The sequence below is a fragment of the Burkholderia sp. SRS-W-2-2016 genome (genome assembly GCF_001931485.1).
Lineage (GTDB): Bacteria > Pseudomonadota > Gammaproteobacteria > Burkholderiales > Burkholderiaceae > Paraburkholderia.
The window spans coordinates 1-57,671 of the sequence record NZ_MSDV01000005.1 but is presented as its reverse complement, the minus strand read 5'-3'; the positions used below and the strand labels follow the sequence as shown (position 1 = coordinate 57,671).

The 57,671-nt window shown below is 65.2% G+C and carries 52 protein-coding genes and 1 pseudogene (1 of these 53 running past the window's edge); 36 read left to right on the top strand and 17 right to left on the bottom strand.

Annotation, left to right across the window (positions count from 1 at the left end):
• From rfaE2 to BTH42_RS01575, 6 genes are all read right to left on the bottom strand, one after another.
• Positions 1-199: the 5' end (the start) of a D-glycero-beta-D-manno-heptose 1-phosphate adenylyltransferase gene (gene rfaE2, locus BTH42_RS01600; protein WP_075295066.1), read on the bottom strand. Its footprint begins 284 nt before the window's first position; 199 of the gene's 483 nt are visible here — the first part of the coding sequence; the start codon lies at positions 197-199; the stop codon falls past the left edge of the window.
• 218 nt (positions 200-417) lie between these two features.
• Positions 418-1,293: a ferritin gene (locus tag BTH42_RS34615; protein ID WP_075295064.1), complete on the bottom strand. Its 876-nt coding sequence runs from the start codon at positions 1,291-1,293 to the stop codon at positions 418-420.
• 644 nt (positions 1,294-1,937) lie between these two features.
• Positions 1,938-2,735, bottom strand: coding sequence for a PhaM family polyhydroxyalkanoate granule multifunctional regulatory protein (locus BTH42_RS01590; protein ID WP_075295234.1), 798 nt, complete (start codon positions 2,733-2,735; stop codon positions 1,938-1,940).
• Positions 2,736-2,909: 174 nt separating this feature from the next.
• Entirely contained in the window at positions 2,910-3,821 is a 912-nt protein-coding gene (locus BTH42_RS01585) for an enoyl-CoA hydratase/isomerase family protein (protein ID WP_075295062.1), read from the bottom strand.
• A gap of 43 nt (positions 3,822-3,864) precedes the next feature.
• On the bottom strand, positions 3,865-4,998 hold the full coding sequence (locus BTH42_RS01580; RefSeq protein ID WP_372237236.1) for an ABC transporter substrate-binding protein: 1,134 nt from the start codon (positions 4,996-4,998) through the stop codon (positions 3,865-3,867).
• A 318-nt stretch (positions 4,999-5,316) separates the two neighbouring features.
• The gene (locus BTH42_RS01575; protein ID WP_075295058.1) at positions 5,317-6,300 is read right to left on the bottom strand and encodes a fumarylacetoacetate hydrolase family protein; all 984 of its coding nucleotides are present in this window, start codon (positions 6,298-6,300) and stop codon (positions 5,317-5,319) included.
• Between the two features lie 213 nt (positions 6,301-6,513).
• Between BTH42_RS01575 and BTH42_RS01570 the strand changes: the two genes are divergently transcribed.
• The 7 genes and pseudogenes from BTH42_RS01570 to BTH42_RS01540 all read left to right on the top strand — a co-directional run bounded on the left by BTH42_RS01570 (position 6,514) and on the right by BTH42_RS01540 (position 14,878).
• Positions 6,514-7,473 carry an IclR family transcriptional regulator gene (locus BTH42_RS01570; RefSeq protein ID WP_075295056.1) on the top strand — a complete coding sequence of 320 codons (960 nt, stop codon included), beginning with the start codon at positions 6,514-6,516 and terminating at the stop codon, positions 7,471-7,473.
• Between the two features lie 23 nt (positions 7,474-7,496).
• Positions 7,497-8,876: a DUF3108 domain-containing protein gene (locus tag BTH42_RS01565; RefSeq protein ID WP_075295054.1), complete on the top strand. Its 1,380-nt coding sequence runs from the start codon at positions 7,497-7,499 to the stop codon at positions 8,874-8,876.
• 223 nt (positions 8,877-9,099) lie between these two features.
• On the top strand, positions 9,100-9,888 hold the full coding sequence (locus BTH42_RS01560) for an alpha/beta fold hydrolase (protein WP_075295052.1): 789 nt from the start codon (positions 9,100-9,102) through the stop codon (positions 9,886-9,888).
• A gap of 116 nt (positions 9,889-10,004) precedes the next feature.
• Positions 10,005-10,262: a DUF3567 domain-containing protein gene (locus BTH42_RS01555; protein WP_075295050.1), complete on the top strand. Its 258-nt coding sequence runs from the start codon at positions 10,005-10,007 to the stop codon at positions 10,260-10,262.
• Positions 10,263-10,611: 349 nt separating this feature from the next.
• Positions 10,612-11,682 carry a homocysteine S-methyltransferase family protein gene (locus BTH42_RS01550; RefSeq protein WP_075295048.1) on the top strand — a complete coding sequence of 357 codons (1,071 nt, stop codon included), beginning with the start codon at positions 10,612-10,614 and terminating at the stop codon, positions 11,680-11,682.
• An 84-nt stretch (positions 11,683-11,766) separates the two neighbouring features.
• Positions 11,767-14,499: pseudogene (gene metH, locus BTH42_RS01545) on the top strand (methionine synthase); the annotation flags it as partial.
• Between the two features lie 172 nt (positions 14,500-14,671).
• Positions 14,672-14,878, top strand: a complete 207-nt coding sequence (locus tag BTH42_RS01540; protein WP_075295044.1) for an acid-shock protein — start codon at positions 14,672-14,674, stop codon at positions 14,876-14,878.
• Between the two features lie 218 nt (positions 14,879-15,096).
• Here the strand turns inward: BTH42_RS01540 and BTH42_RS01535 are convergent, their stop codons facing one another.
• Positions 15,097-15,423: a DUF1840 domain-containing protein gene (locus BTH42_RS01535; RefSeq protein ID WP_075295042.1), complete on the bottom strand. Its 327-nt coding sequence runs from the start codon at positions 15,421-15,423 to the stop codon at positions 15,097-15,099.
• A gap of 470 nt (positions 15,424-15,893) precedes the next feature.
• Here BTH42_RS01535 and argS point away from each other — a divergent pair, with 470 nt between their 5' ends.
• The 8 genes from argS (at position 15,894) to BTH42_RS01495 (ending at position 25,076) form a co-directional block, all read left to right on the top strand.
• A complete protein-coding gene (argS, locus tag BTH42_RS01530) occupies positions 15,894-17,684 on the top strand; it encodes an arginine--tRNA ligase (protein ID WP_075295040.1) in 1,791 nt (596 codons plus the stop codon).
• 61 nt (positions 17,685-17,745) lie between these two features.
• On the top strand, positions 17,746-18,576 hold the full coding sequence (locus BTH42_RS01525; protein WP_075295037.1) for an SPOR domain-containing protein: 831 nt from the start codon (positions 17,746-17,748) through the stop codon (positions 18,574-18,576).
• 174 nt (positions 18,577-18,750) lie between these two features.
• On the top strand, positions 18,751-19,389 hold the full coding sequence (locus BTH42_RS01520) for a thiol:disulfide interchange protein DsbA/DsbL (RefSeq protein WP_075295036.1): 639 nt from the start codon (positions 18,751-18,753) through the stop codon (positions 19,387-19,389).
• A gap of 15 nt (positions 19,390-19,404) precedes the next feature.
• Complete coding sequence (locus BTH42_RS01515) at positions 19,405-20,178, top strand: SDR family oxidoreductase (protein ID WP_075295034.1); 774 nt, start codon at positions 19,405-19,407, stop codon at positions 20,176-20,178.
• Positions 20,179-20,181: 3 nt separating this feature from the next.
• Positions 20,182-21,000 (top strand): helical backbone metal receptor, encoded by an 819-nt coding sequence (locus BTH42_RS01510; RefSeq protein WP_075295032.1) that lies wholly within the window; start codon positions 20,182-20,184, stop codon positions 20,998-21,000.
• A gap of 253 nt (positions 21,001-21,253) precedes the next feature.
• Positions 21,254-22,840, top strand: coding sequence for an ABC transporter substrate-binding protein (locus BTH42_RS01505; RefSeq protein WP_075295030.1), 1,587 nt, complete (start codon positions 21,254-21,256; stop codon positions 22,838-22,840).
• Positions 22,841-23,118: 278 nt separating this feature from the next.
• Complete coding sequence (locus BTH42_RS01500; protein WP_075295028.1) at positions 23,119-24,519, top strand: amidase family protein; 1,401 nt, start codon at positions 23,119-23,121, stop codon at positions 24,517-24,519.
• An 89-nt stretch (positions 24,520-24,608) separates the two neighbouring features.
• The gene (locus BTH42_RS01495; protein WP_075295232.1) at positions 24,609-25,076 is read left to right on the top strand and encodes a RidA family protein; all 468 of its coding nucleotides are present in this window, start codon (positions 24,609-24,611) and stop codon (positions 25,074-25,076) included.
• Positions 25,077-25,185: 109 nt separating this feature from the next.
• On the opposite strand, the gene BTH42_RS01490 is transcribed toward BTH42_RS01495, so the two are convergent.
• Both BTH42_RS01490 and BTH42_RS01485 read right to left on the bottom strand, forming a co-directional pair.
• Entirely contained in the window at positions 25,186-25,482 is a 297-nt protein-coding gene (locus tag BTH42_RS01490; protein ID WP_075295026.1) for a hypothetical protein, read from the bottom strand.
• A 56-nt stretch (positions 25,483-25,538) separates the two neighbouring features.
• Positions 25,539-25,889, bottom strand: a complete 351-nt coding sequence (locus BTH42_RS01485) for a DUF4148 domain-containing protein (protein WP_256701693.1) — start codon at positions 25,887-25,889, stop codon at positions 25,539-25,541.
• 269 nt (positions 25,890-26,158) lie between these two features.
• Between BTH42_RS01485 and BTH42_RS01480 the strand changes: the two genes are divergently transcribed.
• Positions 26,159-27,031 (top strand): GNAT family N-acetyltransferase, encoded by an 873-nt coding sequence (locus BTH42_RS01480; RefSeq protein ID WP_256701692.1) that lies wholly within the window; start codon positions 26,159-26,161, stop codon positions 27,029-27,031.
• A gap of 65 nt (positions 27,032-27,096) precedes the next feature.
• Here the strand turns inward: BTH42_RS01480 and BTH42_RS01475 are convergent, their stop codons facing one another.
• From BTH42_RS01475 to BTH42_RS01465, 3 genes are all read right to left on the bottom strand, one after another.
• Positions 27,097-28,197 (bottom strand): beta-propeller fold lactonase family protein, encoded by a 1,101-nt coding sequence (locus tag BTH42_RS01475; RefSeq protein WP_075295228.1) that lies wholly within the window; start codon positions 28,195-28,197, stop codon positions 27,097-27,099.
• Positions 28,198-28,295: 98 nt separating this feature from the next.
• Entirely contained in the window at positions 28,296-29,849 is a 1,554-nt protein-coding gene (locus BTH42_RS01470) for a methyl-accepting chemotaxis protein (RefSeq protein WP_075295022.1), read from the bottom strand.
• Between the two features lie 134 nt (positions 29,850-29,983).
• Positions 29,984-31,057, bottom strand: coding sequence for an MBL fold metallo-hydrolase (locus BTH42_RS01465; RefSeq protein WP_075295020.1), 1,074 nt, complete (start codon positions 31,055-31,057; stop codon positions 29,984-29,986).
• Between the two features lie 179 nt (positions 31,058-31,236).
• Between BTH42_RS01465 and BTH42_RS01460 the strand changes: the two genes are divergently transcribed.
• The 11 genes from BTH42_RS01460 to bioB all read left to right on the top strand — a co-directional run bounded on the left by BTH42_RS01460 (position 31,237) and on the right by bioB (position 43,927).
• Positions 31,237-31,641, top strand: a complete 405-nt coding sequence (locus BTH42_RS01460; protein ID WP_075295018.1) for a MerR family DNA-binding transcriptional regulator — start codon at positions 31,237-31,239, stop codon at positions 31,639-31,641.
• 31 nt (positions 31,642-31,672) lie between these two features.
• Positions 31,673-33,493: a bifunctional isocitrate dehydrogenase kinase/phosphatase gene (gene aceK, locus BTH42_RS01455; RefSeq protein ID WP_075295016.1), complete on the top strand. Its 1,821-nt coding sequence runs from the start codon at positions 31,673-31,675 to the stop codon at positions 33,491-33,493.
• 60 nt (positions 33,494-33,553) lie between these two features.
• The gene (locus BTH42_RS01450; RefSeq protein ID WP_075295014.1) at positions 33,554-34,762 is read left to right on the top strand and encodes an acetyl-CoA C-acetyltransferase; all 1,209 of its coding nucleotides are present in this window, start codon (positions 33,554-33,556) and stop codon (positions 34,760-34,762) included.
• A gap of 42 nt (positions 34,763-34,804) precedes the next feature.
• Entirely contained in the window at positions 34,805-35,482 is a 678-nt protein-coding gene (locus BTH42_RS01445) for an SDR family oxidoreductase (RefSeq protein WP_075295012.1), read from the top strand.
• A gap of 21 nt (positions 35,483-35,503) precedes the next feature.
• Positions 35,504-36,637 (top strand): acyl-CoA dehydrogenase family protein, encoded by a 1,134-nt coding sequence (locus BTH42_RS01440; protein WP_075295010.1) that lies wholly within the window; start codon positions 35,504-35,506, stop codon positions 36,635-36,637.
• Between the two features lie 5 nt (positions 36,638-36,642).
• Positions 36,643-37,098, top strand: a complete 456-nt coding sequence (locus BTH42_RS01435; RefSeq protein ID WP_075295008.1) for a YchJ family protein — start codon at positions 36,643-36,645, stop codon at positions 37,096-37,098.
• 612 nt (positions 37,099-37,710) lie between these two features.
• On the top strand, positions 37,711-39,015 hold the full coding sequence (locus tag BTH42_RS01430) for a dienelactone hydrolase family protein (RefSeq protein WP_075295005.1): 1,305 nt from the start codon (positions 37,711-37,713) through the stop codon (positions 39,013-39,015).
• A 435-nt stretch (positions 39,016-39,450) separates the two neighbouring features.
• Entirely contained in the window at positions 39,451-40,824 is a 1,374-nt protein-coding gene (bioA, locus tag BTH42_RS01425; RefSeq protein WP_075295003.1) for an adenosylmethionine--8-amino-7-oxononanoate transaminase, read from the top strand.
• Positions 40,824-42,008 (top strand): 8-amino-7-oxononanoate synthase, encoded by a 1,185-nt coding sequence (bioF, locus tag BTH42_RS01420; protein WP_075295001.1) that lies wholly within the window; start codon positions 40,824-40,826, stop codon positions 42,006-42,008. Before bioA ends, bioF begins: the two co-directional genes overlap by 1 nt.
• Complete coding sequence (gene bioD / locus BTH42_RS01415; RefSeq protein ID WP_075294999.1) at positions 42,005-42,763, top strand: dethiobiotin synthase; 759 nt, start codon at positions 42,005-42,007, stop codon at positions 42,761-42,763. The genes bioF and bioD overlap by 4 nt, the downstream gene beginning before the upstream one ends.
• 60 nt (positions 42,764-42,823) lie before the next feature.
• The gene (gene bioB, locus BTH42_RS01410) at positions 42,824-43,927 is read left to right on the top strand and encodes a biotin synthase BioB (protein WP_075294998.1); all 1,104 of its coding nucleotides are present in this window, start codon (positions 42,824-42,826) and stop codon (positions 43,925-43,927) included.
• Positions 43,928-44,027: 100 nt separating this feature from the next.
• Here bioB and BTH42_RS01405 read toward each other — a convergent pair whose 3' ends face one another.
• Together BTH42_RS01405 and BTH42_RS01400 are read right to left on the bottom strand one after the other, a co-directional pair.
• Positions 44,028-45,053: a sulfate ABC transporter substrate-binding protein gene (locus BTH42_RS01405; protein ID WP_075294996.1), complete on the bottom strand. Its 1,026-nt coding sequence runs from the start codon at positions 45,051-45,053 to the stop codon at positions 44,028-44,030.
• A gap of 99 nt (positions 45,054-45,152) precedes the next feature.
• On the bottom strand, positions 45,153-45,755 hold the full coding sequence (locus BTH42_RS01400; RefSeq protein WP_075294995.1) for an alpha/beta hydrolase: 603 nt from the start codon (positions 45,753-45,755) through the stop codon (positions 45,153-45,155).
• A gap of 344 nt (positions 45,756-46,099) precedes the next feature.
• On the opposite strand from BTH42_RS01400, the gene BTH42_RS01395 reads away from it, so the two are divergent.
• The 7 genes from BTH42_RS01395 to BTH42_RS01365 all read left to right on the top strand — a co-directional run bounded on the left by BTH42_RS01395 (position 46,100) and on the right by BTH42_RS01365 (position 50,552).
• Positions 46,100-47,041 (top strand): glyoxylate/hydroxypyruvate reductase A, encoded by a 942-nt coding sequence (locus BTH42_RS01395; protein ID WP_075294993.1) that lies wholly within the window; start codon positions 46,100-46,102, stop codon positions 47,039-47,041.
• An 88-nt stretch (positions 47,042-47,129) separates the two neighbouring features.
• Complete coding sequence (locus BTH42_RS01390) at positions 47,130-48,056, top strand: hydroxymethylglutaryl-CoA lyase (protein ID WP_075294991.1); 927 nt, start codon at positions 47,130-47,132, stop codon at positions 48,054-48,056.
• A gap of 46 nt (positions 48,057-48,102) precedes the next feature.
• Positions 48,103-48,624 carry a YbaK/EbsC family protein gene (locus tag BTH42_RS01385; protein WP_075294989.1) on the top strand — a complete coding sequence of 174 codons (522 nt, stop codon included), beginning with the start codon at positions 48,103-48,105 and terminating at the stop codon, positions 48,622-48,624.
• Positions 48,625-48,629: 5 nt separating this feature from the next.
• Entirely contained in the window at positions 48,630-48,875 is a 246-nt protein-coding gene (locus tag BTH42_RS01380; protein WP_075294987.1) for a DUF1289 domain-containing protein, read from the top strand.
• Positions 48,872-49,345 carry a MaoC family dehydratase gene (locus BTH42_RS01375; protein ID WP_075294985.1) on the top strand — a complete coding sequence of 158 codons (474 nt, stop codon included), beginning with the start codon at positions 48,872-48,874 and terminating at the stop codon, positions 49,343-49,345. Before BTH42_RS01380 ends, BTH42_RS01375 begins: the two co-directional genes overlap by 4 nt.
• On the top strand, positions 49,342-50,259 hold the full coding sequence (locus BTH42_RS01370; protein WP_075294983.1) for an MBL fold metallo-hydrolase: 918 nt from the start codon (positions 49,342-49,344) through the stop codon (positions 50,257-50,259). The genes BTH42_RS01375 and BTH42_RS01370 overlap by 4 nt, the downstream gene beginning before the upstream one ends.
• Positions 50,260-50,354: 95 nt before the next feature.
• Entirely contained in the window at positions 50,355-50,552 is a 198-nt protein-coding gene (locus BTH42_RS01365; RefSeq protein ID WP_075294981.1) for a hypothetical protein, read from the top strand.
• Between the two features lie 30 nt (positions 50,553-50,582).
• Here BTH42_RS01365 and BTH42_RS01360 read toward each other — a convergent pair whose 3' ends face one another.
• Positions 50,583-51,455 (bottom strand): DMT family transporter, encoded by an 873-nt coding sequence (locus BTH42_RS01360; protein WP_075294979.1) that lies wholly within the window; start codon positions 51,453-51,455, stop codon positions 50,583-50,585.
• Positions 51,456-51,668: 213 nt separating this feature from the next.
• Here BTH42_RS01360 and BTH42_RS01355 point away from each other — a divergent pair, with 213 nt between their 5' ends.
• The gene (locus BTH42_RS01355; RefSeq protein ID WP_075294977.1) at positions 51,669-52,139 is read left to right on the top strand and encodes an Lrp/AsnC family transcriptional regulator; all 471 of its coding nucleotides are present in this window, start codon (positions 51,669-51,671) and stop codon (positions 52,137-52,139) included.
• A gap of 171 nt (positions 52,140-52,310) precedes the next feature.
• Here BTH42_RS01355 and BTH42_RS01350 read toward each other — a convergent pair whose 3' ends face one another.
• On the bottom strand, positions 52,311-53,201 hold the full coding sequence (locus tag BTH42_RS01350) for an alpha/beta fold hydrolase (RefSeq protein WP_075294975.1): 891 nt from the start codon (positions 53,199-53,201) through the stop codon (positions 52,311-52,313).
• Positions 53,202-53,526: 325 nt separating this feature from the next.
• On the opposite strand from BTH42_RS01350, the gene BTH42_RS01345 reads away from it, so the two are divergent.
• On the top strand, positions 53,527-54,486 hold the full coding sequence (locus BTH42_RS01345; protein WP_075294973.1) for a nitronate monooxygenase family protein: 960 nt from the start codon (positions 53,527-53,529) through the stop codon (positions 54,484-54,486).
• A gap of 195 nt (positions 54,487-54,681) precedes the next feature.
• On the opposite strand, the gene icmF is transcribed toward BTH42_RS01345, so the two are convergent.
• On the bottom strand, positions 54,682-57,671 hold a 2,990-nt coding region (gene icmF, locus BTH42_RS01340; RefSeq protein ID WP_256701691.1), incomplete at its 5' end, for a fused isobutyryl-CoA mutase/GTPase IcmF.

The window sequence follows — 57,671 nt, the reverse complement described above, 5'->3', positions numbered from 1 at the left end:
GCATGCGCACCGAGGCATCGCTATTCACGCCGACGATCAGGCACGCGCCCAACGCCTTCGCGTCGGCCAGATACGTGACATGCCCGCGATGCAGGATATCGAACACGCCATTGGTAAAGACGACCGGCGCGCGCAGCGAAGGACGCAGCTTCGCCAGGGCATCGCGCGTCATGATTTTGCGTTCAAAGATAGCGGCCATCACGGAATCACAGAGTTGCGGGAGAACGGGAAAGTGCCGTCACGATACACGCTGGACGGCCTCAAGCAAAACGGTCCGGCAAGCTCACGCCTGCCGGACCGTTGTAAAGCTGATTTCGGATCACTAGCGGATTCTGTTCACGCGGCGGGCGTTTCACCCGACCTCGTCAAGCCCGATCCGTCACGCCGGCGTTACTCACGACGCCGGCACGCACACCGTTACGCGGGCTGCTGCGCCGGGTTCTGATCGGCAGCTTGCAGGCGCGCGACCACTTCCTTGCGATAGCGGTTCAGTTCCTGCGCGGTGTTGAACGTGCGCTCGAACAGCAGCGACAGGTTGTGCAGAATGCGTTCGACGACCTTCTTTTCCCAGCCGTCGTCGAAACGGATCTGCTCGTCGAGCCAGCGCTCGAGCCATTCCGGATCCGGCAGACGCGACTGGATCGTGTCGCGCGGGAACAGCGCCTGGTTCACGTGCAGGTTCGTGGGGTGCAGCGGCTTTTCGGTGCGACGCGCCGAGGCCATCAGCACGCCGATCTTCGCGAACGCGGCGCGCGCGATGTCGCCGGTTTGCGCCATCGCCTTCTTCATGTAGCGCAGATACGCGCCGCCATGCCGCGCTTCGTCGCGCGAGATGGTTTCGTAGATGTGCTTGATGACCGGCTCGGTGTGCCATTCGGCAGCGCGGCGATACCAGTGATTCAGGCGGATTTCGCCGCAGAAGTGCAGCATCAGCGTTTCGAGCGGCGGCGCCGGATCGAATTCGAAGCGCACCGCGTGCAGCTCCTCTTCGGTCGGGCACATTTCCGGCTTGAAGCGGCGCAGATATTCCATCAGGACCAGCGAGTGTTTCTGTTCTTCGAAGAACCACACGCTCATGAACGCGGAGAAATCGCTGTCGTGATGATTGTCACGCAGAAACATTTCCGTGGCGGGCAACGCGGACCATTCGGTGATCGCGTTCATCTTGATCGTCGCGGCCTGCTCGTCGGTCAACAGCGATGCGTCGAATTTGTCCCAGGGAATGTCCTTCTCCATGTCCCATCGAACGGATTCGAGCGATTTATAAAGTTCCGGATAAAGCATGGTGTTCATAGTCCCACCCCTGTTCTGCGCATACTGTGTGTGTCTGTTGCTGCTACGTGTAGCCGTTTTTGCCTGCGACGCACGGACATGCCGTTTATCGGCCAAGCATTCAATTTTACGCGGTAATCGGTCGCCCACATGCACCGGGCGACAAAGAAGTCCGGGCGTTTTGCACTGGCGTTTGAAGCATGATCGGCGTCGTCAACCGTGGGTGAGGGGAGCCCCTGTGCCTGAGGTCGAGCCGGTCTGGGTCGAATACCGCACCGTCCAGCCCCGCTCCGGAAGTACCGGAGGCCATGACGCGAGGGCGGCGGGATTGGTTCTTTTCAGCACACGCCCAAAAGCCAGATCAAGCTTACACAATGATAGCACGCGGACTTCGCAGAACCTGTGACAGAAGAGCCCGAATTGCGCTGTGGGATTGACTTCCGTCAAGAAAGACTTCGATGTGTGAGCGCCGCAACGGGCGTGCCCAAAGCGGGCGCAAGCGGGTTGGATTGGAGCGCTTTATCGGCCGGGGCTGGGTTGCGTATTGGATAAGCGGCGGGTGTGCCGATTTTGGGATCTTTCTGGATTGCGGCGGAAGGAAGCGCGGCGGCCACGCTTCCCGGTGGATGGTGCGGCGGGCGAAATGCGCCGCCGCCGTCGCATATTTACGACGCTTTCTTCGGCGCCGCGCCGCTGGCGCCCTCGCCGGCCGCGCGTTTGCCCGACGCGGGCGCGCGTTTCGCCGCCGGCCGCTTAGCCGCGGGCTTGGCGTCCGATGGGTTCTGCGCGCCGGTGTCCGCCGCTGCGCTCCCGGCCGACGCGGCCATTCCGCCCTGCGTGCCGCCGCCCGCCGCGGCCGCCGCCATCCCCGGCTGCGTCATCGCGAACTGGGCGATCTGGTTGAACTGCGATTGCAGCAGGTTCCACCAGCCGGAGGCATCGAATGCGGGGGCCGCAGGTGCTTCCTGTTCGCCGCTGTCGGCGGCCGCGCTTTCGGCTGCTGGCGCGGGTTCAGCGGCGGGTTTGGCCGCCGGTTGGGCGAGTTTCGCCCAGCTGTAGGCCGAACTCGGCGCGGGCGCCGGTTCCGGCGCGTTGGAGGCGGCCGGCTGCGCCATCGACGACTGCGCGAACGCGCCGAACGCGCGCAACGTCGCGAGCGTCGCGCGCTGCACTTCGAGCGCCTGGATCGCGGACTGCAGCATGCTCAGGTTCAGCTTCAACCATTGCTCGACCGCGCGCATGTCGGTGATGCGCTTGTCGAGTTCCTCGACGCTGGTGAGCGGCGCCATCATGTCGGACATCATCGACAGCGATGGGCTCGCGCCGCCGCCCGGCTGCGCGCCGGTCAGCGCCGAGCCGAACGGCGACAGCCGCATCATGCCCCACATGCGATCGAGCATTTCAGCGGGCGGGAAACCGGGAAAGCCGGGAAAGGGCGGCGTGGTGCCAGTCGTATCGGTCATGCTTGTCGCCTCGGTGCTTAAAGAGATGTCGCGCGCGCGATGCCCGCGCGCACTGCTTTCGATCATACCGTGAGGGGCAGCGGATCAGGATCGATTCTGGGGCGGTGACGCGACGCTTTGCGAGCGGCCGCGGAGCATCTGCGCCACCGCCGGCCGCGTCATCGATTCCTGCCCTCAGCCCGCGCTATCCGTGCCGCCGAGGCTACTTTGCGCGTCGCCGTCCGGCCGCCGCGCGGACGCGTCGCGCCACGGATCGCCGGCGCCGAAATCCGGCGCGCGCCGCTCACGCAGCGAACTCACGCCTTCGCGCACGTCCGGCCCCGCAAAGCCCATGAATTCCAGCGCCAGCGACGTATCGAAGGCCGGCCCCGCGCTGCGCAGCCAGTTGTTCAGCGCGTACTTGGTCCAGCGGATCGCGGTCTGCGAACCGTCGGCCAGCTTGCGCGCGACTTCGAACGCCTTCGGCAGCAGCTCGGCCTCATCCACCGCCAGCGACACCAGCCCGATCCGTTCGGCCTCCTCACCGCTCACCGGCTCGCACAGCATCAGGTAGTACTTCGCCTTCGCCATCCCGCACAGCAGCGGCCAGACGATTGCCGCATGGTCGCCGGCGGCGACGCCGAGCCGCGTATGACCGTCGATGATGCGCGCCGTCTTCGCCGCGATCGAGATATCGGCGAGCAGTCCGGCGACGAGCCCCGCGCCGACCGCCGGCCCGTGCATCGCCGAGACGATCGGCTTGCCGCAATTGATCACGTTGTAGACGAGGTCGCGCGCCTCGCGCCAGACCCGCGCGCGCACGTCGAAATCGTTCGCCATGTCTTCGACGAGTTGCAGATCGCCGCCCGCCGAGAAGCCCTTGCCCTCGCCGCGAATGATCGCGACGCGCGTGTCCGGATCGCGATCGATGTCGCGCCAGATCTCCGCCAGCTCGTAATGCATACGCGCGTTCGCGGTGGCGAGTCCGCTTTTGTTCGCGCCCTCGCCGCTCATCACGACTTCGAGCACGCCATGCGGATGGCGCTGCAAACGCAATGCGCGGTAATGCGCGTAGTAGCTATCGTTGTCTTGCGGTGGCTGAGACATGGTGAGCAGTCCGTAAAAGATCGGTCAGAGCATCACAGCCCGTTCAATGCGGCTGATACACCCATTTTCCATTGCTGATTTCGACCATCACGCGGGCGCGCTGGTCGAGTCCGAGATGATCGGCCGCGCTCATATTGACGACACCATTGGTATCCGCGAGGCCGCGGGTTCCTTCCAGCGCGTCGCGCAACGCGCGGCGAAATGGCGGCGTGCCCGGCGCGCCCGCTTTCAGCGCGACCGGAATCGCGTGTTCGAGCAGCGTGCCGGCATCCGCCGTGTACGAGCCGAACGCCGACACGCTGCCCGCGCCGCGTTGCGCTTCGAAGCGCGCAATGTAGTCGAGCGCGAGCCGCTTGGCCGGATGATCGGCCGGCAGTTGCGCGGCGACCAGCACCGGGCTCGCGGGCAGGAACGTGCCGTTGCAATCGGCGCCGCACACGCGCAGGAAATCGTTATTGCCGACGCCGTGGTTGTGATAGATCGCGCCTTTGTAGCCGCGCTCGCGCAGCGTCTTCGGCGGCAGCGCGGCGGGCGTGCCGGCCGCGCCGACCACCACCGCGTCCGGATGCGCGGCGAGAATCTTCAGCACCTGGCCGGTCACGCTCGGATCGGTGCGATTGAAGCGCTCGCTCGCGACCACGTCGATGTGATGCAGCTGCGCGAATTTCGCGACCTCGGTATAGAAGGTCTCGCCGAGCGCGTCGGCCTGGCCGATGAACGCGATCGTCTTCACGCCGTGGTCGCTCGCATGCTGGGCGATCGCCGAGGCCATCATCGCGTCCGTCTGCGGCGTCTTGAAGACCCAGCGGCGTTTCGCGTCGACCGGCTCGATGATCTTCGCCGACGACGCGAGCGAGATCATCGGCGTTTCGGCGTCGGCGACCACGTCGATCATCGCCAGCGAATTCGGCGTGATCGACGAACCGATGATCGCGTCGACATGGTTCTCGGAGATCAGCTTGCGGGTGTCCTGCACCGCCTGGGTGGTATCGGATGCGTCGTCGAGCACGATGTACTCGACTTTCTGGCCGCCGATCTGTTTGGGCAGCAAAGCGACCGTGTCGCGCGCCGGAATGCCGAGCGACGCGGCCGGCCCGGTCAGCGACAGCACGAGACCGATCTTGACCTGCGCGAACGACGGCAACGGCAACGCGCAGGCGAGCGCGGCCGATAGCATCGCGGCACGCCGCGCGACGCGCGGGACAAGCCGGCTGCGCTGGCTGCGTCGGCTTGAAACGCGCGGGTTCTCAGCTTCGGGGAAGTCCAATCGCGGCATGCTGTCTCCTCACGTCGGGTTGTCGTTTTGATGTTGCCGACGTGCGATCGCTGCGTTAGCGCAGTCGATCCGCCGGTCGCGCCGGGCGGGCCGGCGCGCCAGTCAGTGTAGCCGCGCGCGCGGAGCCGGCGGCATCGGGCGAAACCCTTTCGCGGAGCTGTCGCCGCGACGTGGCGACGTGGCGACGCAAGCGCGAGAACGCTCGCTCGCCCTCAACCGTCAATCGAGCGGCGCAATGCTCTGCTCGATCGCCCCGAAAATCGACTTGCCCGCTTCGTCGAACATCTCGATCTTCACGACGTCGCCATATTTCATGAACTCCGTCTGCGGCGCGCCGTGCTCGATCGTTTCGAGGCAGCGCTTCTCGGCGATGCAGCAGTAGCCGCGCTTCGCGTCCTTGTTCGACACCGTGCCCGAACCGACGATCGCACCGGCCCGCAGATTGCGCGTCTTCGCCGCGTGCGCGATCAGTTGCCCGAAATGAAACACCATGTCGGTGCCGGCGTCCGGCTGGCCGACCTTGCGGCCGTTCCAGTGGACGATCATCGGCCGATGCACGCGGCCTTCGCGCCAGAACTCGCCGAGCTCGTCCGGTGTGACCGCGACCGGCGCGAACGAGCTGGCCGGCTTGCTCTGGAAAAAGCCGAAGCCCTTCGCGAGTTCGGCCGGAATCAGGTTGCGCAGCGATACGTCGTTGACCAGCGTGATCAGACGCACGCTCTTCAATGCCTGCTCGGGCGTCGCGCCCATCGGCACGTCGCCGGTGACGACCGCGACTTCCGCCTCGAAGTCGATCCCGTACTCTTCCGATGCGCACAGCACGTCGTCGCGCGGACCGATGAAGTCGTCGCTGCCGCCCTGGTACATCAGCGGATCGGTCCAGAATTCCGGCGGCATTTCCGCGCCGCGCGCGCGCCGCACGAGCTCGACGTGGTTCACGTACGACGAGCCGTCCGCCCACTGGAACGCGCGCGGCAGCGGCGCCATGCAGTCCTTCGCGTCGAACGAAAAACTGTTGCGGGCGCGGCCCTGGTTGAGCGCTTCGTAGAGGTCCTGCAGTTGCGGCGCGTAGAAGGCCCAGTCGTCGAGCACGCGCTGCAGCGTGGGCGCGATCGCGTCGGCGATGGCCGCGGTATGCAGGTCGCGGGACACGACGATCAGTTGACCGTCGCGCGTGCCGTCCTTCAGCGAGGCAAGTTTCATAGAGCTGTGAACCGTGGGTTAGTGACGATGGAAGGAATCTATTCTACGATGGTGAATCGGCGCGGCGCCAACCCGGGCGCGTAGCATGCGGAGTCTGCCGGGCATTCGAACGCACGGCGCGCGAGCCTCGCCCGCGGCCGGCGTCGCCGCCCCGGCACCGCCCGCAACCGCGCCACTACCGATCACCGAACGCGCCGCCCGCGCCCATTGCCCATGTCCGCCAACGCCCGCTCCGGCACGCTCCGCTCCCGCACCGCTCACGCGTCCGCTTCCGCGCACGAACCACTCGAGACCGTCGAGACCGCCGAGACCAACACCGATACCGCCGCCGACGACGAAGCGCTCGAAGCCGGCGAGGAAAAACTGCGCTCCGGCATCCAGTCGATCGAAGTCGGTTTCCGGCTGCTCGACGTGCTGACCCGCGAACCGCGCGCGATGATGCTGCGCGACCTCGCGCAGCGCGCCGGCATGAGTCCGGCGAAGGCGCATCGCTATCTGGTGAGTTTTCTGCGCCTCGGCGTGGTCGCGCAGGATCCGCTGTCGGGCCGCTACGAACTCGGCGGCTTCGCGTTGCAGTTGGGGCTGGCGCGGCTCGCGCGTGTCGACGGCGTATCGCTCGCGCGGATCGCGCTCGCGCAATTGCGCGACCAGCTCGATCTGACCGTCGGCATCGCGGTATGGGGCAATCAGGGCCCGACGATGGTGCACTGGATGGAATCGAGCTATCCGGCCAAGGCCTCGCTGAAACTCGGCGACGTGATGCCGCTGCTCAGTTCCGCCACCGGTCTGCTGTTCGCCGCCTACCTGCCGGCCGGCCAGACCTCAGCGATGCTCGAACGCGAACTGGCCGACTCGCGCCGTTCGTCGTATAGCGGCGCGCCGCGCACGCGCGAGGACGTCGAGCGCGTGCTTGCCGGCGTGCGCGAACATCAGGCCGCGCGCGTCGAAGGGATGCTGCTGCCGACCATCCACGCGTTCTGTATGCCGGTGTTCGACTCGACCGGCGCGCTCGCGCTCGGCCTCGTCGCGCTCGGCCACGAAGGCGCGTTCGATATCCGCTGGGGCGGCGAAATCGATACCGCGCTGCGCGAATGCGCGCAAAAACTGTCGTACGAACTCGGCTATAGCGCGACGCCGCGCGGCGCGAACGATCAAGACCCGGCGCCAATCTGAAGCACACCGACACCCGAGCCCCGATGGACTTTGCTTCCGCGACCCGCCGCCCCGATGCGCCGCCGCCTGCCGGCAACGGGCCGGGCCGCGCGTCGCGGACGCGGCGCACGTGGCGGGTCGGGCGCTGGCTCGCGGTGCTCGTCGTGGTCGCGGGGTCGCACTGGATCGCCGCGCAATGGTTCGAGCGCAATCGCATGAATCTGACTCCGGCCGAGCATCATGTGCCGGTGCAGATCAAGCTGCTGACGCCCGAGCGGGTCGAGCGTCAGCAACAGCCTGCCGCCGCCGCGCCAGCGCATCCGCCAGCGCCGGTGCACAAGCCCGCGGCACCGCGACCGCACGACCAGCACGTGCTGAGCGCGTTACAACCGGCCAAACCGGATCAGCCCGCGGCCGCGCCCGCGTCGGAAGCCGCAGCGAGTGCGCCGGTCGCCGCGAGCGGCGCGAACGCGAACGCCGCCGCTGCGAACGCCGGCGGCAATGCCGCGAGCGCGCCCGCCGCGGCCAGCGCGCCGCACGCTTCGAAGGGCGTGAAGTTCTCGGTGCCGCCGTCGGCGGACCTCGAATACGACACGTTCTACAACGGCGTGCGCAACCCGCCCGGCACGATCCATTGGGCGAGCAATGCACAGGGCTACGAAATGATCGTGTCGGTGCCGGTGCCGTTCGTCGGACCGTTCGTGTATTCGAGCCGCGGCGGCATCGACGCGTTCGGGCTCGCGCCGGCGCAATACAGCGAAAAGCGCGGCCGTCGCGCGGAAGACATCGCGATCTTCAATCGCGACGACAGGAAAATCGCCTTCACGCGCACGCCGGCCGCGCTGCCGCTGCCCGACGGCGCGCAGGACCGCTTCAGCGTCGTGATGCAACTGGCCAGCCTCGTGCGCGGCGACCCGGGCGCGTACACGCCGGGCGTCACCCGGCAGTTTTTCGTCGTCGATAACGATAGCGGCGAGAACTGGCCGATCGAGACGATCGGCGACGAAACGATTCGCGCGGCGCAGGGCTATCTGCAGGCGCGTCATTTCAAACGGCTGCCGCGCCACGAAGGCGATCAGCGCCGCATCGACGTGTGGCTCGCGCCGTCGCTCGGCTGGCTGCCCGCGCGCATTCTGCAGACCGAGCCGAATGGTACGCAGTTCGAACTGGTATGGCGCGGCAAGCTCGAACTCGACGGCGCGACGCCGGCTGACGGTTCAAACGGTGGCGTGACACCAAGCGCGGCCGCGCCTGCAATGCCCGCGCCGGCAGCGCCCGCACCGGCTACTCCTTCTACTCCTGCACCAGGAAACGCTTCCACTTCATCATCGGCCACGCCACCGGCCGACGCGTCGGCAGCAATGCCCGACACCGCGCCCGCCGCACCGGTCGAATCGACCGCGCAAAAAAATATCACTCCTTGATATATTTTTCAAAATAGGCCTTGATTTACGCGTCGAATCAAAGCCCAGCAAATCTTCGCAACTTCGGCGAAACTTCCCCTACAGCGCAGACTTGCATGTCACTGCGGCACCCGCTCGCGCAAACGCCCGTATGAATCGACGCCGGTCGACGGCGCAACGAAAACAGCGCGCGAGCGCAAGCACCACCGATCTTTTTCACTGCGTTTCCTTCAAAGGAGCCCGCATGCAAGTGAACATCAACGGAATCGACACCCGCTACGTGCTGAGCAACGAAGGCGGCGGCCCGTGGCTCACGTTCATCCACCAGTTGGGCGGCGATCTTTCTATCTGGGATCAGCTGGCCGGCTATTTCCGCGACGACTACACGGTGCTGCGCTACGACGTGCGCGGCCACGGCCAGAGCGCGGTGGCGCGCGAGCCGTTCAGCATGGCCGATCTGTCCGACGATCTCGCCAAACTGCTCGATGCGCTCGGCGCGCCGACCACGCACCTGGTCGGCCTGTCGCTCGGCGGGATGATCGCGCAGCAATTCGCGCTGGACCACCCGGCGCGCGTCGATACGCTGACGATCGCCGACAGCACCGGCGGCACCCCGCCCGAAAACCGTGGGTTGTGGGACCAGCGCGCCCACACCGCGCGCAGCGACGGGATGGCCGCGCTGACGCCGTCGACAATCGCGCGCTGGCTCACGCCCGAGTTCCATGCCGCGCACCCCGAGGCGGTCGAGCCGATCCGCGAAACCTTCGCCGCGACGCCGCCGGAGGGTTTCGCGATGGCGTGCGAGGCGCTGCGCGACTTCGACCTGCGCGGCAGGCACGGCGCGATCCGCTGTCCGACGCTGACGGTGGCCGGCCGCCACGACACGGGCACGCCGCCTGCTGCTACTCAGGCGATAGCGGAAGCGATCGAAGGCGCCCGCTTCGAATTGCTCGACGCCGCGCATCTCGTGCCGATCGAGCAGTCACAACGATTTGCCGCTTTGCTGGAATCGTTTCTCGAGCGGCGGGTCTAACCGATAGGTCCGGAGCTTTACCTGCGTCGTCCGGACCCACCCCTTGAATTCCATCTCTCATGCTCCACCTATGTTGCATAAAAGGCAGGAGCCCAACGGAAATAAGGAGTGTCGCCATGCAAATGATCTACAACAGCCCCAACTATTGCGTCGTCGAGTTTCCGCCGCAGGAAGGTCAACTGGCCATGCGCTCGGGCGGCTACGAGATCGTCGACAAGAACATGCAGCGCGAAATCTTCATCGACGGTGCAATGGCGGCAAATTTTCGCGAGCATGTGCAGAAGCTGATCGAAGGCGAGCCGACGCTGGATGAGGTCGACGAATTCCTCGGTCAGTTCGATAGTCTGATGCATCAACCGGTAATTCTGCATTAAGCGCAGGTAGTTCGAACTGGCATTCTGGCGACATCGATCGACCGCCCCGCCCGGCTCCGCCGGGGCTTTATTCAAACGGTCGATCACTACAAACGGCCCAGCACGCTTTTCGCTTGCTGGGCCGTTTTTCATTCGCGCATTAACATGCAAGCCGCCCACTTCTTTGAAGCTCCGCGCGCCCTTTTCTCCAGGTCGCTCCGCGCTACCTGACCGGTCATTTTTACGTCCCGTACGTGTAACGTTTCGCGCCGCCGCCACGCCCCGCTTCCCGCCCAGGCCCGGCGGATCCGCCCGCCAGCGGCTACAATGACAGGTTTTCCGCCAACGTCGGCACACGCCCCCGTCCGCCATGACCCAGCCCGCCCAAACCGCCACGCCAGTCCGTCCCGACGCCGCCTACACGCGCGGCGCCGCACTGCCCGCGCTGCTGAACTCGCGCATCCTGATCCTCGACGGCGCGATGGGCACGATGATCCAGCGCTACAAGCTCGACGAAGCCCGCTATCGCGGCGAGCGCTTCAAGGACTACGCGCGCGACATCAAGGGCAACAACGAACTGCTGTCGATTACCCAGCCGCAGATCATCAGCGAGATTCACGAGCAGTATCTGGCGGCCGGCGCGGACATCATCGAAACCAACACGTTCGGCGCAACCACCGTCGCGCAGGCCGACTACGGGATGGAGTCGCTCGCGATCGAGATGAACGTCGAATCGGCGAAGCTCGCGCGCGCCGCGTGCGACAAGTACTCGACGCCGGACAAGCCGCGCTTCGTCGCCGGCGCGATCGGACCGACGCCGAAGACCGCGAGCATTTCGCCCGACGTCAACGATCCGGGCGCGCGCAACGTGACCTTCGACGAACTGCGCACCGCCTACTACGAGCAGGCGAAGGCGCTGCTCGACGGCGGCGCCGATCTGTTCCTCGTCGAAACGATCTTCGATACGCTGAATGCGAAGGCCGCGCTGTTCGCGCTCGACGAACTGTTCGAAGACACCGGCGAGCGTCTGCCGATCATGATCTCGGGCACCGTCACCGACGCATCGGGCCGCATCCTGTCGGGCCAGACCGTCGAAGCATTCTGGAACTCGCTGCGCCATGCGAAGCCGCTGACGTTCGGCCTGAACTGCGCGCTCGGCGCGGCGCTGATGCGCCCGTACGTCGCCGAACTCGCGAAGCTGTGCGACACCTACGTGTCGTGCTACCCGAACGCCGGCCTGCCGAATCCGATGAGCGACACCGGCTTCGACGAACTGCCCGCCGACACCTCCGGCCTGCTGAAGGAATTCGCCGAAGCGGGTCTGGTGAACATCGCCGGCGGCTGCTGCGGCACGACGCCCGAGCACATCGCGGCGATCGCGAAGGCGCTCGCCGAGCTCAAGCCGCGCAAGTGGCCGAGCCAGTATCGCGACGCCGCCTGAGCGCGGCCACCGCTCCTCGGCCCAACGCCACGCACGTCACGTCGCTCACGTCCGCGCACCTCGCACCCTTTAACGCACGCACCGACTCGCACTCACGCCATGACCGATCACACCATGCGCCTTAGCGGCCTCGAGCCGTTCAACGTCACGTCCGGGACGCTCTTCATCAACGTCGGCGAACGCACCAACGTGACCGGCTCGAAAGCGTTCGCGCGAATGATCCTGAACAATCAGTTCGACGACGCATTGGCGGTCGCGCGCCAGCAGGTCGAAAACGGCGCGCAGGTGATCGACATCAACATGGACGAGGCGATGCTCGATTCGAAGGCGGCGATGGTCCGCTTCATGAATCTGATCGCTTCGGAGCCGGACATCGCGCGCGTGCCGATCATGATCGACTCGTCGAAGTGGGAAGTGATCGAAGCGGGTCTGAAGTGCGTGCAGGGCAAGGCGATCGTCAACTCGATCTCGCTGAAGGAAGGCAAGGAAGCGTTCGTGCATCACGCGAAGCTGATCCGCCGCTACGGCGCGGCCGCCGTCGTGATGGCCTTCGACGAACAGGGCCAGGCCGACACCTTCGCGCGCAAGACCGAAATCTGCAAACGCTCGTATGACGTACTGGTGGGCGAAGTCGGCTTTCCGCCCGAGGACATCATCTTCGACCCGAACATCTTCGCGATCGCGACCGGTATCGAGGAACACAACAACTACGCGGTCGACTTCATCGAGGCGACCCGCTGGATCAAGCAGAATCTGCCGTACGCGAAGATCAGCGGCGGCGTGTCGAACGTGTCGTTCTCGTTCCGCGGCAACGACCCGGTGCGCGAGGCGATCCACACGGTGTTCCTCTATCACGCGATCCAGGCGGGGATGGACATGGGCATCGTCAACGCGGGTCAGCTCGGCGTGTACGCGGATCTCGATGCCGAGTTGCGCGAGCGCGTCGAAGACGTGGTGCTGAACCGCCGCGACGATGGCACCGACCGGCTGCTCGAAATCGCCGACAAGTTCAAGACCGGCGCCGCGAAGAAGGAAGAGAACCTCGAGTGGCGCAATCAGCCGGTCGAAAAGCGTCTCGCGCATGCGCTGGTGCACGGCATCACGAACTTCATCGTCGAAGACACCGAGGAAGTGCGCGCGAAGATCGCCGCCGCCGGCGGTCGCCCGATCAACGTGATCGAAGGCCCGCTGATGGACGGCATGAACATCGTCGGCGACCTGTTCGGGCAGGGCAAGATGTTCCTGCCGCAGGTCGTGAAATCCGCCCGCGTGATGAAGCAGGCGGTCGCGCATCTGATCCCGTTCATCGAGGAAGAAAAGCGCCAGCTCGCGGCGGCCGGCGGCGACGTGCGCGCGAAGGGCAAGATCGTCATCGCGACCGTGAAGGGCGATGTGCACGACATCGGCAAGAACATCGTGTCGGTGGTGCTTCAGTGCAATAACTTCGAAGTGGTCAACATGGGCGTGATGGTCCCGTGCAGCGAGATTCTCGCGAAGGCGAAGGTCGAAGGCGCGGACATCATCGGGCTGTCGGGGCTGATCACGCCGAGCCTCGAAGAGATGGCCTACGTCGCGTCGGAAATGCAGCGCGACGACTACTTCCGCGTGAAGAAGATTCCGCTGCTGATCGGCGGCGCGACGACCTCGCGCGTGCACACCGCGGTGAAGATCGCGCCGCATTACGAAGGCCCGGTCGTCTATGTGCCGGACGCGTCGCGCTCGGTGTCGGTTGCGTCGAGCCTGCTGTCGGACGAAGGCGCGACCAAGTACATCGACGACCTGAACACCGACTACGCGCGCATCCGCGACCAGCACGCGAACAAGAAAGCGCAGCCGATGGTCACGCTCGCCGAAGCGCGCGCGAATAAAACCAAGGTCGACTGGGCGAGCTATCAGCCGGTCAAGCCGAAGTTCATCGGCCGCCGGGTGTTCAAGAACTTCGATCTGAACGAGCTCGCGAACTATATCGACTGGGGCCCGTTTTTCCAGACCTGGGATCTGGCCGGCCCGTATCCGGCGATCCTGAACGACGAGATCGTCGGCGAATCGGCGCGCCGGGTGTTCTCGGACGGCAAGTCGATGCTCGCGCGTCTGATCCAAGGTCGCTGGCTGCAGGCCAACGGCGTGATCGCACTGCTGCCGGCCAATACGGTCAACGACGACGACATCGAAATCTATACCGACGAATCGCGCACCGAAGTCGCGATGACGTGGCGCAATCTGCGCCAGCAGAGCGTGCGGCCGGTGGTCGACGGCGTGATGCGGCCGAACCGCTCGCTGGCCGACTTCATCGCGCCGAAGGATTCGGGCGTGGCCGACTACATCGGCATGTTCGCGGTGACCGCCGGTCTCGGCGTCGACGTGAAGGAGCGCCAGTTCGAGAAGGACAACGACGACTACAGCGCGATCATGCTGAAGGCGCTCGCGGACCGCTTCGCCGAAGCGTTCGCCGAGGCGATGCACGCGCGCGTGCGACGCGACCTGTGGGGCTACGCGAACAGCGAAACCCTGTCGAACGACGAACTGATCGCCGAAAAATATCGCGGCATCCGCCCGGCGCCCGGCTATCCGGCCTGCCCGGATCACCTCGTGAAGCGCGACATGTTCGACGTGCTGCAAGCGAACGAGATCGGCATGAGCGTGACCGAATCGCTGGCCATGCTGCCGGCGGCCAGCGTGTCGGGCTTCTACCTCGCGCATCCGGACAGCACCTACTTCTCGGTCGGCAAGATCGGCGCGGACCAGGTGGACAGCTACGCGCAGCGGATGGCGCTGTCGAAGGCGGACGCCGAGCGCGCGCTCGCGCCGTTGCTGTAAGCGGCCGCTCGTGGGCCGCGCCGCGCGCCGCCCACTATATCGGTCCCGAAACCCTGAAGATTTGCCGCCACGGCAATTTCGGCTTTGTAGACTGAGTCGGCTTTCATCCTGTCAGGCGCGAGCACAACGCGCCGGCTCACCGAACTTGCAACCGTCACCGGAGAAAAATCGTATGAAGAAGCTGACGCTGTTACTGACCGCTGTTTCGCTGGCCGCGGGCGCTTCCGTGGCGCTCGCGCAAGCGGCCGCGCCGGGCGCGTCGAGCGAGGTCAGTTCGTACTCGCCGCCGACCGAAAAGCATGTGAAAAAGCCGAAGAAACACAAGACGAAGAAGGGCGAGACCGCGCCGGCGGCCGCTCCCGAAGGCGCAAGTCAGTGAACGGCGTCGCCGTTTGCGCACCTTGAACGTCAAAGAGCCCGCGTTAAGCGGGCTCTTTTGTTTGTTGCAATGAATCTGTAGACGATTGGCGCTCGGAGGCAGCGCCGCCGGAGACCGGCCGAACCGCCACCGCACCGCACCGCACCGCAGGCCATCATGGCCATACGCGCGCCGCAGCAGCCGGACCTTACCGTTCAGCCAGCACGCGCCGCCCTCAATCACAGCCCCCAGACGATATCCGAGTTTTCCTTCTGCGCCGCGCGCAGCATGTCGAGGAACGGATACGCGCGTTGCGCGAGGCCGGGCGGAATTTCGTGGCGCTCGTGACCGTCCTCGCCTTCGTGGAAATGGCCTTCGTGTTCCGCGCGTTCGCGCTTGTCCACGGTGATCGCGGCTTCGAGCTTCTCGATCGCGGGACCCAGTTCCTCGGGGGTGATCACGCCCCTCTGCCCAAGGCGTTTGCCGATAATGCCGAGCAGATGCTGCGCCAGATTGTCCAGCATCATCACGTCCGGGCAGGCGTGGCATTTGAAAGTAATCAGCATGACCGTTCCTTTTTCGTTATGTCGGGTTGACGCACGAGCGACCCGCGGGCGGCCTCGAAGGTGACCTGAACGCGCCTGACACGACACCGTGCGGGCACGGCGGACACGACCGCTGGCGGGCATCTCATTGAACATATTAGCACCTGCTAAAATCCGTCTGAACGGAAAAGCGCGCCGCCAGACGCCGCGTGCAGCAAGGCGCGACGAGCAACAGGCAAGCGTGCGAAGCAGGTGGTTAAAGCCTGCGTCGCAACTCGCGTGCCGCGCGAGCCAGGGGCCACCGGCCCGCGTCACGGCAAGCCGGCATGCGCCGCTCACCAGCTCGCCGCGGCGGCAACGCGCCTGGCCACGCTGCTGCCGGGCGCACGCCGCCGCAACGCTCGACGCCGCCCGCCGCAACGCTTCCGACACCGGCCTCGGCCGGCGCCACTTCCGCCTTACCGGATCGCCTCACTGGACTCGCAACAAGCATGCTGCCCGCACACAAACACACACTCGAAACACTGCTCGCCGCAACGGTGAAGCAGGTCGCGCTCGCCACTCAGGGCGCCACCGAAGCCGCGTTCGTCTCCCCCACCATCACGCTCGAGCGCCCGAAAGTCGCCGCGCACGGCGACGTCGCGTGCAACGTGGCGATGCAGCTCGCCAAGCCGCTGCGCGCGAATCCGCGCCAGCTCGCGCAACAGATCGTCGATGCGCTGCTCGCGCAGCCCGAGGCTAAAGGCCTGATCGACGCGGCCGAAGTCGCGGGTCCGGGCTTCATCAATCTGCGCCTGAGCGCGGCGGCCAAGCAGGCCGTCGTCAGCGCGGTGTTCGCCGAAGGCGTCGGCTACGGCCGCTCGCAACGCGACGCCGGCAAGCACGTGCTAGTCGAATTCGTGTCGGCCAACCCGACCGGTCCGCTGCACGTCGGCCACGGCCGCCAGGCCGCGCTCGGCGATGCGCTGTCGAACGTGCTCGCGTCGCAGGGCTGGGACGTGCATCGCGAGTTCTACTACAACGACGCCGGCGTGCAGATCCAGACGCTCGCGCTGTCCACGCAGGCGCGCGCGCGCGGCCTCGCCCCCGGCGACGCTGGCTGGCCCGCGTCGGCGTACAACGGCGACTACATCGCCGACATCGCGCACGACTACATGAACGGCGTCACGGTCGAAGCCAGCGACGGCGCACCGGTCACCGGCGCGCGCGACGTCGAAGACCTCGAAGCGATCCGCCGTTTCGCGGTCACCTATCTGCGCCGCGAGCAGGACATGGACCTGCAGGCGTTCGGCGTGAAGTTCGACCGCTACTACCTGGAATCGTCGCTGTACACGGAAGGCCGGGTCGAGAAGACCGTGCAGGCACTCGTCGATGCCGGCAAGACCTACGAGCAGGAAGGCGCGCTGTGGCTGCGCACCACCGACGACGGCGACGACAAAGACCGCGTGATGCGCAAGACCGACGGCACGTACACGTACTTCGTGCCGGACGTCGCCTATCACGTCGCCAAGTGGGAACGCGGCTTCACCAAGGTCATCAACGTGCAGGGCTCGGACCACCACGGCACGATCGCGCGCGTGCGCGCCGGCCTGCAGGGTCTCGGCATCGGCATTCCGAAGGGCTATCCCGACTACATCCTGCACAAGATGGTCACCGTGATGCGCAACGGCGAAGAGGTGAAAATCTCGAAGCGCGCCGGCAGCTACGTGACCGTGCGCGACCTGATCGAATGGTCGGGCGGCGCGACGCCGGGCACCGAAGCGGCGGTCGATCTGATCGACGAGGAAACCATCCGCCGCGGCCGCGACGCGGTGCGCTTCTTCCTGATCTCGCGCAAGGCCGACACGGAATTCGTGTTCGACATCGACCTCGCGCTGAAGCAGAACGACGAGAACCCGGTCCACTACGTGCAGTACGCGCACGCGCGGATCTGCTCGGTGATCGCCGAGTGCAACACGCGCTACGGCTTCGACGAAAGCGCGCTGGCCGGCGTCGACCTCGCGCCGCTCACGAGCGAACGCGCAATGGCGCTGCTCAACAAGCTCGCCGAGTTCCCGGACATGCTGCAGCACGCGGCCGACGAACTCGCGCCGCACGCGGTCGCGTTCTATCTGCGCGACCTCGCCGGTGAATTCCACTCGTTCTACAATGACAGAGCCGAGCGCGTGCTGGTCGACGATGCGGCCGAACGCAACGCGCGCGTCGCACTCCTCGCGGCCACCCGTCAGGTGCTGGCCAACGGTCTCGCGACGATCGGCGTCTCCGCTCCCGTCAAGATGTAACTCTCCCGGCGTAACATGCACGCGGCCGTCGTTATAATCGACGGCCGTTCCTGGATTCTTTTTGCAGGTGATTCGAACGATGGCAAAACCACGCCGCACAACAAAGCAATCGAAGCAAACCGGGGGTACTTTTCTCGGTATCGTGCTGGGCCTGATCGTCGGTCTGGCAATCGCGGTAGTCGTGGCGCTGTACATCACCCGTGCACCTACGCCGTTCGTCTCGAAGGTCGCGCCGCCCGCGGCGCAGGAGAACGGCGCAAGCCAGCCGCAGTACGATCCGAACCGGCCGCTGCAAGGCAAGACGCCGGGCCAGCCGGTGCCGCAGGCCGCGCAACCCGCGCCGCCGAACACCGCACCGGGTCAGACCAACGCGCAGACCCAGTCGGGCATGCTCGAAGAACCGCAGATCGTCGAAGTGCCGCCGACCATCGGCAACTCGAACGGCACGGCGGTCGCGCCGAAGCCCGCGCAGGATAACAACGCGCTAGCCAACAATGCGCCGGCTTCCGCGCCGGCGAAGAAGCCGCAAACCTCGAGCGCGCCGAGCGCCACCACGGCAGGCTCCGCGCCGAAGACCAGCAGCGCGCCGGCCACCACCGCCAACAACGCGGCGAAGCCGGGTTCGGCCGCCGCGCCGGTACCGGGCGACGCGAACACCGGCTACTTCCTGCAGGTGGGCGCATACAAGACCGCCGCCGACGCCGAACAGCAACGCGCGCGTCTCGCGTTCCAGGGCTTCGAGTCGAAAGTCACCCAACGTGACGCGGGCGGGGTTACGTACTACCGCGTGCGGATCGGCCCGTTCTCGAAGTTCGAGGACATGAATTCGAGCCGCCAGCGTCTGTCGGATGCCGGTGTCGACACCGCGGTGATCCGCTTCACCAAACAATAAATAAACGGTAATGCCGGCTCGCGCGGCGCGCTGAACCATCGGCGCGCAGCGCGAGTCACAAGCACGATGGCCGCCTCGCCCGCTTTGCCTGCCGAAGCGGCCACCCGAATCTGACAAGCGGTGACGGACATTCGCGTGGCTTCACCGCATCACGCTTACCTGGGTCTACACAACATGAAAAAGCTGCTGAGCATCCTGTTTCTCTCGCTGGGCCTGATCGCGGCCTCGGCGCACGCGTCGCCGCAAGCGCCGGTCGCCGGCAAGGACTACACCGTCCTCGCCACGCCGCAACCCACCGACGTGCCGGCCGGCAAGATCGAAGTCACCGAATTCTTCTGGTACGGCTGCCCGCACTGCAACGAATTCAACCCGTTCCTCGAAGCATGGGTGAAGAAGCAGGGTCCGGACGTCGTGTTCCGCCGCGTGCCGGTGGCTTTCCGCGACGACTTCATCCCGCATTCGAAGATGTTCCACGCGCTCGACGCGCTCGGCGTCGTCAACGAACTCACGCCGAAGATCTTCAACGAAATCCACGTCAACAAGAACTACCTGCTGACGCCGGAAGACCAGGCCAAATTCCTCGCGAAGTTCGGCGTCGATCCGAAGAAGTACATGGAAGCGTACAACTCGTTCTCGACGCAAAGCGCGCTGCAGAAGGACAAGAAGCTGCTCGACGACTACAAGATCGAAGGCGTGCCGACCATTGCGGTGCAGGGCAAGTTTGAAACCGGCCCGGCCGCGACCAACAGCCTGCCCGGCACGATCCAGGTGCTCGACTACCTCGTCTCGCAGGTTCGCGCGAAGAAGATGTAATCACGAGGCGCCGGTATGACCTCTCCCCTGAAGGTATTCATTACCGGCGCATCGAGTGGCATTGGCCTCGCGCTCGCCGGCGAATATGCACGGCGCGGCGCGATTCTCGGCCTCGTCGCCCGTCGCGGCGACGCGCTCGCCGCGTTCCAGCAGTCCCATCCCCAGAATACCGTCTCAATCTATGCGGTCGACGTGCGCGACGCGGAAGCGCTCGCCGAGGCCGCCGCGCGCTTTATCGCCGAACACGGGCTGCCCGACGTGGTGATCGCCAATGCCGGGATCAGCCGCGGCGCGCTGACCGGGCACGGCGATCTGCGCACGTTCCGCGAAGTGATGGACATCAATTACTTCGGCATGGTCGCAACGTTCGAGCCGTTCGCCGCGGCGATGGCCGCCGAGCGGCGCGGCACGCTGGTCGGTATCGCCAGTGTTGCGGGCGTGCGCGGCCTGCCGGGCTCGGGTGCGTACAGCGCGTCGAAGTCGGCGGCGCTCAAGTATCTGGAAGCGTTGCGGGTCGAAATGCGGCCGCTGGGCGTCGGTGTCGTGACGATCGCGCCCGGCTATATCCGCACGCCGATGACCGAGCACAACCCGTACGGGATGCCGTTCCTGATGGACGCGGATCGCTTCGCCGCGAAGGTAGCCAGCGCGGTCGAGCGGCAAACTTCGTTCGCGGTGTTCCCGTGGCAGATGCGGGTCGCGGCGATGCTGCTGCACGTATTGCCGCGCTGGCTATACGACCGCGTGTTCGAACGCGCGCCGCGCAAGCCGCGCGCCGTCGCCGAGTAAAACATGTCCACCCGTGCGGTCGATGCAGCCGGCGTCGCGCACGAACCAGCGGGCGCCGCCGCGCGCATCGTGTCGCTGGTGCCGAGCGTCACCGAAACACTGTTCGCGCTCGGCCTCGACGGCCAGATAGTCGGGCGTACCGGTTTTTGCGTGCATCCGCGCGACAAGGTGCAAGTGGTTCGCAAGGTCGGCGGCACCAAGGCCGTCAAGCTCGACGCGATCCGCGCGCTGCGCCCCACTCATCTGCTCGTCAATATCGACGAAAACGAACGCGACACCGTCGAACAGTTGCGTGCGTTCGTCCCGCATATCGTCGTCACCCATCCGCAAACGCCGCGCGATAACCTCGCGCTCTACGCGCTGCTCGGCGCGATCTTCGGCCGTGAGCACGAAGCGCGGCGCCTCGCCGATGCGCTCGAACTACGCCTGCGGAAAGCCGCCGCCCGCCGCTTTGCCGCGCAGAACGTGCTGTACCTGATCTGGCGTGAACCGTGGATGAGCGTCGCGCGCGACACCTACATCGCCGCGATGCTGGAACTGGCGAACTGGCACGCGCTGCCCGACGTGCACGGCGGTCTCAAGGGCGCAGCGCGCTACCCGGTACTCGACTTCGATGCCGCGCCGTGGCTCGCGCAGGTCGACCGGGTGCTGCTGTCGAGTGAGCCGTACCGGTTCACGGCCGCGCATCGCGATGCGCTCGCGCGCGATTCGCGCATGAGCGGCAAGCGTATCGAGTTGATCGACGGCGAGATGACGTCGTGGTACGGGGTGCGCGCGATCGACGGGGTCGACTATCTGTTGCGGCTCGCAGCGGCGGGTTGAAGGCCCGCGGCCCGCGGCACGCGCGCTGCTACCCCGCCCGCCATATGGATATGTCGATTAAATTGTTGTCGCCATAATCCCCCTTCGATAAGCTTTCGCGAAGGCGCGCCGCCCGCGAAGCCGGGTCTCCCGGCCCGTGCGACGGCGCCGGGAGCAAATCACGCGCGTGGCGCCGCCCGCCGCGACCGCTTCCCGAGGCCGCCATAAACACAACCAGACGCACAGCCTGACCGCGCTCGTCACCGGAGATCCTATGCGCTTCAAACTGCTCGCAGCCGCCATCCTGTTCACAGCGCCCGCGCTGGTGCTCGCCAAACCGCTCACCGTCTGTACCGAATCGAGCCCCGACGGCTTCGACGTCGTCCAGTTCAACTCGCTGGTCACGACCAATGCGTCGGCCGACGTGATCTTCAACTCGCTGGTGTCGTTCGACGAAGCGCAGAAGAAGGTCGTGCCGGCGCTCGCCGACAAATGGGAAGTGAGCGCCGACGGGCTGACCTACACGTTCCATCTGCGCCCGAACGTGCAGTTCCAGACCACCGACTACTTCAAGCCGACCCGCGCGCTGAACGCCGACGACGTGATCTTCACGTTCGACCGCATGCTCAACGACAGCAACCCGTGGCACAAGGTGACGGGCGCGAGCGGCTTCCCGCATGCGCAATCGATGGGGCTGCCGAAGCTGATCAAGGCGATCACCAAGGTCGACGAGAACACCGTCAAGTTCGAGCTGAACGAGCCGAACGCGACCTTCGTATCGATCCTGACGATGGGCTTCGCGTCGATCTATTCGGCCGAATACGCGGATCAGTTGCTGAAGGCCGGCAAGCAGGTCGACCTGAACGCGAAGCCGATCGGCACCGGCCCATTCGTGCTGAAGAGCTATACGAAAGACGCAGTGATCCGCTACGACGCGAACCCGGGCTACTGGGGCGCGAAGCCGAAGATCGAGCGCCTGATCTACGCGATCACGCCGGACGCGACCGTGCGCGCGCAGAAGGTGAAGGCCGGCGAATGCCAGATCGCGCTGTCGCCGAAGCCACAGGATCTCGCCGACGCGAAGAAGGACAAGTCGCTCGCGATCGTGCAGACGCCCGCGTTCATGACCGCGTTCGTCGCGCTGAACACGCAGCAAAAGCCGCTCGACAACCAGAAGGTGCGTGCCGCGCTGAACATGGCGTTCGACCGCACCGCGTATCTGAAGGCCGTGTTCGACAACACCGCGACGCCGGCGGTCAATCCGTTCCCGCCGAATACGTGGAGCTACAACCACTCGATCAAGGGCTGGCCGTACGACCCGGCCAAGGCGAAGGCACTGCTCGCGCAAGCGGGCTTCCCGAACGGCTTCTCGACGACGATCTGGGTGCGCCCGAACGGCAGCGTGCTGAATCCGAGCCCGAAGGCCGGCGCCGAAATGCTGCAGGCCGACTTCGCGAAGATCGGCGTGAAGGCCGAAGTGAAGGTGATCGAATGGGGCGAGCTGATCAAGCAGGCCAAGCAGGGCCAGCATGACACGCTGTTCATGGGCTGGGCCGGCGACAACGGCGATCCGGACAACTATCTGTCGCCGCTGTTCAGCTGCAACGCGGTGAAGTCGGGGATCAACTTCGCGCGCTTCTGCGATCAGGATCTCGACAAGCTGATCGCCGACGGCAAAGCAACCTCCGATATCGCTAAGCGCACGAAGGCGTATGAAGCCGCGCAGCAGATCATCCACGACGAAGCGCTGTGGATTCCGCTCGGTTATCCGACCGCCGCGGCAATTACGCGTACCAACGTGAGCGGGTATCACGTGAGTCCGTTCGGACGACAAAACTTCGGCACGGTCGCGGTGCAGTAAGTTTCCTGCCGCGCCTGAAGGCAAAAGAGCCGACCTCGCAGGTCGGCTTTTTTTATTTGGCGAATGATTTCTTTGTAGTTCTCTTCTCTGTGGTTCTCTTCTTTGCGGTTCTCTTCGCCGCGCGATTTGTGTCTCCAACGTATCCACGGCGAGTCCGGAAAAACTGGCTTACATTTCAGAGGCCGGCGGACATACGTTAGATACATTGGGCCGTTCAAATTGACACCCGCCAGTCTGCTCGCGGCAACGCGAACGCAGCAATGCTAACCGGAGGGAACATGAGTGAACTATGGCGTTTATCGGCGACCGAGCTTGCCGCGCGGATCAAAAGCCGCGACGTGTCCGCGCGGGAGGCCGCGCAGTCCGCGCTCGCGCGCCTCGATGCGGTGAATCCGGCGATCAATGCGATCGTCGAACATCGCCCCGAGGCGGTCCTTGAACAGGCGGACAACATCGACCGCGCGATCGCGCGCGGCGAAGATCCCGGCCCGCTCGCCGGCGTACCGGTCACCGTCAAGATCAATGTCGATCAGGCGGGTTTCGCGACGACCAACGGCACCCGTCTACAAGAAAAGCTGATCGCCGAGTTCAACAGCCCCGCCGTCGATAACCTGCAAAAAGCCGGCGCGATCCTGCTCGGCCGCAGCAATTCGCCGGCCTTCGCGCTGCGCTGGTTCACCTCCAACCTCGTCCACGGCCGCACCGTGAATCCGCGCAATCCGAAGTTGACGCCCGGCGGCTCGTCGGGCGGCGCGGCGGCCGCGGTCGCCGCCGGGATCGGCCAACTCGCGTTGGGCACCGATATCGGCGGCTCGGTCCGCTACCCCGCGTATGCGTGCGGCGTGCACGGATTGCGGCCGACGCTCGGACGCGTGCCCGCATTCAACGCGTCGTCCCCCGAGCGGGCGATCGGCGCGCAACTGATGTCGGCCGCCGGTCCGATCGCGCGCACGATCGCGGATCTTCGCCTGGGACTGCTTGCATTGTCCGCGCCGGACCTGCGCGATCCCTGGTATGTGCCGCTGCCGCTCGAAGGGCGCACGGTGCCGCTGCGCGCCGCGCTGTGTCTGCGGCCGGGCGGCTTGCAGATCGTGCCGGAAGTCGAGCACGCGCTGCGCGATGCGGCGCAACGGCTCGTCGATGCGGGCTGGACCGTCGAAGAGATCGACGATACGCCGTCGCTGCGTGAAGCCGAGCAGTTGCAGGAGCGCTTGTGGCTCGGCGACGGCTTCGACGCGCTGGTCGACTCGGTCACCCGCGACGGCGACCCCGCCGCGCTGGCCGTCGTCACCGCGGCGCGCCGCAAGGTTCAGGACTTGCCCGCCGATGTGATCAGCCGGTCGTTAGTACGTCGTACTACGTTGACGCGCCAGTGGCGCCTGTTTCTCGATCAGTACGCGGTCGTGTTGATGCCCGTCTCCGCCGAACTGCCGTTTCCCGACGATCTCGACCAGCAGGGCCTCGACGGCTTCGACCGCGTATGGGAAGCACAACTGACAATGCGCGCGCTGCCGGCGATGGGTCTGCCCGGGCTCGCGGTGACGACGCAACTCGTCGACGGCGTGCCGGTCGGCGTGCAGATCGTTGCTGCGCACTATCGGGAAGATCTTTGCCTGCTGGCCGGCGAAGCGATCGAGGCACGCGGGGTGCCGGAATCGCCGATCGATCCGCGGGTTTGATTGCCGGTTTGATCGCCGGTTTGATTGCGCCTTCGACCGCGGCTGAAGCGCCGCGGTTGTCGCCGCTCAATTCATCTATCGAGGATTGCATGTCCGAACACGACGTCTACGCAACACTGAAAGAACTGGGTATCGAACTACCCGTGGTCGGAGCGCCGGCCGCCGCTTATCTGATGTGCGTGCAAAGCGGCAATACCGTGTACCTGTCCGGCCATCTGGCGAAAAAGGACGGCAAGGTATGGGCCGGAAAACTCGGCGCCGGTCTGAGCACCGACGAAGGCTACGCCGCCGCGCGTGCGGCCGCGATCGACCTGTTCGCGACATTGCATGCGCACGTCGGCGACCTCAATCGCGTGACGCGCATCGTGAAGGTGATGAGCCTCGTTAATTCGAGCGAGGATTTCGTCGAACAGCATCGGGTGACCAATGGCGCGTCCGATCTGATCGCTCAGGTGTTCGGCGATAACGGCAAGCATGCGCGGTCCGCGTTTGGCGTCGCGCAGATTCCGTTGGGCGCTTGCGTCGAGATCGAGATGACGGTGGAAGTGGCTGCGTAGGAATCGATGTTTTAGATCGCAAACCTGTGAAGCCGCACACCGATTGGTGCGCGGCTTCCATAACGATTGAGTAAAGAGCGAGTTGCGACAACACAATCGCGACTGCGCATTAGTGATGCGCGTAAGGCGAGATCGACGCCGCGTCTGCCGCGCTTACAAAACGCGCGCCCGATTGCGAACTGCCCTGTTGCGCACCGCCGTACGACTGCCTGCTGAGTTCGCCGTCCGTCACCCGGACGGCCTGCTCGGCGCTCACTGTCAACGCGCTCTGCCCGCGTTGCGATGCCGGCGCGCCGACGATCGGGTTGTAATGCGGCGCGGGCCCATAACCGCCGCTAGCGAATGCGGGAGCCGCGACTGCGGCGCTGGCCGAAAGAACGGCGGCAACAAAAAGATGCTTGATCATGGCAAACCTCGATAGTGAATGAGAAGAAGGTACTCGGATCGTTCGATCGATAATGCTTAGCTACCCTGATAGATCTTGTTGAGCGCGGCGAGCTGGCCGTCGGTTCTGGCGCGAGCCAGTTCCTGGCGAACCTCGGCACGCGTTTTCGCTTGCGGCGCGCTTTGCGGCGGGGTCCATTGCGCTTCTGCCTGCACGACGGCGGTGGCTGCGTGCGGGTCGGCTGCATTGGCCGCGTAGTTGGCTGCATAAGCGGAACCGGCGGTTGCGCACGCAGCAACGGCCAAGGTCAAAGCGATCATCGGGACTTTCATGGCGTTCTCCTGAATCAGGTCGGATGGAAAAAAATCCGCCGGGCGTCCGAAGCGGACGGCAGACCTTCGGGTCTGCGTCACTGCGTTGTTCGGCATCCGTCGTTGGATGTATTAGACCCAGCCGAGGTATCTGGCTTGTGTCGGGTGGGGGCGGAATTGCAAGGCTGTGTGTCGGCTCGCGGGCCGTACACATTCAGGTACAAAGCTGTGGGGTTTCCCGGAGTCCTTGCACCGTTGCAACGCCGTCGCGGCAGCCGGTTCTGACGCTGTAAAGACGAGGCCGCGAAAGTTCTGGCGCCGAACCTTCGGTGAACTATTCTTGGGTGGAGGCAACGCGCCGCCAGTGCGGCAACAGGATCATCGGAATGAACGCGCACACCGGCATGGATGCCGAACTGGCCCGGCACTACATCGTCCGCACGATGACGGCCGGAGAAGTCCCGCTAGCGATCGAGTGGGCAGCAAACGAGGGCTGGAATCCGGGCCGCGATGACGCGCGGTGTTTCCGCGCCGCCGATCCCGGCGGCTTCCTTGTCGGTGAATTACACGGTGAGCCGGTCGCCTCGATTTCCGCGGTCGCTTACGACGCGCATTTCGGCTTTATCGGTTTGTATATCGTCAGACCGGAGTTTCGCGGCAAAGGACTCGGGCTGCGGCTCTGGCAACACGCAATGGATTATCTGAACGGGCGCAACGTCGGTCTGGATGGTGTCGTCGCGCAGCAGGCGAACTATCGGAAGTCGGGCTTCCAACTCGCGCATCGGAACATTCGTTTTCAAGGCGTTGCACATGCAGCGCCAGCGAGTGCGGCAGTCACGGATTTATCCGCGGTCCCGTTCGACCAGTCGACCGCTTATGACCGGCGCTGGTTTCCCGCGGCGCGCGCCGATTTTCTGAAAGCATGGATCGCGCAACCCGACGTGATTGCACTCGCGTCGATACGCGATGGCGTGATGCGTGGCTATGGCGTACTGCGCGCTTGCCGTCAGGGGCGCAAGATCGGCCCGCTGTTCGCCGACGATGCGCTCACCGCCGAACAGCTATTCGATGCCCTGCTCGGCAAATGCGCTGATGAAACCGTGTCGATCGACGTGCCTGAGAGTAACGCCGCAGCGATTGCGATGGCCGAACGGCACGGCATGTCGATCAGCTTCGAAACCGCGCGGATGTACACGCACGCACCGCCGGATATTCCGATGGCGCGTGTGTTCGGGATTACGTCGTTTGAACTCGGTTGAGGCGGCATTAGCATTGCTGCCGGCTTCAGCATCGCTTTAGCGTAGCCTCAACGCGCCCTCAAACCTCAGTCAGCATTCGAACCGTTGAACTCGACGACTTCGACCCAATTCGCGCCCTTGCCAACCGGATACTGTCCGATCGCGCTCAGCTTGCCGGTCTTGCCATCGATGCGGTAAGCGCTCAATGTCGGCGACAACTGTCCGACCGCCAGCAGGTATTGACCGGACGGATCGATATTGAAGCCGCGCGGTTGCTTCTCGGTCGGATAGGTGCCGATGCGCGTGAGCTTGCCGCTCGCGCGATCGATCCGGTACGCGGCGAGCGTGTTCGACGTGCGCTCCGACGCGAACAGGAAGCGCCCGTCCGGCGTCACGTGCAGGTCGGCGCCCCACGGATTGCCACCGGAGAAATTGGGCGGCAGGATCGATACGGTCTGCACCGGCTTGACGGTATCGCGCTTGTTGTCGAGCGCCAGCACGTGCAGCTTGCCGTCGAGTTCATCGATCAGATACGTGAAGCGCTGATCCGGCGAGAACACGAAGTGACGCGGGCCCGACTTCGGCGGCAATGCATAGGCCGGCGAAGCATCTTCGGTCAACTGACCATTCGATGCATCGAACTTGAAACGCAACCACGCATCCGAGCCGAGCACCGACGCGAATACCACACGGTTATCGGGCGCGTTACGGATCGCGTGCGCCATCGGGCCGGTCTTGATGGTCTGCTGCACGTTGCCGACCACGCCGTTCGCGCCGATCGGGTTCACCGCCACCATGTTGCCGCCGTACGACGCGGAAAACAGATAGCGGCCGCTGGCGTCCGTCGAGATATACGCCATGCTCTCGGCGAGCGGCGCGCGGCCGAGTTCGATCAACTTGCCGTCGAGCGGATTGACCGCGAAGCTCACCACGCTATAAGGCGTCGAACGCAGCCCCGCGTACAGGCGCAGATGGTCCGGCGAAAACGTCATCGGCATCGCCGTGCCACCGACCGCGACCGTCTCCACCGGCGTCAGCGCGCCGTTGGATTTGTCGAGACTGAAAACCGAAATGTCCTTGCTGTCCGCGTTCGAGACATACGCATACGTCGCGGCCTGCGAGATGCCCGATGCGCACGCACCAGCAAAAAGAACGGCGATTGCGCCGAGGACGCCTTTGAGCTTCATCTTCATACTCCAGTTGGGAATGGCTATTGCGCGGGTGGGTCCGGCTGCGAATTACGCCGGATTCGCGCAGTGATTCATGCAGTGACTCATGCGGCAAGTTACGCGGCGAGGCGGAAGGCCGACACGGCGGCCGTCATCGATTGCGCCTGTTCTTCGAGCGCGCTCGCGGCGGCGGCCGCCTGTTCGACGAGCGCCGCGTTCTGCTGGGTCACCTGGTCCATCTGCGAGACGGCCTGACCGACCTGCTCGATGCCGGTGCTCTGCTCGATCGTCGCGGCTTTGATTTCGTTCATCAGCGTGGCGACGCCGCGCACCGCGCCGACGATCTCCTTCATCGACTGACCGGCCTGGGTGACGAGGCTATTGCCGTTCGCGACGTCATCGACGGAAGCCGAGATCAAGGCCTTGATCTCGCGCGCGGCATCCGCGCTGCGCAGCGCGAGACTGCGCACTTCGCTGGCGACGACCGCGAAGCCGCGGCCCTGTTCGCCGGCCCGGGCCGATTCGACCGCGGCATTGAGCGCGAGGATATTGGTTTGGAATGCGATGCTGTCGATCATCCCGGTGATCTCGGCGATTTTGCGCGAGCTGTCGCTGATCGCACTCATCGTCTGAATGGCACGCTCGACCACTTCGCCGCCGTTCTCGGCGACCTCGGCCGCGCTCGATGCGCGCGTGCTCGCCTGTTGTGCGTTATCCGCATTCTGTTTGACCGTCGACGTCAGTTGCTCCATGCTCGCCGCGGTTTCTTCGAGCGCCGCCGATTGCTGTTCGGTGCGGCTCGACAGATCCAGATTGCCCGCGGCGATCTCGCGTGCGCCGCCGTGAATCGCTTCACAACTCGTGCGCACGTTCGCGACCGTCTGCGACAGACCGCTCTGCATCCGCTGCATCGCCGCGAACAATTGGCCGATCTCGTTGCCGCTCGCCTCCGGGATACGCGCGGTCAGATCGCTCGCGGCGATCCGGTCGAGCAGCGTCGCGGCGTCCTTCAGCGGCGTCGTAACGATGCGGCGCAGCGCGAAATGCGACGCGACGATCAATGCGAGTGCCGCGCTCACGCCGACGATCACCAGCGCGATGACCCACGTGTATTCGCGATCGACCTGCGCGATCGCATCGTTCGACAAACTGTTCGCGATGCTCTGGAATTTCTCGACGTTCACCGAATACACCTTGCCGGCTTCGGTAATGTCGCGATCGTTGATCTCCGCGTAGGCGTTGGTGTCACCGGCCAGCAGTGCGTCGGATGCTTTTTTCAGAAACGCCGCAAGGTTGTTCGATGAGTCGATCAATTGCTGCTTCAGCGCGTCGTCCTGACCGGCGAAGGCCGCGGCGTTGCGGAACGACTCAGTTTCGTCGGCGGCTCGCTTGATCGTCGTCGCGGCGGTCTTCACCGCCGAGTCGCGAGTGGGCTGATCGTTGCGCTCCTTGAGCGCCGAATAGGCGCGCGTCAACGCGGAGCGCGTGCGGGTGGAGTCTTTGTAAGCGTCGTTGACGAGAATTTCCTGCGTCGCGATCTGATGGATCCGGTTCAGATTGGCGTTCGCGCGGCTGAGCGTGGCGACGCCCAGGATGCCGCCGAGCAGGATCATTGCCGCGAAAATCAGGAAGACCGCCAGAAGACTATTTCGAACCGAGACGTTGCGCATGCCGCATTCCAACCCGCTGTTATACGATGACTCGTTTAACGGCAGATTGGAGCAGGTCTTTAATTTGTGCGGGTTCGCAAGTGAGCGACGGGAGAGATCGGACCTCCTTGATATAGATCAATAGCCGTCGCTACTCAATTAGCCGAAAACCGGATCACCCCATCCTGATCCTGCGTCCGCTTCAGATCACCGGCAAGCCACAGCAGATGCAAATGCGCGAGCGCCTCGCCCATTGCAAACGTCATCTGATGGATATCGAGTTGCCGCTTGAACATGATCGGCACGATATCGGCCGCACTGCATGGTTTCTCCGCGCACGCGTCGCGCACTTCCGCGAGCCGCGCATCGTGATGCTCGCGCAACTGCTGGATTCGCGTGCGCACGCCGCGAAACGGCTTGCCATGCGACGGCAGCACCAGCGTATCTTCCGGCATCTCTTCATAGCGGCCGAGCGAACCGAGATACAACGCGAGCGGCGAACCCTCCGGTTCGATATCGAACACCGACACGTTGGTCGAAATGCGCGGCAACACCATATCGCCCGAAATCAGCGTGCCGGTTTCCGCGCAATACAGCGCGCAATGCTCCGGCGAATGACCGAAGCCCGTCACCACGCGCCACGTTCGCGCGCCGATCTTCACCTCGTCCGCTTCGCGCAGACGCCGGTACTGCGCGGGAATCGCCGGCACGAGACTCGTGTAGTAGCTCTTACGATTACGCAGTTTGTCGAGCGACTCGGCATCGTTCAAGCCGTGCCGCGCGAAGTGCCGCGCCGCGGCCTCGCCGCCCGCGTTCGAGCCGTCGCCGGTCGCCATCACGCGCGCCTGCATGTATTCGCCGTGAGTCATCCACAGCCGCGCATCCCAGCGCTGTTTGTCGCCGCCGCTGCACACCCAGTGCGCGAGGCCGATATGGTCCGGGTGGCAATGCGTGACGATCACACGCAACACCGGCAGTCCGTCGAGCACCGTGTCGAACACGCTCTCCCAGTTCTGCTTGATCGTGTCCGACGTAATCCCGCAATCGACCACGGTCCAACCTTGCTGCCCCTCGATCTCATCGCGCAGCAGCCACAGATTGATATGGTCGAGCGCGAACGGCAGCGGCATCCGTAGCCACAGCACGCCCGGCGCGACTTCCATCGTGCGGCCCGAGTCGGGCATCGTGTCGTTGAAGGGATATTGGAGTTGGTGTTCGAGTGCATTCATGGGGACTGTCTTCCTCCGTCGACTCTCCGGCATGGCGAGGTATGCGATACCGGTCGGCCTGGTTGTGGTTGCTTTCCGCTCTGCTTGACGATAACGTAAACGTCGATTCTATCGTTCAATCCGCTTTTGTGCCGGGCACCACAAGCACCTGCGGCCGCGAGCGGCCACGAGATCTCCCGATGAATACCCAATACACGATCACCGAGCTCGCGCGCGAATTCGACGTGACGCCACGCGCGATCCGCTTCTACGAGGATCAGGGTTTACTCTCGCCGAGCCGCGAAGGTTCGAGCGGCTTGCGGCGCGTCTATTCGGGCCGCGATCGCACGCGGCTGAAACTCACGCTACGCGGCAAACGGCTCGGCTTCACGCTGTCCGAAATCCGCGACCTGCTCGACGTCTACGAATCGCCGACCGACACCGTGCCGCAACTGCACGCGTTTCTCGCCACCGTCGCGCGTCATCGCGAAGTACTCGAGCGTCAGCGCGAAGATCTCAACGCAACGCTCGAAGATCTCTCGCAGTACGAAGCACAGGCGCGCGCATTGCTCGACGGCGGCAGGCACGACGCGAAGCCTGCCTGACTCTGAACGGCGCTCCGGGAGTTCGCGCTTTATGAATCACTTTCCCAAACTGCTGTCGTCGCAAATCGGCTTCGATGTCGCGCAGACGATGCTCGAAGGTTTCGACCGCCATTACCGGGTCTTTCGCGACGCCGCGATTCGCGCGAAAACGCTGTTCGAAACCGGCGACTGGCACCGTCTGCAACGGCTCGCGCGCGAGCGCATCACCTCTTACGACGAGCGCGTGAAGGAATGCGTAGTCCGGCTCGAAGACGAATACGACGCGGAGAACATCGACAGCGAAGTCTGGCAGCAGATCAAGCTGCATTACATCGGTCTGCTGACCTCGCATCGCCAGCCCGAATGCGCGGAGACCTTCTTTAATTCGGTGTGCTGCAAGATTCTGCACCGCTCGTATTTCAACAACGACTTCATTTTCGTGCGCCCGGCCATCTCGACCGAATACATCGAGAACGACGAGCCGGCCGCGAAGCCGACGTATCGCGCGTACTACCCGGGCACCGATGGACTCGCGGCAACGCTCGAGCGGATCGTCACGAACTTCCAGCTCGACGCGCCGTTCGAAGATCTGACACGCGACGTCGGCTGCGTAGTGCAATCGATCCACGACGCGTTCGGCGTATTCGACGAAGCGCCGAACTTCCAGATTCACGTGCTCTCGTCGCTGTTCTTTCGCAACAAGGCCGCTCATATCGTCGGGCGCATCATCAACGGCGACGCGCTGATACCGTTCGCGGTGCCGCTGCGTCACGTGCGCCCCGGCGTACTCGCGCTCGACACCGTGCTGCTGCGGCGCGAACAGCTGCTGATCATCTTCAGTTTTTCGCACTCGTACTTTCTGGTCGATATGGAAGTGCCGTCCGCCTACGTGCAGTTCCTCGGCACGATCATGCCGGGCAAACCGAAGGCGGAAATCTATACGTCGCTGGGTCTGCAGAAGCAGGGCAAGAATCTGTTCTATCGCGATCTGCTGCATCACCTGTCGCATTCGAGCGACCGCTTCATCGTCGCGCCCGGCATCAAGGGACTCGTGATGCTGGTGTTCACGCTGCCGTCGTTTCCGTACGTGTTCAAGGTGATCAAGGACAACTTCCCGCCGCCGAAGGAAACCACCCGCGAGAAGATTCAGGAAAAGTACCAGCTGGTCAAACGTCACGACCGGCTCGGCCGGATGGCCGACACGCTCGAATATTCGAGCGTCGCGCTGCCGCTGTCGCGACTCGACGACGCGCTGCTGCGCGAGCTCAAAAAGGAAGTGCCGTCGCTGCTCGAATACGACGGCGACAATCTGGTGATTCGCCATCTGTACATCGAGCGGCGCATGGTGCCGCTCAATCTGTTCCTGCAAAACGGCAACGACGCCGACGTCGAGCACGGCATCAAGGAATACGGCAACGCGGTGAAGGAACTGATCCAGGCGAACATCTTCCCCGGCGACATGCTGTACAAGAACTTCGGCGTCACCCGTCATGGCCGCGTGGTGTTCTACGACTATGACGAGATCGAGTACCTGACCGACTGCAACGTGCGCGCGGTGCCGCCGCCGCGTAATGAGGAAGACGAAATGTCCGGCGAGCCGTGGTACGCGGTCGGTCCGCACGATATTTTTCCGGAGACCTACGGCACGTTCCTGCTCGGCGATCCGCGCGTGCGCCGTTCGTTCATGCAGCATCACGCGGATTTTTTCGAGCCCGCGTTGTGGCAGACCCACAAGGATCATCTGTTGAAGGGCGAGCTGCCCGACTTTTTTCCGTACGACCAGAGCGTGCGTTTTTGCGTGCGCTATCCGGAACGCTTCACCGCCGCGCCCGTGAACACGCAACAGGACGCACCCGACGCGCGCGCGGCGTAAGCCCGATTCTCAGGTAACGGTCCGGCCGCGTCGGTGGCCGGGCACTCAAGGAGCTTGATGATGAGTGATGCAAATCTCGCTGGAACCCCGTCCGATCCGATCGTTATCGTCGGCGCCGCGCGCACGCCGATGGCGGGCTTTCAGGGCGACTTCGCGACGCTGACCGCGCCGCAGCTCGGCGCGGTCGCGATCGAAGCCGCGGTGCGGCGCGCGGGGCTGAAACCGGAACAGATCGACGAAGTGGTGATGGGCTGCGTGCTGCCCGCCGGTCTCGGCCAGGCGCCCGCGCGTCAGGCGTCGCTCGGCGCGGGGCTGCCGCTCGCGGCCGGCTGCACGACGGTCAACAAGATGTGCGGCTCGGGGATGCGCGCGGCGATGTTCGCGCACGACATGCTGGCCGCCGGCTCGCTCGACGTGATCGTCGCCGGCGGGATGGAAAGCATGACCAATGCGCCGTATCTGCTGCCGAAGGGACGCGGCGGGATGCGCATGGGCCACGGCCAGGTGCTCGACCACATGTTCTACGACGGCCTCGAAGACGCATACGACAAAGGCCGCCTGATGGGCACGTTCGCGGAGGAATGCGCGGCGTCGTTCGAATTCACTCGTGAAGCGCAGGACGCGTTCGCGGTCGAGTCGCTGAACCGCGCGAAGCGCGCGAACGAGGATGGTTCGTTCGATTGGGAAATCGCGCCGGTGAAAGTGGCGGACCGCAAGGGTGAGATCACGATCACGCACGACGAGCAGCCGTTCAAGGCCAACCTCGACAAGATCCCCACCTTGAGGCCCGCGTTCAGCAAGACCGGCACCGTGACCGCGGCGAACTCGTCGTCGATCTCGGACGGCGCGGCCGCGCTGGTGATGATGCGCGAATCGACCGCCAGGCGCCTCGGCGTCACGCCGCTCGCGCGCGTGGTCGGTCATTCGACGTTCGCGCAGGAGCCGTCGAAATTCACCACCGCGCCGGTCGGCGCGATTCGCAAACTGTTCGAGAGGAACGGCTGGCGCGCGGCCGACGTCGATCTGTACGAGATCAACGAAGCGTTCGCGGTCGTCACGATGGCGGCGATGCGAGAGCACGATCTGCCGCACGAGAAGGTCAACGTGAACGGCGGCGCCTGCGCGCTCGGCCATCCGATCGGCGCATCGGGCGCGCGCATTCTGGTCACGCTGATCGGCGCGTTGAAAAAACGCGGCGGCAAGCGCGGCGTCGCGACCTTGTGCATCGGCGGCGGCGAAGCGACCGCGATGGGCATCGAACTGGTCTGACGCGCGGCATCCGCGGCAGATCGATAAACCTTGAGGAATACGATGAAAACAGTATTGATCGTCGGTGCATCGCGTGGCATCGGCCAGGAATTCGTCCGCCAGTACAACAAGAGCGGCTGGCGCGTGCTCGCCACCGCGCGCGACGGCGCCGCGCTCGATGCGCTCGCCGAACTCGGCGCGCACACTTTCGCGCTCGACGTGACCGCGCCCGAAGAAATCGCGTCGCTCGGCTGGAAGCTCGACGGCGAACGGCTCGATGCGGCGATCGTCGTGTCGGGCGTGTACGGCCCGCGCACCGAAGGGATCGAAACGATCACCGCGGAAGACTTCGATCACGTGATGCACACCAACGTGCGCGGTCCGATGCAGTTGCTGCCGGTGCTGCTGCCGCTGGTCGAGGAGGCGGGCGGTGTGCTCGCGGTGATTTCGAGCCATATGGGCAGCACCGCCGATGCGAGCGGCACGACCGGCTGGCTGTATCGCGCGAGCAAGGCGGCACTGAACAACGTGCTGAAACTCACGTCGCTCGAAGCGCAACGCGCGACCTGCGTGTCGCTGCATCCGGGCTGGGTCCGCACCGATATGGGCGGCTCGCAGGCCGCGCTCGATCCGGCGCGCAGCGTCACCGGCATGCGCGAGGTGCTCGCGCAGGCGGCGGCGTCGCACGACGCGTTCAACGGCAAGTTCTTCCAGTACGACGGCACGCAACTCGATTGGTGAGCAACCCGAGGAGACACCCACATGGTGCTTGACCAGGACCACCTGATGGTGCGCGATGCGCTGCGCACCTTCGTACGCGACGCGATCACGCCGTACGCGGCGCAATGGGATCGCGAGCGCACGTTCCCGCGCGACGTGCACAAGCAGCTCGCCGAACTCGGCGCGTACGGCGTGCTGGTGCCCGAAGCGTATGGCGGCGCCGACATGGACGCGCTCGCGCTCGCGCTGATCCTCGAAGAAATCGCCGCCGGCGACGGCGGCACCTCGACCGCGATCTCGGTCAACAACTGCCCGGTGTGCAGCATCCTGCTCAGCTACGGCAACGACGCGCAGAAACGCGACTGGCTCACGCCGCTCGCGCGCGGCGAGATGCTCGGCGCGTTCTGCCTGACCGAACCGCAAGCGGGCTCCGACGCATCGGCGCTGCGCACCACCGCAACGCGCGACGGCGACGCGTACGTGCTGAACGGCGTCAAGCAGTTCATCACCAGCGGCAAGAACGGCGACGTCGCGATCGTGATGGCCGTCACCGACAAAACCGCCGGCAAACGCGGGATCAGCGCGTTCATCGTGCCGACCGCGACGCCCGGCTACGTGGTCGCGCGCGTCGAAGAAAAACTCGGCCAGCATTCGTCGGACACCGCGCAGATCGTGTTCGACGAGTGCCGCGTGCCGGCCGCGAACCTGATCGGCGCGCAAGGCGAAGGCTACCGGATCGCGCTGTCGGGTCTCGAAGGCGGGCGCATCGGCATCGCCGCGCAGAGCGTCGGGATGGCGCGCGCCGCGTTCGAGGCCGCGCTGAGCTACGCGAAGGAACGCGAGAGCTTCGGCGCGCCGCTGTTCTCGCATCAGGCGGTACAGTTCCGCCTCGCCGAGATGGCGACGCAACTCGAAGCCGCGCGCCAGCTGATCTGGCATGCGGCGTCGCTAAAGGATGCGGGCCAGCCGTGCCTGACCGAAGCGGCGATGGCCAAGCTGTTCGCATCGGAAGCGGCCGAGCGCATCTGTTCGGCCGCGCTGCAGATTCACGGCGGCTACGGCTATCTGAGCGACTTTCCGGTCGAGCGGATTTACCGCGACGTGCGCGTGTGCCAGATCTACGAAGGCACCAGCGACATCCAGAAGATCCTGATCGCCCGCGCGCTCAACCACTGAACTTCATGAATAAGCCATTGTTGTCAATGCAACGACCTGTCGACTGTCCGTGCGGCGGCACGACACCCGAAACACGCAGCGGCGCGGCCGCCAAAGCACCGCGCTTCACCGAGTGCTGCGGCCGTTATATCGACGGCGGCGAAGCCGCGCCGCGCGCGCTCGAACTGATGCGCTCGCGCTACAGCGCGTATGTGCTCGGCGCGACCGACTACCTGCGCGCGACGTGGGATCCGCGCACCTGCCCCGCCGATCTCGACGCGGACCCGGCCGCACCGGATGCGCCGCGTTGGCTCGGACTGCAGATCAAATCGTTCGCGCAGAGCGACGCCGATCACGCGACGGTCGAATTCGTCGCGCGTTACAAAGTCGCGGGACGCGCGCATCGGCTGCATGAATTGAGCCGCTTCGTGCGCGGCGACGATGAACGCTGGCGTTATGTTGATGGAGACGTTAATGACTAGGCAATCATTCCGTTTCATTAAATGCTCACTGCATTAAACGCCGAATCTTTCTGCTGTCTTTCAAGATCTCCGCGCGTACTTAGCAGAGCTTTACATCGGGCCTTCATCGAAGGCCTTTTCTTTAAGCGCTGCGTTCGACATTTTGGTGTTGGCCCCGCACCACAGCGCTTACACGACCTTTACCCATCACCTCCCGCCACCCGGCGCGAAGCCACGCCAGTCAAGCCCTCCCCGCCTTTATCCGCAACGCTGCAATTTTTTCGGCCCGGGTTCTCCTTGATTGCACAAAACAAAATTGTCGTGCCAGGATGAGTCCGTAGTTTCATGACGTCACGTTGCGAGAGCGAGTCAAACCCAATCCGCAAGATGCGCAGGAAACCGTGCCGGCCGCCACGTACTCGCGAGCCGCGGCGGTTCGACGTGCATCCAGTGACGCTCATCATCGGCGCGTGGGGTCGCGTCGGCCGTTGGGTTCATCCCGTGCGATCTCGACTGGCGTGCGTGCGCTTTGCGCACAACGTACGCGAGTGAATCTGTTTGTCGAAAAAAGTAGCGCGATTCGGCAAACAGAGGGCACGGAGTTCGAGACAGGTCTTTCAGGCAGGTGCGTCAATGGTGTTGAGCAAGGTACTGAAGCAGTGTGCGGCGATCTGCGCCGCGGCCACTTGTGCTGTCGCGATCGCGCACGCCGATCCGCTACGCGCGACGCCCGCTGCCGCCCTCGATGCGACGCCGCTGTCCGACACCCAGGGACCGCTGGCGAGCGCCCGCGTGCCGCGCCTCGCGCTCGACGACGCCTATCTGCCCGTCGCCCACCTGAACGAACAGATCATCCGCGTGCCGGTCGACGCGGACGGCTCGATCACCCTCGAAACGACGATCTACAAACCGGAAGGCCGCGGCCCGTTCCCGATGATCGTGTTCAACCACGGCAAGATCCAGGGCGACCCGCGCAGCCAGGAACGCAGCGACCCGCTGCCGTTCGCGCGCGAATTCGTGCGCCGCGGCTACGTGGTGGTCGCGCCGAACCGCCAGGGCTTCGGCGAGTCGGGCGGCGTGTACCAGCAGGACGGCTGCGATGTCGCAGCCAATGGCCTGAGCCAGGCCGGCGACGTCGCCGCGACGATCGATTACATGTCGAAGCAACCGTATGTCGACGCCACCCACATCGCGGTGGCCGGCACCTCGCACGGCGGTCTCGCGACGATCGCGTACGGCACCGAGGCGATGCCCGGCGTGCGCGCGCTGATCAATTTCTCGGGCGGCCTGCGCCAGGATGCGTGCACCGACTGGCAAGGCAATCTGACCCGCGCGTTCGGCAGCTATGGCGAACACACCAAAGTGCCGGCGCTGTGGCTGTACGGCAATAACGATTCGGTGTGGAACGCCCCGCTCGTCGCCGGCATGTACGCCGCGTACCGCGCGCACGGCGCGAACGTGAAGATGGTCGATTTCGGCAACTACAAGAACGACGCGCATCGCCTCGTCGGCGATCGCGACGGCGTGCACGTGTGGTGGCCGTCTGTCGAAGCGTTCCTCGCGCGCGCCGGCATGCCGACCGCGGTGCAGTACCAGGTCGCCGATCCGGCCGCGCCGAAGGCGACCGATTTCGCCGCGCTCGACGCGGTCGACGCGGTGCCGTACCTCGACGAAGCGGGCCGCAACGGCTATCGCAACTTCCTGCATCAGTACCCGAGCCGCGCGTTCGCGGTGTCGGATTCGGGCGCATGGTCGTGGGCCGAGGGCGGCGACAATCCAATGTCGGTCGCGATCAACAACTGCCAGAAGCAGAGCGCCGATCCGTGCAAGCTGTACGCGGTCGATAACTCGGTGGTGTGGGGTCATCAGGATTCGCGCACGGCCGACGCGGGTAACGCGAATGGCGACGAGCGCCGCGCGCTGGCGAGCCGCGAGTGACGCGCGGGTAATTCCGCTTGAGGATATGAAGGCCTGCTGAACCAGCAGGCCTTTTTCTTTTGCGGCGCACGCACCGGCGCAGCACGGCCGCGACCGCACTTCTCACCTCACGCGCCCCAAAAAGCCCCGTCGCCGCAAATTCTCGCCAGTAATAGCCCATTACTTTGACGTCGTCATCTACGGCGATTTGCGAGCTTCGCGAGCGATGTCATTCCAGCTGCACCGAACTGCGCCAAACCCCGGCGCGACAACGAAAAACGGGCGTTCCGGAGCAGGTGCGCGCGGCCCGATAAACCGCTAATCTCGACCCCGCGCGCTCGTCGAGACTCGCGCGCCGCCGCTCGAAAAGAGCCGCGGCGCCGCGAAAGCCCTCAAAACCGGGGCCCCAAAATCGCCTCGCGAGCCAGCAGTAGAAAAGCATCTTGGAGTACCCCTTTGGAAAACTCAGCAGCACCTTCCGTTGCATCGCCCGTCGCCGCCGACGACTGGGTCGCCCGCAGTCTGAAAGCGGTATGGCATCCGTGCACGCAGATGAAGCATCACGAACGTCTGCCGCTGATCCCCGTCGCGCGCGGTCAGGGCGCGTGGCTCTACGATCGCGCCGGCCATCGCTATCTGGATGCGATCAGCTCGTGGTGGGTCAATCTGTTCGGCCACGCGAACCCGCGCATCAATGCGGCGCTAAAAGATCAGCTCGACACGCTCGAACACGCGATGCTCGCCGGCTGCACGCACGAGCCCGCGGTCGAACTGGCCGAGCGGCTGCGCGCGCTGACCGGCGATACGCTCGGCCATGCGTTCTTCGCGTCCGACGGCGCGTCGGCCGTCGAAATCGCGCTGAAGATGAGCTTTCACAGCTGGCGCAATCGCGGCCATGCGGACAAGCAGGAATTCGTCTGCATTGCCAACAGTTACCACGGCGAGACGATCGGCGCGCTCGGCGTGACCGACGTCGCGCTGTTCAAGGACGCCTACGATCCGCTGATCCGTCATGCGCACGTGGTTGCATCGCCCGATGCGCGGCTCGCGCAGGCCGGCGAATCCGCCGCCGAGCTCGCGCGCCGCGCGCTCGATACCGTACGCACGCTGTTCGATGCGCGCGCGCACAAGATCGCCGCGCTGATCGTCGAGCCGCTGGTGCAATGCGCGGCCGGCATGGCGATGCACGATCCGTCGTACGTGGCGGGTTTGCGCGAGTTGTGCGACCGCTACGGCGTGCATCTGATCGCCGATGAAATCGCGGTCGGCTGCGGGCGCACCGGCACCTTCTTCGCATGCGAACAGGCCGGCGTGTGGCCGGACTTCCTGTGCCTGTCGAAGGGGATCAGCGGCGGTTATCTGCCGCTGTCGATCGTGCTGTCGCGCGATGAAATCTACGCGGCCTTCTATCACGACGACACCGCGCGCGGCTTCCTGCACTCGCACTCGTACACCGGCAATCCGCTCGCGTGCCGCGCGGCGCTCGCCACGCTCGATCTGTTCGAAAGCGACGGCGTGCTGGCCGCCAACGCGCGCAAAGCGGCGACGCTGAAAGCCGCGCTCGCGCCGCTCGCCGAGCATCCGCACGTGCGCAACCTGCGCCAATGCGGAACGATCTTCGCGTTCGATGCGGTGCTCGACGACCCTCAGCAAGCCAGAACGTTTTCGCGCCGCTTCTTCGAAAACGCGTTGCAGCGCGAACTATTGCTGCGCCCGATCGGCACCACCGTGTATCTGATGCCGCCGTACATCCTCGACGACGAAGAACTCGCGCTGCTCGCCGCCCGCACGCGCGAAACCTTCGACGCCACGCTCGCGCAGGTCCGCTGATGCATCTACTCGACACGCTCTCCGAAGGGCTGAAAGAACTCGACGCGCGCGGGCTGCGGCGTCGCCGCCGGATCGCCGACACGCCGTGCGCCGCGCACATGACGGTGGACGGCCGCGAGATCATCGGCTTCGCGAGCAACGACTATCTCGGTCTCGCCGCGCATCCGCAGCTGATCGACGCGATCGCCGAAGGCGCGCGCCGCTACGGCGCGGGCAGCGGCGGCTCGCATCTGCTCGGCGGCCATTCACGCGCGCACGCGCAGCTCGAAGACGACCTCGCGGAGTTCGCTGGCGGCTTCGTCGACGAGCCGCGCGCGCTTTACTTCAGCACCGGCTATATGGCCAATCTCGCGACGCTGACCGCGCTCGCGGGCCGCGGCACCACGCTGTTTTCCGACGCGCTGAATCACGCGTCGCTGATCGACGGCGCGCGGTTGTCGCGCGCCGACGTGCAGATCTACCCGCACTGCGACATGGATGCGTTGAGCGCGATGCTCGAAGCGTCGGATGCGGACGTGAAGGTGATCGTCTCCGATACCGTATTCAGCATGGACGGCGACGTCGCGCCGCTGCCGCGTCTGCTCGAACTCGCCGAGCGCCACGGCGCGTGGCTGATCGTCGACGACGCGCACGGCTTCGGCGTGCTCGGCCCGCAAGGCCGCGGCGCGATCGCCGAGGCCGCGCTGCGCTCGCCGCATCTGATTTCGATCGGCACGCTCGGCAAAGCGGCCGGCGTGTCCGGCGCGTTCGTCGTCGCGCATGCAACGGTGATCGAATGGCTGGTGCAACGCGCGCGGCCGTATATCTTCACGACCGCGTCGGTGCCGGCGGCCGCGCATGCGGTGTCGGCGAGTTTGCGGATCATCGGCGGTGCGGAAGGCGACGAGCGGCGCGCGCATCTGCGTGAGCTGATCGAGCGCACCCGCGCGCTGCTGAAGGCAACCCCGTGGCTGCCGGTCGATTCGCACACCGCCGTGCAGCCGCTGATTATCGGCGCGAACGACGCGACGCTCGAACTCGCCGCGTCGCTCGATCGCGCGGGGCTGTGGGTCCCCGCGATCCGGCCGCCGACCGTGCCGACCGGCACCTCGCGGCTGCGCATCTCGCTGTCCGCCGCGCACTCGCACGCGGATCTCGACCGGCTTGAAGCCGGGCTGCAACAACTCGGAGCGAACGCCGCATGAGCCACGCGAATCACGCTAACGGCGCGCTGTCGCTATTCGTCACCGGCACCGATACCGAGATCGGCAAGACCTTCGTGTCGTCCGCGCTGTTGCGCGGCTTCGTGCGCGAAGGTTTGCAAGCAGCCGCGATGAAGCCGATCGCGGCCGGCGCGTTCGAACTCGACGGCGTGCTGCACAACGAAGACGCGGACCAGCTCGACGCCGCATCGAGCGTGCTGCTGCCGCCCGAAATGCGCACACCGTATCTGCTGAAGGAACCGGCCGCGCCGCATATCGCGGCCGCGCTGGAGAACGTCAGCTTCGATCTCGCGCATATCGTCGAATGTCACCGGCAAGCGGTACAGCTCGCGGACGTGGTGGTGGTCGAAGGCGTCGGCGGCTTCCGCGTGCCGTTGACCGCGACCGAGGACACCGCCGATCTCGCGGTCGCGCTGAAGCTGCCGGTCGTGCTGGTGGTCGGCATGCGGCTTGGCTGCATCAGCCATGCGCTGCTGACCGCCGAAGCGATCGCCGCGCGCGGGCTCAAGCTCGCGGGCTGGGTCGCGAACCGGATCGACCCCGACATGACTTTTCCCGACGAAAACATCGCGTCGATTCGCGCGCATCTCGCGCAAGCGTACGACGCGCCGCTGCTCGGCATCGTCCCGCATCTGAGCCCGCGCTCGCCGGACGAGGCTGCCGAACAGCTCGACATTGAACGACTGCTGCAGACGCTGCGCGAAGCGCACGAAGCGCACGAAGCGCACAACGCCTAACGCCGCCGCATTGCAGCGCCGAACCCCATTCATCCGCATCCGTACACGAGGATCGAACTCATGACCCAACTGAACATCACCCCGAGCGCCGCCGACACGGCCGCCGCCAACCCCGCAGCCGCAGCCACCGCCGAAGCAAAACCGCTCGCGCGCTGGCGCGTCGCCGACATCGTCGCGCTGTACGAACTGCCGTTCAACGACCTGCTGTTCCGCGCGCAGCAGACGCATCGCGAGCATTTCGATGCGAACACGGTGCAGCTGTCGACGCTGCTGTCGATCAAGACCGGCGGCTGCGAAGAGGACTGCGCGTACTGTCCGCAGTCGGTCCATCACGACACCGGCCTCGAAGCCGACAAGCTGATGGCCGTCGACGACGTGCTGGCCGCCGCCCAGGTCGCCAAACAGAACGGCGCGACGCGCTTCTGCATGGGCGCCGCGTGGCGCAATCCGAAGGACCGTCACCTCGAACCGATCAAGGACATGATCCGCGGCGTGAAGGCGATGGGCCTCGAAACCTGCGTGACGCTCGGCATGCTGGAGACGCACCAGGCACAGGCGCTGCGCGACGCGGGCCTCGACTACTACAACCACAACCTCGATACGTCGCCCGAGTTCTACGGCCAGATCATTTCGACGCGCACCTATCAGGACCGTCTGGACACGCTGGAGCGCGTGCGCGACGCGGGCATCAACGTGTGCTGCGGCGGCATCGTCGGAATGGGCGAATCGCGCCGCGAACGCGCGGGGCTGGTCGCGCAGCTCGCGAACATGGAGCCGTATCCGGAATCGGTGCCGATCAATAACCTCGTGCAGGTGCAAGGCACGCCGCTGACCGGCACCGAAGCGATCGACCCGTTCGAATTCGTGCGCACGATCGCGATTGCGCGTATCACGATGCCGCGCGCGATGGTGCGTCTGTCGGCCGGCCGCGAGCAGATGGACGAAGCGTTGCAGGCCATGTGCTTCCTCGCCGGCGCGAACTCGATTTTCTACGGCGACCAGTTGCTGACCACCAGCAACCCGCAGGCCGAAGCGGACCGCAAGCTGCTCGAACGTCTGGGCATTCGCGCCGAAGCCGCGCAGCAGATGCCGGCCGAGCGAAGCGATTGCGAGCGCGGCTGCTCGCATGGTCATGGCGACCACGCGCACGCTTCGACGAACTAAGCGTTTGCACTAGCGCGCGCAGCAAAAGCGCGCGCATGTAAAAAGGGCTGCCCCGCGCACAGCGGGGCAGCCCTTTTATTTCGCAGCAAACTTTCCGGCGTTACTTGCGATCGACGATGATCTGATCGAACGTACCGCCGTCGGAGAAATGCGTGTCCTGCGCTTTCTGCCAGCTGCCGAACATCTCTTCGACCGTGAAGGTCTTGAGCGGCTTGAACTCGGCCGCATGCTTCGCGAACACGTCCTTGTTACGCGGCCGCAGATGATGCTGCGCGATGATTTCCTGCGCGGCCGGCGACCACAGATAGTCGAGATACGCCTGCGCCTCTTTGCGGGTACCGCGCTTGTCGACCACCTTGTCGACGATCGACACCGGCGGCGCCGCGAGCAGGCTCATCGACGGATACACCGCTTCGTAGCTGCCGGCGCCGACGCCCGTATTGATCAGCGACACTTCGTTTTCGAACGTGACCAGCACGTCGCCGATACCGCGCTGCGTGAAGGTGGTCGTCGCGCCACGGCCGCCGGTATCGAGCACCGGCACGTTGCGGAAAATCGCCTTCACGAAGTCCTGCGCCTGCGCATCGGTGCCGCCATGCTGCTTGCGAAAGCCCCACGCGGCGAGGTACGAATAGCGGCCGTTGCCCGAGGTCTTCGGATTCGCGATCACCGCCTGGATGCCCGGCTTCGCGAGATCGTCCCAGTCCTTGATGTGCTTCGGGTTGCCCTTGCGCACGAGGAACACCATCGTGGTCGTGTACGGCGCGCTGTCGTCCGGCAGGCGCGCGCGCCAGTTCGCCGGAACCAGATGGCCCTTGTCGGCGAGCAGATCGATGTCGTTCGGCTGGTTCATCGTTACCACGTCGGCCTGCAGACCTTGCAGCACCGACAGCGCCTGCGCGCTCGATGCGCCGTGCGACTGGCGCACCGCGATGGTCTCGCCGCTCTTCTGCTTATAAGCCGCGATGAAACCCGCGTTGATGTCCTTGTACAGCTCGCGCGTCACGTCGTACGACACGTTCAGCAGCGCCGTGTCCGCGTACGCGCTCGACATGCCGCCGCTCGCGAGCGTGAGTGCCGTGATGCCGGCTGCGAGCCAGCGCGTTGTCCCCGTGTTGCCCTTCATCCTGTCCCCGCCTGTCGATAAAGAAAATCTGTGGCCGCACCCGCGCGGCGTGAAGCGGGATTCTAACGGATTGCTTACCATCCGCGCGGCGCGCGGCGCTCACATCAGCACGTGCTGCGCGACCTCCAACGCCTCTTCCCGAAACCGCAACGGCGCCGCGCAGTGCACCAGCGTATCGATGAAATACTTCGCGCGCGGCCACGGCCCGAAGCCGGCCGCGGTGTTGATATGCCCCGCGTCGCCGAGATTCACGAACGCGCTGCCGAAGCGGTGCGCGAGATCGCGGGCGTCGGCGAGCGGCATCCACGGATCGGTTTCGCTGCCGATCAATATCGACGGCACGCCGAGCCGGCGCGCGTCGAACGGACCGGCGAACGCGAACTTGCGCGGACTCGCGGGCGCGACGAACAACACGCCGACCACGTCGCTCACGAGCGAAGTCTGTTGCAGCGCGTGCGCGGTCGCGAGGCAGCCGAAGCTATGCGCGGCCAGCACGAACGGGCCGCGTTCACGCGCGAGCAACTCGCGCAGCGAATTCGCCCAGCCGGCGACATCGGGCGCATCCCAATTGGCCTGCTCGACCCGCAGCGAACGCGCGAACTGCCGCTCGAGCCAGCTTTGCCAATGCGCGCCTTCGCTGCCGTGCAGGCCGGGAACGGTGACGAGGCGCGGCGGCCACGTCGATCGGGTGCATGAAAGCATAGCGGTGCCTCGCTGCGGGAATCCGGGCAGTCATTGTCACGCGCCGTGGCACGCGCACGAACCAAGTTTTTGTGCTTTGGTTATCGGCGATACGGGCACATCACGCGGCACAGCGCGCAAGTGACGAAACGCACGCCCGTGCGCAAGCGCGCGCGATCCGCGTCGAAAAAGTAGAATGACGCCTATCCATAGCGGGAGGAGACCCCGATGCCGCACGCGCTGTCCCAGCCGCGTCACCCGAGCCACGCACGCCCCGCGCCGCCCCTGGCGCGGCCACGTTGCGCCGGCGCGGCCCGGCTCCGTCCCGCTGCCGCGAACCTCAGCGCTTGAGCGTGCCCGAGCCGATGAAAGTCCTCTTCTACCAGTCCAGTACCGACGCCGCCGCGTGGCTGCACGATCTCGCCCGCGCGCTGCCGGCCGCCGAACTGCGCGAATGGCAACCGGGCGACGACGCGCCGGCCGACTTCGCGATCGTCTGGCGGCCGCCGGCCGAGATGCTGGCCGGCCGCGACTCGCTGCGCGCGATCTTCAATCTCGGCGCGGGCGTCGATGCGATGCTCGCGCTCGAACGTGAACAGCCCGGCACGCTGCCGCGCAATGTGCCGCTGATTCGTCTCGAAGACACCGGCATGGGCGCGCAGATGGCCGAGTACGTGACGCATGCGGTGCTGCGTTATCTGCGCCGCTTCGACGAATACCAGGCACAGCAAAGCGAACGCCGCTGGCAGGTACTGAAACCGCATCCGCGCGAGAGCTTCACCGTCGGTGTGCTCGGGCTTGGCGTGCTCGGCATTCAGGTCGCGCAAACGCTCGCATCGTTCGGTCTGCCCGTGCGCGGTTATAGCCGCAGCGCGAAGCAGATCGACGGCATCACGACGTTCGCGGGCGAAGCACAGCTCGACGCGTTTCTCGACGGCGCGAGCGTGCTGGTCAATCTGCTGCCGCGCACGCCCGACACCGAGGGCGTACTGAACGCGCGCACCTTCGCGAAGCTTGCGCGCGGCGCGTATCTGATCAACGTCGCGCGCGGCGCGCATCTGGTCGAAGCGGATCTGCTCGACGCGCTCGCGAGCGGCCAGCTGACCGCCGCGACGCTCGACGTATTCCACGAAGAACCGCTGCCCGATAACCACCCGTTCTGGCGCGAGCCGCGCATCACGATCACCCCGCATGTGTCGGCGCTGACGTTGCGCGAGGAAAGCGTCGCGCAGATCGCGCGCAAGATCGATGCGCTAATGCGCGGCGAGCCGGTGAGCGGCGTCGTGCAACTCGAGCGCGGGTACTGACTGACGCGCAAGCTTCGAACCGCAAGCATCGAAGCGCAAACGGATTCGCTGAAATCGCAACCAAATCGCAAGAGACCGGAGACAGATCATGGCCTTACCGAAGCAGGTGAAAATCGTTGAAGTCGGTCCGCGCGACGGACTGCAGAACGAAAAGGAATTCGTCCCGACCGCGACCAAGATCGAATTGATCGACCGTCTGTCCGCGGCCGGTTTTCGCAATGTCGAGGCCGCGTCGTTCGTGTCGCCGAAATGGGTGCCGCAGATGGCCGACGGCGCCGACGTGATGGGCGGCATCGCGCGTCGCGAGGGAACGATCTATTCGGTGCTGACGCCGAACCTGCGTGGCTTCGAAGGCGCGCTCGCCGCGCATGCGGACGAGATCGTGATCTTCGGCGCGGCCAGCGAGGCGTTTTCGCAGAAGAACATCAATTGCAGCATCGCCGAAAGCATCGAGCGCTTCGCGCCGGTCGCGGCCGCCGCGAAGGAGCACGGCCTGCGGATTCGCGGCAGCGTGTCGTGCGCGCTCGGCTGCCCGTATCAGGGCGAGGTGCCGGTCGCGTCGGTCGTCGATGTCGTCGAGCGCTTCGCGGCGCTCGGCTGCGACGAGATCGATATCGCCGATACGATCGGCGTCGGCACCGCGCAGCGCACCCGCGAAGTGTTCGAAGCGGTCACCAAGGTATTTCCGCGCGAGAGGCTGTCCGGCCACTTTCACGACACCTACGGCCAGGCGCTCGCGAACATCTACGCCGCGCTGCTCGAAGGCATCGAGATTTACCACGCGTCGGTCGCGGGGCTCGGCGGCTGCCCGTATGCGAAGGGCGCGACCGGCAACGTCGCGACCGAAGACGTGCTGTATCTGATGCACGGCCTTGGCATCGAGACCGGCATCGATCTCGCGCAAGTGGTGCAGATCGGCGACTTCATTTCGACCGCGATCGGCCGCCCCAATGTGTCGCGGGCCGGCAAGGCGCTGCTCGCGAAAGCGCGCAGCGAAGCGAACAGCTGCGTCTGAGCGGCAACTGAACATCACCCTCACTTTTCAATCAGGATCCCCAACGATGACCGAACTCGCGTCCTTCGAATCCGACGATCTCGCCGCGCTGCCCGACTCGGCACGCCGCGTCGCGCTGCTGCTGCGCGAACGCGGTCACGCGGGCCGCATCGTGATGCTGCCGGAAACCGGCAAGACCTCCGCCGAAGCGGCCGCCGGCCTCGGCTGCTCGGTCGAGCAGATCGCCAAGTCGATCCTGTTCCGCCGTCGGGAGGACGACGCGCCGGTGCTGGTGATCGCGAGCGGCGCGAATCGCGTCGATGAGAAGAAGGTTGCCGCGCAGGTCGGCGAAATCGGCCGCGCGGATGCGAAGTTCGTGCGCGAGAAGACCGGCTATGCGATCGGCGGCGTCTGCCCGGTCGGTCACGCGACAGAACCGGTCACGCTGATCGACGCCGATCTGCTCGAACTCGATAGCCTGTGGGCCGCCGCCGGTCATCCGCACGCGGTGTTCAATCTGACCGCGCAGGAGCTGATCGCGCTGACCGGCGCGCCGGTCGTCGACGTCGCGCTGCGCGAGCCGGCCTGAGCGCAATGGCGACAGCGGGCGCCAGGAACTACGAAGAGGACGACGACGGCTCGGTGCCGTCGCCGTGCATCAACGTGTGCAGGATGGATGCGGCGACTGGCTGGTGCGAAGGCTGTCTGCGCACGATCGACGAAATCGCCGGCTGGTCCAGCTTCGACGACGCCGCGAAACGCGCGGTGTGGGACGCGCTCGACACGCGTCACGTCACGTTCATGGCGGCCCATGCGAAACCCTCGAAGGAGCCGCAATGAAAGCCGCGCCACGCGTCGTCACGATCGGCGAGACCTTCAGCTCGACGCTCGATCTGTCGGTCGAGTCGATCAAGCAATTCGCGACGCTCGTCCACGATTTCAATCCGCTGCATCACGACGAAGCGTATGCCGCGCAAAGCCGCTTCGGCGGGCTGATCGCATCGGGCACGCAGCCCACCGCGTATTTCATGGCGCTGCTCGCCACGCACTTTTCGACCTACGCGCAGCCGCTCGGACTCGAATTCGATATCAAGCTGAAAAAAGCGGTGCAGGCGCACGACACGCTGACGATCACGTGGCGCGTGCGCGACGCGCACTGGAAGCCGAGCCTGAACGGCGATCTGACCATGCTGGAAGGCTCGGCCGTCAATCAGCACGGCGAACTGATGCTGACCGGCACATCGACGATTCTGGTGATGCCCAAGCCCGGCTCGGACGCCGCGCTCGACGCTCAGGCAGCGACGCCATGATCGCGCTGCCGGCATCGATCCGCGTCTTCGAGCGCGGCTGGCTCTCGTCGAACAACGTGCTGCTCACCGACAGCGCGTGCGCGGCGCTGATCGACACCGGCTATGCGACGCACGCGCCGCAAACGCTCGAGCTGGTGCGCAATGCACTGGGTACGCGGCCGCTCGATCTGATCGTCAACACGCATCTGCATTCGGACCACTGCGGCGGCAATGCGCTGCTGCAAGCCACATGGCCGTGCCGCACGCTGATTCCCGCCTCCGAAGCCGACGCGGTGCGCGACTGGGACGAAGCACACCTAACATTTCGCGCGACCGGCCAACGCTGCGAACGCTTCGGCTTCACCGGCACGATTGAGCCCGGCGCGCGCCTGCGGCTCGGCGCGCTCGACTGGCAGGTGCTCGGCGCGCCCGGTCACGACCCGCATTCGCTGATGCTCTACTGCGCGGACGAGCGCGTGCTGATCAGCGCGGACGCGCTGTGGGAAAACGGCTTCGGCGTGATCTTTCCGGAGCTGGAAGGCGAAAGCGGTTTCGCCGAGCAACAAGCGGTGCTCGATACGATCGCGACGCTCGACGTGCGCGTCGTGATTCCGGGTCACGGCGCGCCGTTCGGCAATGTCGAACAGGCGCTTGAACGCGCATGGTCGCGCATTGCATGGCTACGCGCCGATCCCGCTCGCAACGCGAAAAACGCGCTGAAAGTGCTGATCGTGTTCAAGCTGCTGGAAGTGCGCGAGATGAGTTTCGACACGCTGCTGCGCATGCTCGACGACGCAACTGTGCTGCGCGCCGCCGCGTCGATGCTGAAGCCGCGCGACCAATGGCCGGCGTTACTGGAAGGGATCGTCAAAGAGCTGGCCACGCCCGGCGGCCCGCTCGACGTGGACGGCACGCGCATTCTCGCGCGCGGCTGAACGGCGCCACACGCAAACCCGCACGCAAACCCCCACACAAAAACCACCGCCACAAAAAGAAAAGCCGCTCGACGAAGCGAGCGGCGGAACATCTGTTGGACGTGATCAGCGTCAGTAACAATGATACGCGGGTGGGTTTTCACAAAGCATCGGTGATTTCCCTACAGAAATTTAACGATTACTTTTACCGCCGCCTGCATGCGGCGTCGCGAGCGCGCACCGTTTCAAATGCGCGTATGCATCAGTCCGGCGATATGAAGATTGGCGCGCGCGCATTAATCTGGAATCCGTAGCATTTTTCAATACAACGACTAACACCGGCATCACGTCGAACTCGACGACAGCGGTTTCCTGCGCGGCACGATGCGCCAGCCGAGATTGACGCCGGCCGCCGCGAGCAGAATCAACGCCGCGCCGAGCACCTGAAGCCATGCGAGCGTCTGCCCGAACGCGACCCTATCGACGATGATCGCGACCACCGGATAGATGAACGACAGCGCGCCGGTCATCGAGGTCGGCAGCTTCTGGATCGCGCCATACAGCAGCACGTACATGATCCCGGTATGCACGACGCCGAGCACGACCAGTTCGAGCCATTGCGTCGCGCTCGCCGGCAGCGCGTCGAAGCGCACGAACGGCGCGAGCAGCAGCACGCCGAGCGACACCTGGATCAGCGCGAGCAGATGCGGCGGCGTGCCCTTCAGGCGCTTCGTGATGATCGACGACAACGCGTACATCGCCGCCGCGCCGACCGCGTACGCGACGCCGATCAGGTACTGGCCGGGCAGCGCGAGCACGGCCGGCTCGACCCGCACGACCAGCACGAGGCCGACGAACGCGACCGCGAGCCAGCCGATCGTCGACGCACTGATGCGCTCGCGAAACACCAACGCGCCGAGCGCGACCAGCATGAACGGCTGGGTGTTGTAGACCGCGGTCGCCATCGAAATCGACGCGCGCGAATACGCGGCGAACAGCAGCACCCAGTTCGCGACGATCCCCGCGCCGCCGAGCAGCGCGAGGCCGAGCATCTTCCACGAGAACAGCTCGCGGCGGAACAGGCCGAGCAGCGCGCACACGAGCGCGAGCGTCGCGCCGCCGAACAGGCAGCGAAAGAACACCACGTTGAACGGGCTTTGCTGCGACGACACGACGAGCCAGCCGATCGTGCCCGACATCAGCATCGCGATACTCATCTCGGCCGCGCCGCGGCGAATTTCGTTGGCATCGCTGCCTGAAGTGCTGCCTGAGGTTCCAGCTGAAGACGGGTTTGAAGCGCTCTGCTCTGAAGCCATGATTCGGTTCCCGGATTGATTCCTGTATGACTGGCAGTGTAATTAATCGCCGCGCGCGAATACATGGCTAAACTTAAGCGTTGCCGCCTTTTCACCTCGCATTCGAAGGCCATCATGAGCAAACGCCTTGCATCGCCCGCCCCCGTTGCGCTCGACGATACCGACCGCGCGCTGCTCGCCGCGCTGGCCCAGGATGCGCGCCAGCCGGTCAGCGAACTCGCGCGCCAGGTCGGGCTATCGGCGCCGAGCACCGCCGAGCGGGTGCGGCGGCTCGAAGCGCAACGGGTGATCGAACGCTTTACCGTGCAGATCGATCCGCGCGCGCTCGGCTTTACGTTGCAGGCGATCGTGCGGGTGAAGCCGCTGCCGGGTCAGCTGCATCTGGTGGAGGACGTGATCCGGCGCATTCCGGAATTCGTCGAATGCGACAAGGTCACCGGCGACGATTGCTTCATCTGCCGGCTCTATCTGCATTCGATCGAACAGCTGGACGAGATTCTGGCGAAGGTGACCGAGCGCGCGGAAACCAGCACCGCGATCGTCAAGTCGACGCCGGTTACGCGGCGCTTGCCGCCGCTGGGATAAAGAAGAAGGAGGCGCTACGCGCGGCTTGCGCAACGAAGGCCGCCCGAAGCGGCCCGCGCTGTAACGGCATGTGAGGCGGAACGTGCGGGAGAGACCGCGCAAAGCAACGCCCGCTTTAGCGGCCGCTGGCAGCCGCCGCTGCGTGAACGGCCGCGCGCGGCGGCCATTCACTCACCGTTCAACCGCCTCGAAGAACGACAGCATCTCGGCGACCAGTTCGTCCGGCGCTTCCTCCGGCAGATAGTGCCCGCACGACAACGCGCGCCCGCTCACGTCGCGCGCAACATGCCGCCATTCGGCGAGCGCATCGAAGCATTTCTCGATCACGCCCTTATCGCCCCACAACACCCGCAGCGGACAGCCGATCTTGTTGCCGCGCTCGATATCCGCGCGGTCGTGTTCGAGGTCGATGCTCGCCGACGCGCGGTAGTCCTCGCACATCGCGTGCACCGCGCCCGGTTGCGCGAGCGCCGCGCGATACGCGTCGAGCGCGGCCGGGTCGAACGGTGCGAGCCCGGCGTGGCGGCCGCCCATCACCGCATCGACATACGCGGCCGGATTCGCGCCGATCAGCGTCTCCGGCAGTGGCTCGGGCTGGATCAGGAAGAACCAGTGGAAGTAATGCGTCGCGAACGCGCGGTCGGTGGCTTCGTACATCGCGAGCGTCGGCGCGATGTCGAGCAGCATCAGACGCTCGACCGCATCGGCGTGATCGAGCGCCATCCGATGCGCGACCCGCGCGCCGCGATCGTGCGCGCAGACGAGAAAGCGCTCGAAGCCGAGCTCGCGCATCACCGCGACCTGATCGGCGGCCATCGTGCGCTTCGAATAAGGGGCGTGGCTCGGGTCGCTCGGCGGTTTGCCCGATGCGCCGTAGCCGCGCAGATCGGTGGCGATCACCGTGAAGTGCTGCGCGAGCTGCGCGGCGCAGCGCGCCCAGATCAGGTGCGATTGCGGATGGCCGTGCAGCAGAAGTAGAGGCGGCCCGGCGCCGCCCTTCACTCCGAAAATATCGACATCGCCCACGGCGACGCGAAAGGGCGAGAAGTTCTCGAAGGCCATGACGTCTCGTTTGGTCGTTTGAGGGTCTGTGCATTGTAGAAGCCCTAAATGTCCGCGCGAGGTGGGTTAACCCACGCAAACATAGAACCTGAACACTCCTTCGAACTGTTCCAAACGACCCGTTTATGCGCGTGCAATTTGCTTCGCATATAATCGAACGATCGTTCTTAATTGCGGCCGGCATTCGCCTCTCAGTTTCGCGTCGTCCGGCTTTGCGAAAGCCGAACCCGCCGCCAGGCGGGTGCCGCTAAACTCATCGAACGCCAAACGCTTACACCGCTCGCCTCGTATCGGCCGATTCATAACGACACTGGAGACACTCAACATGGCATTGCCCGCCGTACTGCAAAACCTCGCGTTGCCCGTCGTCGCTTCACCGATGTTCATCGTCAGTTATCCCGAACTCGTGCTGGCCCAGTGCAAGGCCGGTATCGTCGGTTCGTTCCCCGCGCTGAACGCACGCCCGGCCGAATTGCTCGACGAATGGCTCACGCAAATCCAGACGCAGCTCGCCGAACACAAGGCCGCGAACCCCGACGCGCTGATCGGCCCGATCGCGGTCAATCAGATCGTCCATCAGTCGAACGTGCGGCTCGAACAGGACGTGCGCGTGTGCGTCGAACACAAGGTGCCGATTTTCATCACCAGCCTGCGCGCGCCCGCGCGCGAGATCGTCGATGCGGTGCATAGCTACGGCGGCATCGTGCTGCACGACGTGATCAATCTGCGCCATGCGCAGAAGGCGCTCGAAGCGGGCGTAGACGGTCTGATCCTGGTGGCGTCGGGCGCCGGCGGCCATGCGGGCACGACCTCGCCGTTCGCGCTGGTCGGCGAAGTGCGCCGCATGTTCGACGGCCCGATCGTACTGTCCGGCTCGATCGCGAACGGCGGCTCGATCCTCGCCGCGCAGGCGATGGGCGCGGACCTCGCTTACATGGGCACGCGCTTTATCGCGACCAAGGAGGCGCACGCGGTCGACGCGTACAAGCAGGCGATCATCAACTCGAAGTCCGCGGACATCATCTACACGAACCTGTTCACCGGCGTGCACGGCAACTACATCCGCGAGAGCATCCAGAACGCCGGGCTCGATCCGGACGCGCTGCCCGAATCGGACAAGAGCAAGATGAATTTCGGCGGCGACAAGGCGAAGGCTTGGAAGGACATCTGGGGCGCGGGCCAGGGCGTCGGTCTGATGGACGATGTGCCGAGCGTCGGCGAACTCGTGCAGCGGCTCACGAAGGAATACGACGACGCGAAGGCGCGACTGGGGATTGCGCGCTGACGCGTGATTGAAACGATGAGGCGGCTCGCGGTGCAACGCCCGAGCCGCAGGAAATACGACTACGCGGAGGCGCGTTCAAGTGATTTCGCGCTGACGCACGGTTGAGGCCATGAAGCGGCCCGTGCATCGCGCGCGATGCACGGGCCGCATCGTTCGCAATTGCAGGACCAGGCACGCGAGCCCGCGCCACACCCGCTACATATTCCGCCGGTACTGCCCGCCCACCTCGAACAGCGCGTGCGTGATCTGCCCGAGCGAACACACGCGCACCGCATCCACCAGCACCGCGAACACATTCGCATCATCGATCACCGCGCGCTTCAGGCGCTCCAACGCGGCCGGCGCGGCGTCTCGATGCTTCGACTGAAACTCGCGCAGCCGCGTCAGCTGACTCTGCTTTTCTTCGTCCGTCGAACGGGCCAGCACCAGCGGCCGCGGCGCCTCGTGCGGATGCGCGCTCAAAAACGTATTCACGCCGACGATCGGATACGAGCCGTCATGCTTGCGATGCTCGTACAGCATCGACTCGTCCTGAATCCGCCCGCGCTGATAACCGGTTTCCATCGCGCCGAGCACGCCGCCGCGTTCGGTGAGCCGATCGAATTCGGCGAGCACCGCGGCCTCGACCAGATCGGTCAGCTCGTCGATCACGAAGCTGCCCTGATTCGGATTCTGGTTCTTCGCGAGTCCCCATTCGCGATTGATGATCAACTGGATCGCGACCGCGCGGCGCACCGATTCCTCGGTCGGTGTCGTGATTGCTTCATCGAATGCATTGGTGTGCAGCGAGTTGCAGTTGTCGTAGATCGCGATCAGCGCCTGTAGCGTGGTGCGGATGTCGTTGAAATCGATCTCCTGCGCGTGCAGGCTGCGGCCCGACGTTTGTACGTGGTACTTCAGCTTCTGGCTGCGCTCGTTCGCGCCGTAACGCTCGCGCATCGCGACCGCCCAGATGCGGCGCGCGACGCGGCCGAGCACCGTGTATTCCGGGTCCATCCCGTTCGAGAAGAAGAACGACAGATTCGGCGCGAAGTCGTCGATCGACATCCCGCGCGCGAGATACGCCTCGACATAGGTGAAGCCGTTCGCGAGCGTGTACGCGAGTTGCGAGATCGGGTTCGCGCCGGCCTCGGCGATGTGATAGCCGGAGATCGACACCGAATAGAAATTGCGCACGCCGTGCTCGACGAAATATGCCTGGATATCGCCCATTACCTTCAGGCTGAATTCGGTCGAGAAGATGCAGGTGTTTTGTCCCTGGTCCTCCTTAAGAATGTCGGCCTGCACGGTGCCGCGCACGTTTTCGAGCGCGGCGCGGCGGGTTTGCGCGGTTTCTTCTGCTGTGAGCGCGCGGCCTTGCTGATGCTCCTTTAGCGCGATCTGCTGATCGATCGCGACGTTGAAGAACATCGCGAGGATCGTCGGCGCGGGACCGTTGATCGTCATCGATACCGACGTCTCCGGCGAGCACAGGTCGAAGCCGTCGTACAGCGTCTTCATGTCGTCGAGCGTCGCGACCGATACGCCCGAATTGCCGACCTTGCCGTAGATGTCCGGGCGCTCGTGCGGCTCCTCGCCATACAGCGTCACCGAATCGAACGCGGTGGACAACCGCTTGGCGGGCATCCCTTCCGATAGCAGCTTGAAGCGGCGGTTCGTGCGTTGCGGATCGCCCTCGCCGGCGAACATCCGCGTCGGGTCCTCGTTTTCGCGGCGAAACGGAAACACGCCGGCGGTGAACGGGAAATAGCCGGGCAGATTGTCGAGCATCAGCCAGCGCAGGATCTCGCCGTGATCGATGAATTTCGGCAGTGAGACTTTGCGGACTTCTGAGCCGGACAGCGTGGTCACCGCGAGCGCGGTGCGGATTTCACGGTCGCGGATTCGGACTACGTGTTCGCTTCCTGAATAAGCGGCCACGGTTTGCGGCCATGCGTCGAGTAACTTGCGTTCGCGCTCGCCGAGTGATGTGTTGCGTTGCTCGATTAATGTGTCGAGCGAGTTCAGTTGGTCCGCTGCGCCGCTATCCGCTTCATCCAGCATCCGTCGCGCTTCGCTCAGTTGCCAGCGCTCGCGCGCGATGCGCGCCTGCGCGTCGGCACGCTCGCGATACCCGCGCACCGTCTCCGCGATGTCGGCCAGATAGCGGACCCGCGCGGGCGGCACGATCGCATGCAGGTTGCTCGAAAAGCGCAGGCCGTCGACCGCGCCGAGGCGGCCGCCGCCGTCGCGCAGTCCGTGGCCGCGCAGCGCGGCGGCGATGTGCCGGTACAGCGCGGTCACGCCATCGTCGTTAAAGCGCGACGCGATCGTGCCGAACACCGGCATCGCTTCGGGCGGCGTCGCGAACTCGGCGCGATTGCGCTGCACCTGCTTCGCGACGTCGCGTAGCGCATCCTGCGCGCCCTTGCGGTCGAACTTGTTGATCGCGACGAAGCTCGCGAAGTCGAGCATGTCGATCTTTTCGAGCTGGCTCGCGGCGCCGAACTCGGGCGTCATCACATACAGCGATTCGTCGACGAACGGCACGATCGCCGCGTCGCCCTGACCGATCCCCGAGGTTTCGACCACGATCAGATCGAAGCCGGCCGCCTTGCACAGGCGCAGCGCGTCGGGCAGTGACGCGGACACTTCGCTCGATGCTTCGCGGGTGGCCATCGAGCGCATGTACACGCGGCGCGCGGCGCCGCGTGCGCCGTTACCCCACTCGCCGATCGCGTTCATGCGGATGCGGTCGCCGAGCAGCGCGCCGCCGGATTTGCGGCGCGATGGGTCGATCGCGAGTACCGCGATGGCCAATGTGTCGCCGTAGTCGAGGCGAAAGCGGCGAATCAGTTCGTCGGTCAGCGAAGATTTGCCGGCGCCGCCGGTGCCGGTGATGCCGAGGACGGGGACTTGCGTGGTTTGCGTGGTTTGCGTGAGGGCGGCGAGTTGGTCGCGTGACGCGGGGTCGGCGGTGTTGGTTTCGAACGCGCTGATTAGCTGGGCGAGGCGGCGGAAGGTGACAGCGGAGGAATCGGCGCCCGGATGAGCGCGATTGGCGCGCGCTTCGGGGTGGGTTTGGGCGGCGGTTTCGGTTTCGGTTTCGGCTTCGGCTTCGGCTTCGGCGTCGGCGTCGGCGAGCGGATCGTGTGAGGCGAGTAGCGAGGACTCCGAGGCGACGGGCCTGGTGGGCGGGGGGGGGG

Coding starts and splice junctions, on each gene's coding strand:
- bioF (WP_075295001.1), top strand. CDS start 40,824: ATGCATCTACTCGACACGCTCTCCGAAGGGCTGAAAGAACTCGACGCG.
- BTH42_RS34615 (WP_075295064.1), bottom strand. CDS start 1,293: ATGAACACCATGCTTTATCCGGAACTTTATAAATCGCTCGAATCCGTT.
- BTH42_RS01450 (WP_075295014.1), top strand. CDS start 33,554: ATGAGTGATGCAAATCTCGCTGGAACCCCGTCCGATCCGATCGTTATC.
- BTH42_RS01500 (WP_075295028.1), top strand. CDS start 23,119: ATGAGTGAACTATGGCGTTTATCGGCGACCGAGCTTGCCGCGCGGATC.
- BTH42_RS01585 (WP_075295062.1), bottom strand. CDS start 3,821: ATGTCTCAGCCACCGCAAGACAACGATAGCTACTACGCGCATTACCGC.
- BTH42_RS01485 (WP_256701693.1), bottom strand. CDS start 25,889: ATGCCGAACAACGCAGTGACGCAGACCCGAAGGTCTGCCGTCCGCTTC.
- BTH42_RS01510 (WP_075295032.1), top strand. CDS start 20,182: ATGTCCACCCGTGCGGTCGATGCAGCCGGCGTCGCGCACGAACCAGCG.
- BTH42_RS01580 (WP_372237236.1), bottom strand. CDS start 4,998: ATGCTATCGGCCGCGCTCGCCTGCGCGTTGCCGTTGCCGTCGTTCGCG.
- BTH42_RS01385 (WP_075294989.1), top strand. CDS start 48,103: ATGACCGAACTCGCGTCCTTCGAATCCGACGATCTCGCCGCGCTGCCC.
- BTH42_RS01470 (WP_075295022.1), bottom strand. CDS start 29,849: ATGCGCAACGTCTCGGTTCGAAATAGTCTTCTGGCGGTCTTCCTGATT.
- BTH42_RS01575 (WP_075295058.1), bottom strand. CDS start 6,300: ATGAAACTTGCCTCGCTGAAGGACGGCACGCGCGACGGTCAACTGATC.
- BTH42_RS01480 (WP_256701692.1), top strand. CDS start 26,159: ATGAACGCGCACACCGGCATGGATGCCGAACTGGCCCGGCACTACATC.
- BTH42_RS01405 (WP_075294996.1), bottom strand. CDS start 45,053: ATGAAGGGCAACACGGGGACAACGCGCTGGCTCGCAGCCGGCATCACG.
- BTH42_RS01555 (WP_075295050.1), top strand. CDS start 10,005: ATGCAAATGATCTACAACAGCCCCAACTATTGCGTCGTCGAGTTTCCG.
- BTH42_RS01355 (WP_075294977.1), top strand. CDS start 51,669: ATGAGCAAACGCCTTGCATCGCCCGCCCCCGTTGCGCTCGACGATACC.
- BTH42_RS01550 (WP_075295048.1), top strand. CDS start 10,612: ATGACCCAGCCCGCCCAAACCGCCACGCCAGTCCGTCCCGACGCCGCC.
- BTH42_RS01360 (WP_075294979.1), bottom strand. CDS start 51,455: ATGAGTATCGCGATGCTGATGTCGGGCACGATCGGCTGGCTCGTCGTG.
- argS (WP_075295040.1), top strand. CDS start 15,894: ATGCTGCCCGCACACAAACACACACTCGAAACACTGCTCGCCGCAACG.
- BTH42_RS01375 (WP_075294985.1), top strand. CDS start 48,872: ATGAAAGCCGCGCCACGCGTCGTCACGATCGGCGAGACCTTCAGCTCG.
- BTH42_RS01565 (WP_075295054.1), top strand. CDS start 7,497: ATGGACTTTGCTTCCGCGACCCGCCGCCCCGATGCGCCGCCGCCTGCC.
- BTH42_RS01535 (WP_075295042.1), bottom strand. CDS start 15,423: ATGCTGATTACTTTCAAATGCCACGCCTGCCCGGACGTGATGATGCTG.
- BTH42_RS01495 (WP_075295232.1), top strand. CDS start 24,609: ATGTCCGAACACGACGTCTACGCAACACTGAAAGAACTGGGTATCGAA.
- BTH42_RS01430 (WP_075295005.1), top strand. CDS start 37,711: ATGGTGTTGAGCAAGGTACTGAAGCAGTGTGCGGCGATCTGCGCCGCG.
- BTH42_RS01445 (WP_075295012.1), top strand. CDS start 34,805: ATGAAAACAGTATTGATCGTCGGTGCATCGCGTGGCATCGGCCAGGAA.
- BTH42_RS01465 (WP_075295020.1), bottom strand. CDS start 31,057: ATGAATGCACTCGAACACCAACTCCAATATCCCTTCAACGACACGATG.
- bioB (WP_075294998.1), top strand. CDS start 42,824: ATGACCCAACTGAACATCACCCCGAGCGCCGCCGACACGGCCGCCGCC.
- BTH42_RS01515 (WP_075295034.1), top strand. CDS start 19,405: ATGACCTCTCCCCTGAAGGTATTCATTACCGGCGCATCGAGTGGCATT.
- BTH42_RS01350 (WP_075294975.1), bottom strand. CDS start 53,201: ATGGCCTTCGAGAACTTCTCGCCCTTTCGCGTCGCCGTGGGCGATGTC.
- BTH42_RS01520 (WP_075295036.1), top strand. CDS start 18,751: ATGAAAAAGCTGCTGAGCATCCTGTTTCTCTCGCTGGGCCTGATCGCG.
- BTH42_RS01460 (WP_075295018.1), top strand. CDS start 31,237: ATGAATACCCAATACACGATCACCGAGCTCGCGCGCGAATTCGACGTG.
- BTH42_RS01440 (WP_075295010.1), top strand. CDS start 35,504: ATGGTGCTTGACCAGGACCACCTGATGGTGCGCGATGCGCTGCGCACC.
- bioD (WP_075294999.1), top strand. CDS start 42,005: ATGAGCCACGCGAATCACGCTAACGGCGCGCTGTCGCTATTCGTCACC.
- BTH42_RS01590 (WP_075295234.1), bottom strand. CDS start 2,735: ATGACCGATACGACTGGCACCACGCCGCCCTTTCCCGGCTTTCCCGGT.
- BTH42_RS01395 (WP_075294993.1), top strand. CDS start 46,100: ATGAAAGTCCTCTTCTACCAGTCCAGTACCGACGCCGCCGCGTGGCTG.
- BTH42_RS01505 (WP_075295030.1), top strand. CDS start 21,254: ATGCGCTTCAAACTGCTCGCAGCCGCCATCCTGTTCACAGCGCCCGCG.
- BTH42_RS01345 (WP_075294973.1), top strand. CDS start 53,527: ATGGCATTGCCCGCCGTACTGCAAAACCTCGCGTTGCCCGTCGTCGCT.
- BTH42_RS01540 (WP_075295044.1), top strand. CDS start 14,672: ATGAAGAAGCTGACGCTGTTACTGACCGCTGTTTCGCTGGCCGCGGGC.
- BTH42_RS01400 (WP_075294995.1), bottom strand. CDS start 45,755: ATGCTTTCATGCACCCGATCGACGTGGCCGCCGCGCCTCGTCACCGTT.
- BTH42_RS01570 (WP_075295056.1), top strand. CDS start 6,514: ATGTCCGCCAACGCCCGCTCCGGCACGCTCCGCTCCCGCACCGCTCAC.
- BTH42_RS01390 (WP_075294991.1), top strand. CDS start 47,130: ATGGCCTTACCGAAGCAGGTGAAAATCGTTGAAGTCGGTCCGCGCGAC.
- BTH42_RS01370 (WP_075294983.1), top strand. CDS start 49,342: ATGATCGCGCTGCCGGCATCGATCCGCGTCTTCGAGCGCGGCTGGCTC.
- BTH42_RS01490 (WP_075295026.1), bottom strand. CDS start 25,482: ATGATCAAGCATCTTTTTGTTGCCGCCGTTCTTTCGGCCAGCGCCGCA.
- BTH42_RS01475 (WP_075295228.1), bottom strand. CDS start 28,197: ATGAAGCTCAAAGGCGTCCTCGGCGCAATCGCCGTTCTTTTTGCTGGT.
- aceK (WP_075295016.1), top strand. CDS start 31,673: ATGAATCACTTTCCCAAACTGCTGTCGTCGCAAATCGGCTTCGATGTC.
- BTH42_RS01560 (WP_075295052.1), top strand. CDS start 9,100: ATGCAAGTGAACATCAACGGAATCGACACCCGCTACGTGCTGAGCAAC.
- BTH42_RS01435 (WP_075295008.1), top strand. CDS start 36,643: ATGAATAAGCCATTGTTGTCAATGCAACGACCTGTCGACTGTCCGTGC.
- BTH42_RS01380 (WP_075294987.1), top strand. CDS start 48,630: ATGGCGACAGCGGGCGCCAGGAACTACGAAGAGGACGACGACGGCTCG.